The 57,379-nt window shown below is 54.6% G+C and carries 53 protein-coding genes, 1 tRNA gene and 1 other RNA gene; 43 read left to right on the forward strand and 12 right to left on the reverse strand.

Annotated features, from left to right (window positions below):
• The first annotated feature begins 5 nt into the window (after positions 1-5).
• The 4 genes from mlaC to murA are packed head-to-tail and all read left to right on the forward strand — an operon-like array spanning position 6 to position 2,444.
• Entirely contained in the window at positions 6-647 is a 642-nt protein-coding gene (mlaC, locus tag IEW52_RS03590; RefSeq protein ID WP_373286214.1) for a phospholipid-binding protein MlaC, read from the forward strand.
• On the forward strand, positions 644-928 hold the full coding sequence (locus IEW52_RS03595) for an STAS domain-containing protein (protein ID WP_188628715.1): 285 nt from the start codon (positions 644-646) through the stop codon (positions 926-928). The genes mlaC and IEW52_RS03595 overlap by 4 nt, the downstream gene beginning before the upstream one ends.
• Positions 915-1,175: a BolA family protein gene (locus IEW52_RS03600; RefSeq protein WP_188628716.1), complete on the forward strand. Its 261-nt coding sequence runs from the start codon at positions 915-917 to the stop codon at positions 1,173-1,175. The genes IEW52_RS03595 and IEW52_RS03600 overlap by 14 nt, the downstream gene beginning before the upstream one ends.
• 12 nt (positions 1,176-1,187) lie before the next feature.
• Positions 1,188-2,444 carry a UDP-N-acetylglucosamine 1-carboxyvinyltransferase gene (gene murA / locus IEW52_RS03605; RefSeq protein WP_188628717.1) on the forward strand — a complete coding sequence of 419 codons (1,257 nt, stop codon included), beginning with the start codon at positions 1,188-1,190 and terminating at the stop codon, positions 2,442-2,444.
• A gap of 133 nt (positions 2,445-2,577) precedes the next feature.
• On the opposite strand, the gene degS is transcribed toward murA, so the two are convergent.
• Together degS and IEW52_RS03615 are read right to left on the reverse strand one after the other, a co-directional pair.
• The gene (degS, locus tag IEW52_RS03610; protein ID WP_188628718.1) at positions 2,578-3,675 is read right to left on the reverse strand and encodes an outer membrane-stress sensor serine endopeptidase DegS; all 1,098 of its coding nucleotides are present in this window, start codon (positions 3,673-3,675) and stop codon (positions 2,578-2,580) included.
• A gap of 184 nt (positions 3,676-3,859) precedes the next feature.
• Positions 3,860-5,218, reverse strand: a complete 1,359-nt coding sequence (locus tag IEW52_RS03615; protein ID WP_188628719.1) for a Do family serine endopeptidase — start codon at positions 5,216-5,218, stop codon at positions 3,860-3,862.
• 234 nt (positions 5,219-5,452) lie between these two features.
• Between IEW52_RS03615 and zapE the strand changes: the two genes are divergently transcribed.
• The 8 genes from zapE (at position 5,453) to IEW52_RS03655 (ending at position 11,630) form a co-directional block, all read left to right on the forward strand.
• On the forward strand, positions 5,453-6,553 hold the full coding sequence (gene zapE / locus IEW52_RS03620) for a cell division protein ZapE (protein WP_188628720.1): 1,101 nt from the start codon (positions 5,453-5,455) through the stop codon (positions 6,551-6,553).
• A gap of 251 nt (positions 6,554-6,804) precedes the next feature.
• On the forward strand, positions 6,805-7,233 hold the full coding sequence (gene rplM, locus IEW52_RS03625) for a 50S ribosomal protein L13 (RefSeq protein ID WP_188628721.1): 429 nt from the start codon (positions 6,805-6,807) through the stop codon (positions 7,231-7,233).
• Between the two features lie 15 nt (positions 7,234-7,248).
• Entirely contained in the window at positions 7,249-7,641 is a 393-nt protein-coding gene (rpsI, locus tag IEW52_RS03630; protein WP_188628722.1) for a 30S ribosomal protein S9, read from the forward strand.
• 282 nt (positions 7,642-7,923) lie between these two features.
• Entirely contained in the window at positions 7,924-8,514 is a 591-nt protein-coding gene (gene petA / locus IEW52_RS03635) for a ubiquinol-cytochrome c reductase iron-sulfur subunit (RefSeq protein WP_188628723.1), read from the forward strand.
• Positions 8,515-8,516: 2 nt separating this feature from the next.
• Positions 8,517-9,734 carry a cytochrome b gene (locus IEW52_RS03640; protein WP_188628724.1) on the forward strand — a complete coding sequence of 406 codons (1,218 nt, stop codon included), beginning with the start codon at positions 8,517-8,519 and terminating at the stop codon, positions 9,732-9,734.
• Positions 9,731-10,465 (forward strand): cytochrome c1, encoded by a 735-nt coding sequence (locus tag IEW52_RS03645; RefSeq protein ID WP_188628725.1) that lies wholly within the window; start codon positions 9,731-9,733, stop codon positions 10,463-10,465. Before IEW52_RS03640 ends, IEW52_RS03645 begins: the two co-directional genes overlap by 4 nt.
• 86 nt (positions 10,466-10,551) lie before the next feature.
• Positions 10,552-11,181 (forward strand): stringent starvation protein SspA, encoded by a 630-nt coding sequence (gene sspA, locus IEW52_RS03650; RefSeq protein ID WP_188628726.1) that lies wholly within the window; start codon positions 10,552-10,554, stop codon positions 11,179-11,181.
• A gap of 2 nt (positions 11,182-11,183) precedes the next feature.
• Entirely contained in the window at positions 11,184-11,630 is a 447-nt protein-coding gene (locus IEW52_RS03655) for a ClpXP protease specificity-enhancing factor (RefSeq protein ID WP_188628727.1), read from the forward strand.
• 149 nt (positions 11,631-11,779) lie between these two features.
• Here IEW52_RS03655 and IEW52_RS03660 read toward each other — a convergent pair whose 3' ends face one another.
• The 5 genes from IEW52_RS03660 to IEW52_RS03680 form a co-directional block, all read right to left on the reverse strand.
• Positions 11,780-13,378, reverse strand: coding sequence for a methyl-accepting chemotaxis protein (locus IEW52_RS03660; protein WP_188628728.1), 1,599 nt, complete (start codon positions 13,376-13,378; stop codon positions 11,780-11,782).
• Positions 13,379-13,716: 338 nt separating this feature from the next.
• A complete protein-coding gene (dolP, locus tag IEW52_RS03665; RefSeq protein ID WP_188628729.1) occupies positions 13,717-14,295 on the reverse strand; it encodes a division/outer membrane stress-associated lipid-binding lipoprotein in 579 nt (192 codons plus the stop codon).
• Entirely contained in the window at positions 14,292-14,888 is a 597-nt protein-coding gene (locus IEW52_RS03670; RefSeq protein ID WP_188628730.1) for a D-sedoheptulose-7-phosphate isomerase, read from the reverse strand. Before IEW52_RS03670 ends, dolP begins: the two co-directional genes overlap by 4 nt.
• Before the next feature lie 9 nt (positions 14,889-14,897).
• Positions 14,898-15,302, reverse strand: coding sequence for a YraN family protein (locus IEW52_RS03675; protein ID WP_188628731.1), 405 nt, complete (start codon positions 15,300-15,302; stop codon positions 14,898-14,900).
• Complete coding sequence (locus IEW52_RS03680; RefSeq protein WP_229667773.1) at positions 15,226-17,022, reverse strand: penicillin-binding protein activator; 1,797 nt, start codon at positions 17,020-17,022, stop codon at positions 15,226-15,228. Before IEW52_RS03680 ends, IEW52_RS03675 begins: the two co-directional genes overlap by 77 nt.
• Positions 17,023-17,169: 147 nt before the next feature.
• Between IEW52_RS03680 and rsmI the strand changes: the two genes are divergently transcribed.
• From rsmI to rraB, 23 genes are all read left to right on the forward strand, one after another.
• Positions 17,170-18,012 carry a 16S rRNA (cytidine(1402)-2'-O)-methyltransferase gene (rsmI, locus tag IEW52_RS03685; protein WP_188628733.1) on the forward strand — a complete coding sequence of 281 codons (843 nt, stop codon included), beginning with the start codon at positions 17,170-17,172 and terminating at the stop codon, positions 18,010-18,012.
• 119 nt (positions 18,013-18,131) lie between these two features.
• An RNA gene (gene rnpB / locus IEW52_RS03690) (RNase P RNA component class A) lies at positions 18,132-18,515 on the forward strand.
• A gap of 249 nt (positions 18,516-18,764) precedes the next feature.
• On the forward strand, positions 18,765-19,223 hold the full coding sequence (mraZ, locus tag IEW52_RS03695; RefSeq protein WP_188628734.1) for a division/cell wall cluster transcriptional repressor MraZ: 459 nt from the start codon (positions 18,765-18,767) through the stop codon (positions 19,221-19,223).
• A 1-nt stretch (position 19,224) separates the two neighbouring features.
• Positions 19,225-20,169, forward strand: coding sequence for a 16S rRNA (cytosine(1402)-N(4))-methyltransferase RsmH (rsmH, locus tag IEW52_RS03700; protein WP_188628735.1), 945 nt, complete (start codon positions 19,225-19,227; stop codon positions 20,167-20,169).
• On the forward strand, positions 20,166-20,480 hold the full coding sequence (ftsL, locus tag IEW52_RS03705) for a cell division protein FtsL (protein ID WP_188628736.1): 315 nt from the start codon (positions 20,166-20,168) through the stop codon (positions 20,478-20,480). Before rsmH ends, ftsL begins: the two co-directional genes overlap by 4 nt.
• Positions 20,477-22,222, forward strand: a complete 1,746-nt coding sequence (locus IEW52_RS03710; RefSeq protein ID WP_188628737.1) for a penicillin-binding transpeptidase domain-containing protein — start codon at positions 20,477-20,479, stop codon at positions 22,220-22,222. Before ftsL ends, IEW52_RS03710 begins: the two co-directional genes overlap by 4 nt.
• Entirely contained in the window at positions 22,206-23,678 is a 1,473-nt protein-coding gene (gene murE / locus IEW52_RS03715) for a UDP-N-acetylmuramoyl-L-alanyl-D-glutamate--2,6-diaminopimelate ligase (protein WP_188628738.1), read from the forward strand. The genes IEW52_RS03710 and murE overlap by 17 nt, the downstream gene beginning before the upstream one ends.
• Entirely contained in the window at positions 23,675-25,015 is a 1,341-nt protein-coding gene (locus IEW52_RS03720) for a UDP-N-acetylmuramoyl-tripeptide--D-alanyl-D-alanine ligase (RefSeq protein ID WP_188628739.1), read from the forward strand. Before murE ends, IEW52_RS03720 begins: the two co-directional genes overlap by 4 nt.
• Entirely contained in the window at positions 25,009-26,091 is a 1,083-nt protein-coding gene (gene mraY / locus IEW52_RS03725) for a phospho-N-acetylmuramoyl-pentapeptide-transferase (protein WP_188628740.1), read from the forward strand. The genes IEW52_RS03720 and mraY overlap by 7 nt, the downstream gene beginning before the upstream one ends.
• Before the next feature lie 3 nt (positions 26,092-26,094).
• Positions 26,095-27,393, forward strand: coding sequence for a UDP-N-acetylmuramoyl-L-alanine--D-glutamate ligase (gene murD / locus IEW52_RS03730; protein WP_188628741.1), 1,299 nt, complete (start codon positions 26,095-26,097; stop codon positions 27,391-27,393).
• Entirely contained in the window at positions 27,390-28,562 is a 1,173-nt protein-coding gene (ftsW, locus tag IEW52_RS03735) for a cell division protein FtsW (protein WP_188628742.1), read from the forward strand. Before murD ends, ftsW begins: the two co-directional genes overlap by 4 nt.
• Complete coding sequence (murG, locus tag IEW52_RS03740; protein ID WP_188628811.1) at positions 28,562-29,668, forward strand: undecaprenyldiphospho-muramoylpentapeptide beta-N-acetylglucosaminyltransferase; 1,107 nt, start codon at positions 28,562-28,564, stop codon at positions 29,666-29,668. The genes ftsW and murG overlap by 1 nt, the downstream gene beginning before the upstream one ends.
• 14 nt (positions 29,669-29,682) lie before the next feature.
• Entirely contained in the window at positions 29,683-31,143 is a 1,461-nt protein-coding gene (murC, locus tag IEW52_RS03745; protein WP_188628743.1) for a UDP-N-acetylmuramate--L-alanine ligase, read from the forward strand.
• On the forward strand, positions 31,140-32,057 hold the full coding sequence (locus IEW52_RS03750) for a D-alanine--D-alanine ligase (protein ID WP_188628744.1): 918 nt from the start codon (positions 31,140-31,142) through the stop codon (positions 32,055-32,057). The genes murC and IEW52_RS03750 overlap by 4 nt, the downstream gene beginning before the upstream one ends.
• A gap of 1 nt (position 32,058) precedes the next feature.
• Positions 32,059-32,826: a cell division protein FtsQ/DivIB gene (locus tag IEW52_RS03755; RefSeq protein WP_188628745.1), complete on the forward strand. Its 768-nt coding sequence runs from the start codon at positions 32,059-32,061 to the stop codon at positions 32,824-32,826.
• On the forward strand, positions 32,786-34,042 hold the full coding sequence (gene ftsA, locus IEW52_RS03760) for a cell division protein FtsA (protein WP_188628746.1): 1,257 nt from the start codon (positions 32,786-32,788) through the stop codon (positions 34,040-34,042). Before IEW52_RS03755 ends, ftsA begins: the two co-directional genes overlap by 41 nt.
• A 40-nt stretch (positions 34,043-34,082) precedes the next feature.
• Positions 34,083-35,225, forward strand: a complete 1,143-nt coding sequence (gene ftsZ / locus IEW52_RS03765; RefSeq protein WP_188628747.1) for a cell division protein FtsZ — start codon at positions 34,083-34,085, stop codon at positions 35,223-35,225.
• 118 nt (positions 35,226-35,343) lie between these two features.
• Positions 35,344-36,267, forward strand: a complete 924-nt coding sequence (gene lpxC / locus IEW52_RS03770; RefSeq protein WP_188628748.1) for a UDP-3-O-acyl-N-acetylglucosamine deacetylase — start codon at positions 35,344-35,346, stop codon at positions 36,265-36,267.
• A 69-nt stretch (positions 36,268-36,336) separates the two neighbouring features.
• Entirely contained in the window at positions 36,337-37,188 is an 852-nt protein-coding gene (locus IEW52_RS03775) for a M23 family metallopeptidase (RefSeq protein ID WP_188628749.1), read from the forward strand.
• A 50-nt stretch (positions 37,189-37,238) separates the two neighbouring features.
• On the forward strand, positions 37,239-39,962 hold the full coding sequence (gene secA / locus IEW52_RS03780; RefSeq protein WP_188628750.1) for a preprotein translocase subunit SecA: 2,724 nt from the start codon (positions 37,239-37,241) through the stop codon (positions 39,960-39,962).
• Between the two features lie 187 nt (positions 39,963-40,149).
• Positions 40,150-41,826, forward strand: coding sequence for a methyl-accepting chemotaxis protein (locus IEW52_RS03785; protein WP_188628751.1), 1,677 nt, complete (start codon positions 40,150-40,152; stop codon positions 41,824-41,826).
• Positions 41,827-41,974: 148 nt separating this feature from the next.
• Positions 41,975-42,694 carry a 1-acylglycerol-3-phosphate O-acyltransferase gene (locus IEW52_RS03790; RefSeq protein ID WP_188628752.1) on the forward strand — a complete coding sequence of 240 codons (720 nt, stop codon included), beginning with the start codon at positions 41,975-41,977 and terminating at the stop codon, positions 42,692-42,694.
• Between the two features lie 38 nt (positions 42,695-42,732).
• Positions 42,733-43,077 (forward strand): ribonuclease E inhibitor RraB, encoded by a 345-nt coding sequence (gene rraB, locus IEW52_RS03795; protein WP_188628753.1) that lies wholly within the window; start codon positions 42,733-42,735, stop codon positions 43,075-43,077.
• On the opposite strand, the gene IEW52_RS03800 is transcribed toward rraB, so the two are convergent.
• Entirely contained in the window at positions 43,062-43,601 is a 540-nt protein-coding gene (locus IEW52_RS03800; protein WP_188628754.1) for a GNAT family N-acetyltransferase, read from the reverse strand. The genes rraB and IEW52_RS03800 overlap by 16 nt on opposite strands.
• 126 nt (positions 43,602-43,727) lie before the next feature.
• Here IEW52_RS03800 and IEW52_RS03805 point away from each other — a divergent pair, with 126 nt between their 5' ends.
• From IEW52_RS03805 to IEW52_RS15905, 3 genes are all read left to right on the forward strand, one after another.
• Positions 43,728-44,135 (forward strand): hypothetical protein, encoded by a 408-nt coding sequence (locus tag IEW52_RS03805; RefSeq protein WP_188628755.1) that lies wholly within the window; start codon positions 43,728-43,730, stop codon positions 44,133-44,135.
• Positions 44,136-44,283: 148 nt separating this feature from the next.
• Entirely contained in the window at positions 44,284-44,487 is a 204-nt protein-coding gene (locus tag IEW52_RS03810) for a YMGG-like glycine zipper-containing protein (protein WP_373286213.1), read from the forward strand.
• Positions 44,488-44,908: 421 nt separating this feature from the next.
• Positions 44,909-46,207 (forward strand): methyl-accepting chemotaxis protein, encoded by a 1,299-nt coding sequence (locus IEW52_RS15905; protein WP_188628757.1) that lies wholly within the window; start codon positions 44,909-44,911, stop codon positions 46,205-46,207.
• Positions 46,208-46,913: 706 nt separating this feature from the next.
• Here IEW52_RS15905 and IEW52_RS03820 read toward each other — a convergent pair.
• The 3 genes from IEW52_RS03820 to pepA are packed head-to-tail and all read right to left on the reverse strand — an operon-like array spanning position 46,914 to position 51,743.
• On the reverse strand, positions 46,914-49,778 hold the full coding sequence (locus IEW52_RS03820; RefSeq protein WP_188628758.1) for a valine--tRNA ligase: 2,865 nt from the start codon (positions 49,776-49,778) through the stop codon (positions 46,914-46,916).
• Between the two features lie 4 nt (positions 49,779-49,782).
• The gene (locus IEW52_RS03825) at positions 49,783-50,229 is read right to left on the reverse strand and encodes a DNA polymerase III subunit chi (RefSeq protein ID WP_188628759.1); all 447 of its coding nucleotides are present in this window, start codon (positions 50,227-50,229) and stop codon (positions 49,783-49,785) included.
• A gap of 2 nt (positions 50,230-50,231) precedes the next feature.
• Positions 50,232-51,743 (reverse strand): leucyl aminopeptidase, encoded by a 1,512-nt coding sequence (gene pepA / locus IEW52_RS03830; protein ID WP_188628760.1) that lies wholly within the window; start codon positions 51,741-51,743, stop codon positions 50,232-50,234.
• A 161-nt stretch (positions 51,744-51,904) separates the two neighbouring features.
• Here pepA and lptF point away from each other — a divergent pair, with 161 nt between their 5' ends.
• Together lptF and lptG are read left to right on the forward strand one after the other, a co-directional pair.
• Complete coding sequence (gene lptF, locus IEW52_RS03835; RefSeq protein ID WP_229667774.1) at positions 51,905-53,017, forward strand: LPS export ABC transporter permease LptF; 1,113 nt, start codon at positions 51,905-51,907, stop codon at positions 53,015-53,017.
• A complete protein-coding gene (lptG, locus tag IEW52_RS03840; RefSeq protein ID WP_188628761.1) occupies positions 53,017-54,087 on the forward strand; it encodes an LPS export ABC transporter permease LptG in 1,071 nt (356 codons plus the stop codon). The genes lptF and lptG overlap by 1 nt, the downstream gene beginning before the upstream one ends.
• Before the next feature lie 98 nt (positions 54,088-54,185).
• Here the strand turns inward: lptG and IEW52_RS03845 are convergent, their stop codons facing one another.
• Complete coding sequence (locus IEW52_RS03845; RefSeq protein WP_188628762.1) at positions 54,186-54,692, reverse strand: RDD family protein; 507 nt, start codon at positions 54,690-54,692, stop codon at positions 54,186-54,188.
• A 212-nt stretch (positions 54,693-54,904) separates the two neighbouring features.
• On the opposite strand from IEW52_RS03845, the gene IEW52_RS03850 reads away from it, so the two are divergent.
• From IEW52_RS03850 to rlmD, 3 genes are all read left to right on the forward strand, one after another.
• A tRNA-Leu gene (locus IEW52_RS03850) sits at positions 54,905-54,989 on the forward strand.
• A 369-nt stretch (positions 54,990-55,358) separates the two neighbouring features.
• Positions 55,359-55,823, forward strand: a complete 465-nt coding sequence (gene mscL / locus IEW52_RS03855; protein ID WP_188628763.1) for a large conductance mechanosensitive channel protein MscL — start codon at positions 55,359-55,361, stop codon at positions 55,821-55,823.
• A gap of 202 nt (positions 55,824-56,025) precedes the next feature.
• Positions 56,026-57,363 (forward strand): 23S rRNA (uracil(1939)-C(5))-methyltransferase RlmD, encoded by a 1,338-nt coding sequence (rlmD, locus tag IEW52_RS03860; RefSeq protein WP_188628764.1) that lies wholly within the window; start codon positions 56,026-56,028, stop codon positions 57,361-57,363.
• The last annotated feature ends 16 nt before the right edge of the window (positions 57,364-57,379 follow it).

Below are 57,379 nucleotides of genomic sequence, written 5' to 3' on the forward strand. Positions count from 1 at the left end.
AGCGAATAATGAAAAAATTATTGATGTCAGGATTGTTACTGCTGGCCGGTAGCTGGGCCCCATTAGCGAATGCGTTGGCCCTTGGCGAACCTTATCAGCTGGTGAATGAAGTTGCCCAGAATACCTTTGATCGTCTGGGTAGCGAGCAGAGCAAAATCAAGGCGGATCCGAAATATCTACGCACCATAGTGCGTGAAGAAATGCTGCCGGCAGTGGACGTACGTTTTTCTGCCTTTCGCGTGATTGGCAAACAGCTGAACAACACCACGCCCAAGCAAAGAGAGCAGTTTGTCGATGCATTCAGCGAGTATCTGGTGGTGACCTATGCCGATGCGCTGGCGGCCTACAAAGAGCAAAAGCTTGATATTGGCACCGGCAAGGTGGGGGCAGAAGACAAGTTGGTATCGGTTCCGGTCACGGTATTGGAGACCAACAAGCCAGCCATCCAGCTGGAATTCAAGCTGCGTAAAAACAGCCGTACCGGTGAATGGCGCGTGTTCGACATGATAGCCGAAGGCATTAGTCTGCTGTCGGCCAAGCAGGCCGAGTTGAGTGGCCTGATCCGCCAGAAGGGCATCGATCAGGTGACCAAAGACTTGTATGCCCACACCAACAAGCCAGTGACTCCGCTGGAAAGAAAAGAATGAAACTGACTCGCGAGCTGACTCGAGCGCAATTGCCGGCTTACTGGTCCGAGCGCCAGGCGCTGTTTGCCCATCGACAAGCCGATTTGAGTGAGCTTAAAGAAATAGACTCCATTGGCCTGGCGTTTTTGGTGCAATGGAGTCAAGCACTGGCCGCAGAGCAAGGCCCTTTGGCCTTGCTTGCTCCGCCGGCCAGTTTTTACCCTCTTGCCGATTTATATGGCGTCAGCTCTTTTTTCGAGCTGACCGACAACCCTGCCGGGAGCCCGAATGGAACTGAATAATCAAGTAGAACAACTATTACGGCAGGCACTGCCTTTAGATGAATTGTATGTCAAAAGCGAAGGCAGTCATTTTGAAGTGATTGCCGTATCGGCCGAGTTTGCCGATATGAGTCGCCTCAAGCGGCAACAGGCCATCAATGGCCCACTGCGGGATCTCATTGCCCAAAATACCATTCATGCCCTGACCGTGAAGACCTTTACTCCCGAGCAATGGGCTCGGGAACGCAAATTTATTATGCCTTCCTAAGCGGGAACCGAAATGGATAAATTTAAAATACAGGGACCTTGCCGGCTTGCCGGAGAGGTGACTATTTCCGGCGCCAAGAACGCGGCACTGCCGATTCTGTTCGGCACCCTTTTGTGTGACGAAGCGGTACATCTATCTAATGTACCCAAGCTAAAAGATGTGGATACCACCTTGCAACTGCTGGCCTCCATGGGGCTGAAAGTGGTTGAGCAGGATGACGTTATCGCTATTTCCGGCGCGGTAAACAGCCACATAGCCCCCTATGAGCTGGTGCGTACCATGCGCGCCTCCATTCTTGCCCTGGGGCCCTTGGTGGCCCGCTTCGGCGAAGCCGACGTGTCTTTGCCCGGTGGCTGTGCCATTGGCGCCCGCCCGGTGAACCTGCACATTCACGGCCTGGAACAGATGGGCGCCGACATTCGGGTAGAAGATGGCTACATCAAGGCCCGGGTCGACGGTCGCCTGAAAGGCGCGCATATTCTGATGGATATGGTCAGCGTAACCGGCACCGAAAACCTGATGATGGCGGCGGTACTGGCAGAAGGGCGCACCATTATTGAAAACGCCGCCCGCGAACCGGAAGTGGTCGATTTGGCGAACTTCCTGAATACCCTGGGTGCGAAAATTCAGGGTATCGGGCAGGACACCCTGATCATCGACGGCGTAGAGGCCTTGCATGGCGGCGAATACCGCGTGCAACCGGATCGCATCGAAACCGGTACTTTTCTGGTGGGCGCTGCGGTAACCGGTGGTGATGTGACCTGCTTGAACACAGCTCCGCATCTACTGGAAGCGGTCTTGGTGAAGCTGAAAGAAGCGGGTGCCCTGGTGGAAACCGGTGAAGACTGGATCCGCCTCGACATGACCGGCCGTGTCCTCAAGCCGGTGGATATCAAGACCGCGCCTTACCCGGCGTTTCCTACCGACATGCAGGCGCAGTTTACCGTGCTGAATGCGGTGGCCAAGGGGGTGGGCCGGGTGACCGAAACGATTTTTGAAAATCGTTTCATGCATGTTCCCGAGCTTAACCGCATGGGTGCCAGCATAGAGCTGAATGGTAATATGGCCATTTGTGGCGACACCGAACAGCTGACCGGTGCCACCGTGATGGCCACCGATCTGCGTGCGTCAGCCAGCCTGGTACTGGCCGGTTTTGTGGCCGAAGGCACCACCATAGTGGATCGCATTTACCACATTGACCGTGGCTACGAGTTTATCGAAGACAAGCTCTCGGCGCTGGGTGGCAAGATAGAACGCATCAAAGGCTAAACCCCCGGGATTAGGGATTAGGGACTGGGGAGCGGGGACTGAACTGGTCCTGGCTCCCGGCCTTCGGGTCATCCCGTCAGTAATCCCGACTCCCTAATCCCAATCCCCAATCCCCAATCCCCAATCCCTTTCATTACCGCAGCCGTTGGAAGCGTCTGTCTTCTGCTATGACTATCGGCAGGGTTAACAGCTTGCCATCGCGCAACACAGTGACGTCTATGGTGGTGCCGGGGCGGGTTTCGGCAATCTTGTCCATGGCATGACGGGTGTTACGTACCGGCTGGCCGTCTATTTTCAGTAATACATCTTCCACTTGAATGCCCGCCTTGGCCGCCGGGCCTTGCTCGTTGAGGCCTTCTACGTATAAACCGGTTTGATCTCCCATCTTTAGCAATTGCGCCATCATGGGGGGAATATCGGCGCCACTGACGCCCAGATAGCCGCGGATCACCCGGCCATTGCTAATTAATTCCAGCATGATGCGATGTGCCAGTGCGTAGGGAATGGCGAAGTTGATGCCGTAGCTTTCCTGATGCGCGAGGCTTTGAAAGGAAGCAGTATTGATGCCCACGATTTCACCGTAGACATTGATTAACGCTCCTCCAGAATTACCTGCATTAATGGCGGCATCGGTCTGTAACAAGTCCTGGCGGCCATTGCTGTCGGGCCCCATGCTGGACAGGCCGGTACGACCGGTGGCGCTGATAATACCCTGGGTAATGGTCTGGCCTACGTTATAGGGGTTACCAATGGCCAGCACTATGTCACCTACCTGAGGGTTCAATTCGTCGTCTTGGGGAATGACAGGCAGTTTGGCGGCATTTATTTTCAACACCGCCAGGTCGGTGGGTACATCAAACCCCGTGACTTCACCATTGAGTATTCGGCCATCCTGCAAGGCCACGATCACCTGATCCGCATCGGCAATCACATGATAGTTGGTCAGTACATAACCCTGATCCGACATAATCACCCCAGAGCCCAGGCTGGTGGCACTCAGTTGGGCTGATGCCTCGCCACGCTGAAAGCTGCGGGTGTAGATATTGACTACCGCCGGGCCGGCTCTGCTGGCCGCGTAGGAAAAGCTGGATACACCGACTTGCTGGTTACGCCACCAGTGTTCGAATGGTTGTGTTTTAAGCTGTGGAAACAGCAGCAGCAGCAGCATGGCCATCAGAATACCGAGGGCTGCGGCCTGAAGAAAAAATTTGAGAGATGAGGCTAGGCGCATATAAGGCTTGGCTGATGACGAAAGAGCAACAGCATAACATAAAGACAACAGTTGCGAGTGAGATTGCCTGGCTGAAAAAGGCAAGTGAAATTTGCATCTGCAAGCTGTAAAGGAACGGCAAGCGATAAAAAAGCAGCGCCAGGCGCTGCTTTTGTTAGCTGTCAGTTTAACATTTGGCGTTATTTTATCGCAGCACCAAATAAATGGACGAATTACCACGCTGAATGTTCAGCGCTATCACGTCTGGCTTGCTCTCGATGATCTTGCGCAAATCACTCAAGTCTTTTACCCGCTTGCGGTTGACGCCTATGATGACATCGCCTTGCTCCAGCCCGGAGCGGGCGGCTGGTGAACGTGGAGCGACTTCGGTTATCTTGACGCCCTTGATGCCATCTTCACTGCCGGTTTTGGCCAGAGTGGCGCCTTGCAGCGCTTCATTCAAGGTATCGGCCTCTATATTGTCGTCCTCGGCTCGGGCCAGGGTGACGTCAACCTGTTCTTTTTTGCCATCGCGAAACAGCCCCAGGGTCACTTTTTTATCGGCGCCCATGGTGGCCACCTTGGCACGCAGCTCACCAAAGGAGCGTACCGGCTTGCCGTCCAGGCTGATGATGATATCACCGGCTTTAAGGCCGGCCTTGTCGGCGGAGGAATTCTCCATCACCTGGCTGACGAAAGCCCCATGCTGACTGCGATAGCCAAAGGTGCGGGCCAGCTCAGAGGTCAGCTCTCCGCCCATCACGCCCAGTACACCGCGGCGCACTTCACCAAATTCCACAATCTGCTCGGCCAGGTTTTTCACCATATTGGCAGGAATGGCAAAGCCAATGCCGATGTTACCGCCGCCCGGGCCGAGAATGGCCGTGTTGATGCCGACCAGCTTGCCGTCCAGGTCGAGCAGGGCACCGCCTGAGTTACCCGAGTTGATGGCCGCATCGGTTTGAATGAAGTTTTCCAGGTTTTCCACGTTAAGGCCCGAACGACCCAGGGCGCTGATAATTCCCGAGGTCACGGTTTGCCCCAAGCCAAAAGGATTGCCGATGGCAATGGCAAAATCACCCACGCGCAGCTGATCCGAGTCTGCATATTCGATTTCAACCAGATCCTTGGCATCCACTTTCAGCAGGGCGATGTCACTTTGTTTATCGCTGCCAATCAGCTCTGCTTCGTATTCCTGACCATCTATCAGGGTGATAAGAATCTTGTCGGCATCGGAAATAACGTGATTATTGGTGATCACATAGCCCTTTTTGGCGTCGATGATGACGCCGGAGCCCAGTGCCTGAAAGGGTCTTTCCTGAACCTGTTCACCGGGAATATTGGGACCAAAGAAGAAACGAAACGGCTCGGGCAGTGCCTGACGGCTGACTTTGCTGCCCGAAACGGAAATATTGACGACGGCGGGCGTCACCTTTTCCAATACCGGAGCCAGACTGCGTATATCGCTGCCGGCGCCAAAGGGCAGGGCTGCCTGCGCCTGGGGTATTAACGCCATACTCAAACTCAATGCCAGCGCGGACACTAGAGGAAGTCGTGATTTCATGCAGATGCTCCTAATTCGATAAATGCGTCAAGAAAACTGTTTATTCTGACCCTGCTTGGTCTGTAAGAGTTCCGATAGAGCCTGTATTATTTATGGCTGATATTCCGAGTTTAATAAATTAGTGATATTGCTCTCGAGATCAAGTCCTGGTTTTTATCAGGCTTGCCCCGGCCCGAGTTCTGGCCTTACACTGGCCAGTATTCTTCTGCCTCGCAAGTGCGTTATGTGGCCGCTATGACTCCAAGTAAACAATACCAAGCCGATTTGAGCCGTGACGACTTTGTGCATGACAGCGCTCAGGCCAATGCGGTGGCTCATTTGCAGCGGCTGTTTGACGAATTGCTCGCTCAGCCACCGGCGGCGCCCAAACCCAGCTTTTGGCAACGGCTGACCGGCCATGTTTCTCAGCCCGAGCATTCAATACAGGGACTGTATTTCTGGGGGGGCGTCGGCCGGGGTAAAACCTATCTAATGGACACCTTCTATCGGTGTCTGCCCTTTGATAATAAGCTGAGAATTCATTTTCATCGCTTTATGTTGCGGGTACATGATGAGCTGCAAAGCCTCAAGGGCCAGGTCGACCCGCTGAAACAGGTGGCCGAGCGCCTGGCAAGTCAGACAAAAATTATCTGCTTTGATGAGTTTTTTGTCTCGGATATTACCGATGCCATGATACTGGGCACCCTGTTTGACTATCTGTTTGAACGTGGCGTGATTCTGGTCGCCACCTCGAACATACCGCCCGATGAGTTGTATCGCAATGGCCTGCAGCGAGCGCGTTTTTTACCGGCCATTGAACTTATCAAGCAGCACTGCGAGGTGGTTAATGTAGACTCGGGAGTCGATCATCGGCTGCGAACCCTGACGCAGGCCGAAATTTATCACTCCCCGCTGGATGCCCAGGCGCGTCTTAATCTGGACAATTATTTCTCTCGTCTGAGCTCGGGCTCCGGAGAATGGGAGCGAGAAATTGAAGTCAATCACAGATCTCTGCCGACGCTGGCGTCCGGCGAGGGAGTCTTGTATATCGACTTTCAGCAACTGTGTTGCACCGCGCGATCCCAACATGACTATATAGAGCTGGCTCAGCGTTATCACACCGTGCTGTTGGCCAATGTGCAAACCATGGGACAGGACTGTGACGACGCCGCCCGCCGTTTTATTGCCATGGTGGATGAATTTTATGAGCGGCATGTGAATTTAATCATCTCGGCCGCCGTTCCCATGGGCCAGCTTTACGGCCAGGGGCGGCTTGAATTCGAGTTTAAACGCTGCTTATCACGACTGACCGAAATGCAATCCCACGAATATCTTGCCAGAGAGCACCTTCCTTAGTCACAATACCCGCCCCGGTATCTGGGCATGATGCCGGGAAGGGGTGGGCGAATCTGCTATTTTTGATGGGCATTAAAATTAGCAGGTGATTTTTAAGGCAACTTTACCTATAATCGCCCGGCCCACGTTACACAGCTGTCTAACGGACGGCATCACTGTAAACAGACTCGTACTCGAAGGGGTACATGTTTGCTCGTGTTTTGCGCATGTGCGCAAGTGTATGATTCATTTTAAGTAATTTGGGTTTATCCATGAAAACTTTTGTTGCTAAGCCAGAAACCGTAAAGCGTGACTGGTATGTTGTTGATGCAGAGGGCAAAACTCTGGGTCGTTTGGCTACTGAAATTGCTTCACGCCTGCGTGGTAAGCATAAGCCGGAATATACTCCGCACGTTGACTGTGGCGATTACATCGTTGTTGTTAATGCTGAGAAAATTCAGGTTACCGGTAATAAAGCCGAAGGCAAAATCTACTATTCTCACTCCGGTTTTCCGGGTGGCCTGAAGTCAATCAGCTTTGAAAAGCTGCTTGCTCGCAAGCCAGAGATGGTCATTGAGTCTGCCGTTCGCGGCATGCTGCCTCGTGGCCCACTGGGTCGTGCTATGTTCCGTAAGATGAAAGTCTTCGCGGGTGCTCAGCACAACCACGCTGCGCAACAACCTCAAGTACTGGACATCTAAGGCGGGATTAGGCAAATGGCAGAAACTCAATACTACGGTACCGGTCGTCGTAAAAGCTCTACTGCACGAGTATTCGTGAAGCAGGGCAGCGGCAATATCGTTATCAACAAGCGTTCATTGGATCAGTACTTTGGCCGCGAAACCGCCCGCATGGTGGTTCGTCAGCCTTTAGAACTGGTTGAAATGACCGATAAATTTGATCTGTACATCACCGTTGCCGGTGGTGGCATTTCTGGTCAGGCTGGCGCTATTCGTCACGGCATTACTCGTGCCCTGATGCAATACGACGAGACCCTGCGCGGTTCACTGCGTAAGGCTGGCTTCGTTACTCGTGATGCACGTCGCGTTGAACGTAAGAAAGTTGGTCTGCATAAAGCACGTAAGCGTCCTCAGTTCTCCAAGCGTTAATTGGGAAGACGTTTATATCAAAAGCCCGGGGTTACCCGGGCTTTTTTTATACGTGAAGAAATAGATTGTTCTTCTGAGTAAAACTTTGTTTTAAAACAAACTATAACGCAAAAGAATAATTTATTGACACTTCACCCGAACTTGTAAAAGACCTCGCTTTTCTTTAGAATTTCGGGGTTTTTGTGGCAATTGAAACCATAAAATCCGCCGCAGTTGTCACAAGCCGTCTCGAAGCATGGAACGAACAATAAACGCGCGGAGACCAAATGGGAGAGTTTTTGGATGAGCAATGCGCCAGTTGATACCGGTCGCCGCAGATTTCTGACCTGGTCAACCACAGCTGTGGGTGGGGTCGGAGCTGCATTTGTCGCTGTACCTTTTATTTCCTCCTGGAATCCCAGCGCCAAAGCAAAGGCGGCCGGGGCACCAGTGGAAGTGGATGTCAGCAAAATAGAACCGGGCCAGTTACTCCGGGTAGAGTGGCGGGGCAAGCCAGTTTGGATAGTTCGTCGTAACCAGGCTACCCTGGATGACCTGGCCAAACACGATAACAAACTACGGGATCCAGATTCCGCAGAACCACAACAACCGGAGTATGCTCAAAACGCATATCGCTCGATCAAACCCGAGTTGTTTGTTGCTGTGGGGCTGTGTACCCATTTGGGATGTTCTCCTACTTACTTGCCAGATTCGTTTGGTGAGCAGGTTCAGGGAATCACCTCTGGTTTCTTCTGCCCTTGTCACGGCTCCAAGTTCGACATGGCCGGTCGCGTCTTCCAAGGCGTTCCCGCTCCACTGAACCTGGTGATCCCCCCTTATTATTATGTCAACGATACCTCCATTCTGGTTGGTGCCGACAAGGAAGGAGCCTAAGCATGCTGGGTAAACTCGTATCCTGGATTGACGAACGGATTCCGATGACGGCAACCTACAACAAGCATGTAGGTGAATATCCGGCGCCAAAAAACTTTAACTTTTGGTACTTCTTTGGCTCGTTGGCCATGTTGGTACTGGTTAACCAGATCCTGACCGGTGTCTGGCTGACCATGAACTACAATCCGTCGGGTGACGGGGCGTTTGCTTCTGTTGAATACATAATGCGGGATGTGGAATTCGGCTGGTTACTGCGCTACATGCACAGCACCGGTGCTTCTGCCTTCTTCGTCGTCGTGTATCTGCACATGTTCCGCGGCCTGATTTATGGCTCTTACCAGAAGCCTCGGGAGTTGCTGTGGCTGTTTGGCATGATGATCTTCCTGGTGCTGATGGCCGAAGCCTTCATGGGTTATCTGCTGCCCTGGGGCCAGATGTCCTACTGGGGCGCACAGGTCATCATTTCGCTGTTCGGGGCCATTCCGGTCATCGGCGATGATCTGACCTTGTGGATTCGTGGTGACTACGTTATTTCCGGTGCCACCCTGAACCGTTTCTTCGCCTTGCACGTGATTGCACTGCCTCTGGTATTGGTCATTTTGGTGTTCTTGCACATTGTTGCCTTGCACGAAGTGGGTTCCAACAACCCGGACGGCATCGACATCAAGAAAGTCAAAGACGAAAACGGCTGGCCGAAAGACGCGATTCCGTTCCATCCTTACTACACGGTAAAAGACGTAGTGGGCGTGGCTGGCTTCTTGTTCATTTTTGCGTTCTTTATCTTCTTTATGCCTGAAGGGGGTGGTTACTTCCTGGAAGCGCCTAACTTTGAAGCGGCCAATGGCCTGAAGACGCCTGAGCATATTGCCCCCGTTTGGTACTTCACGCCTTTCTATGCCATTTTGCGTGCCGTACCCGACAAGCTGACCGGTGTTATTCTGATGGGACTGTCCATTGCCGTACTGTTCGTACTGCCCTGGCTGGATCGCTGCAAGGTGCGTTCATTCCGCTACCGCAGCAAGCTGCACCTGTTGAACATTGCTCAGTTCGTGATCTGCTTCATCATCCTGGGTGTGCTGGGAACCTTGCCTTCTACCCCGGCCCTGACCTTGTTGGCGCAGATATGTTCATTTGGCTACTTTGCCTTCTTCGTATTGTTGTTCTTCTACAGCAAGAACGAAAAGACTCAGCCGCTGCCAGAGAGGGTTACATTTAAATGAAGAAGTTAATCATTGCTGTATTCGCCTTTTTGCCGGCGTTCGCCTTTGCCTCTGGCGCGGGTGTCAAGCTGGATCAGGCCAACTACGATCTGAGTGATCAGGCATCACTGCAAAACGGTGCCAAGTTATTCATGAACTATTGTGCCGGTTGTCACAGCACCCAGTATCAGCGTTACAACCGAGTAGCCGAAGATCTGGGGATTCCTGAAGACATCATGCAGGCCAACCTCAACTTTACCGGCGTTGCTGTCGGTGAGTTGATGGAAAACTCGATTCCTGAAAAGGACGCGGCCAGCTGGTTTGGCGCGCCGCCACCGGATCTGACTCTGGTCGCTCGAGTGCGTGGTGCCGACTGGTTGTATACCTACCTGCGTTCTTTCTACAAGGATGACAGCCGTCCCTTTGGCGTGAACAACCTGGTCTTCCCGTCCGTGGGTATGCCTCACGTGCTGGAGCCGCTGCAGGGTAGTGCTACGCTTAAGACGGTAACGCATACGGTTGATGGCAAAGAAGTGACCACCCCTGTGGGTGTTGAAGCCAGTGGCAATGGTGAGCTGACGACCGAAGAGTATGACAATGCCGTACTGGATATTGTCAACTTCCTGGTTTACTCCGGTGACCCGGTCAAACTGGAACGTCATCGCATGGGCTACTGGGTACTGGGTTTCCTGGTTATCTTCTTTATCTTTGCCTATATGCTGAAGAAAGAATACTGGCGTGACGTACACTGATTAGACATCGTCTAAGCTAGGTTTGGGGCGGCAATGGGGCAGAATGCTTCCATTGCCGTTCCTATTTGTGATTTGCGGAGGATTCAATGGCAGTTGCGGCTAATAAGCGCTCTATCATGACGCTGTTTTCGGGCGCCGATGATATTTATAGCCACCAGGTACGTATTGTACTGGCGGAAAAAGGGGTTAGTGTCGAGATCAGTCAGGTAGAGCTGGATGCGCTACCCGAAGATCTGCTGGAACTGAATGCTTACGGCACTCTGCCGACCTTGGTCGACCGAGAGCTGGTGCTTTATGAGTCAGACATCATCATGGAATATCTGGATGAGCGTTTTCCTCATCCGCCACTGATGCCGGTGTATCCGGTTGCCCGTGGCAAAAGCCGCCTGATGATGCATCGCATCGAGCAGGACTGGTACTCTCTGGTCAAGCGTATTCAACGTAACGAGAAAGCGGATGAAGCACGCAAGGAATTGCGCGAAGCTCTGCTGGCAATTGCACCTGTGTTTGTTGAATATCCTTACTTCATGAGCGAAGAATTCAGCCTGGTGGATTGCTACATGGCTCCCTTGCTGTGGCGGTTGCCGTCTTTGGGTATCGAGCTGTCTGGCCGTGGTGCCAAAGAGCTTAAAGGCTACATGATCCGTCTGTTTGAACGTGAGTCTTATCAGGCGTCCATGACGGAAGCCGAGCGCGATATCGGCGGCAAGATTTAATTATGGATAATCTGACACCGAGCCGTCCTTATTTATTGCGTGCCTTTTATGAGTGGCTGCTGGACAACGAGCTGACACCGCATTTGCTGGTGAATGCCGAGCTGCCTCATACTTCGGTACCGCAACAGTATGTAAAAGATGGCCAGATAGTGCTGAATATCGCACCGCAAGCGGTCGTCGGTCTGCAAATGGATAACGACGCTGTCAGCTTCAGTGCGCGTTTTGGTGGTTCACCATTTCAGGTTTATATACCCATGGCGGCTGTAGTGTCGGTTCAGGCCCGTGAAAACGGTGCTGGCACCTTTTTCCCGCCAGAGCCTGCTTATGAGGAATGGCTGGCCAGTATCGACGAGCCGGCAGCAGCTGATGCTCCGATAGCCGATACCGACCCGGAAGATGATCCTCCTGCTCCTAAAAAAGGCAGACCCAATCTACGGGTGGTTAAATAAAAAAAACGCAGCCAACAGGCTGCGTTTTTTTTATGGACGAGAAGATGGGCTTGAGACCGCAATAAAGCCAATTCTGTTAACGCAGAACAGGCTAGGCTGCCAAAGCGTGAAAAGAGAAGGGCGGTGTGTTGTAGCCACCCACTGATATTTTATGTATCGGCCTTTTGAGCACTGAAACTATCGATGATTCCTTTCAGCTGCTGCGTCAGCTCTGTCACCTTGTAACTGGTCTGCATGCTGTTGTGCGCGTGGCCCGAAGTGCTGGCGGCGGATTGACTGATTTTGTGTACCTTCTCGGTGATTTCGTTGGATACACAGGACTGCTGTTCTGCGGCGCTGGCTATCATCATGTTCAAATCGTTGATGGTGCTGATTTGCTGGGTGATTTCATTCAGCGATACTTCCGAGGTTTGGGTCTGCTCTACGCCGTTTGATGCCAGAGTGGCACTTTCGGCCATGGCTTCCACAGCCAGGCGAGTGGTATTTTGCAGGCGTTCTATGGTTTGCTCTATATCGCCAATGGAGCCTTGAGTACGACCGGCCAGGCTGCGTACCTCATCGGCCACCACGGCAAAGCCTCGTCCCTGCTCTCCGGCGCGCGCTGCTTCAATGGCGGCATTCAACGCCAGCAGGTTGGTCTGTTCGGCAATGTTGCGAATAACGGTCAGCACCGCACTGATCTCGTTGCTGTCTTTTTCCAGAGACTTGATGATCTGTGTGGTCTCTTGCACCTTGTTGGCCAGGTTCGCAATCTGCTCGCTGGTACTTTGCACATTATTGCGCCCCGAGCTGGCGACCTGATTGGCTTCACTGGCGCTACCCGAGGCATCCGTAGTGTTACGGGCAATTTCGGCCACGGTTGAGGTCATCTCGTCCAGTGCGACGGCAATCTGGTCAATGTCTGCTTCCTGGCGGCTGATTTCAGCCTGGGTATTACTACTGGACTGTTCGGCATTGCTGGCCTGGTTCAGCAACTCATTGGCGGCATCGCCTACTCGGCCCAGTGCGGTTTTCAGTTTTGCCTGCAATACCTGAATGGTGAGCTGCAGCTGGCCAATTTCATCTTGTCGACCGGTGTAAATCAGGGTCGCCAGTGGGTTATCAATGATGTCGCGTGAGCTATGCTCCAGTTGGCGCAGCCCGGTGGTGTAATAGCCGACGCCGAGCCAGGCCCCGATCAAGGATATGCCAAAACCGATGCCGAGAGTCGGTAGCTGTTCGGGCATCAGTACTGCCAGCCCGGTAAACACGCTTCCGAGCAGCAGGGTCATCATGCTGTTGAGTTTGTGATGCAGCCCGAGTCTGGCCCATATGTTGCGCCCTTTGGACTTGGCATCTTTGTTGGCAATCAGTTGTGGGTAGATTTTTTTTGCCCGTGCCACGCACTCCGGGCTGGGTTGTCTGCGAATAGAGTCGATACCGGCCAGCCTGCCGTCATTATACTTGGGAGTAAAGTACACATCGGCCCAATAGTGGTCGCCATTGCGACAGCGGTTTTTAAGAATGGCGACATAGGCTTTGCCTGCCTGCAGTGAGTCATAAATATCAGAAAAAATAGAGGGAGGTACGCCTCCGGCTCCCAGGTGCATTTGCAACTGGCCGATAATATCTGCTTCAGCATAGCCAGAAAATTCATAAAGCTGGTCATTACAATAGGTGACCTTGCCTTTAAGGTCGGTGCTGGAAATCAGAACACCATGCTTGCTGATAGTGCGTTCCGTACCGGTGAGCGGTGTCTGAGATGTCATAAAGAAAACTCCCTGTATTTTCCTGTATATCCGGTTCAGGCGTTGCCACCTGCATATTTGATGTCAGGCAGATGCAGCGCTGTTTTCACGGTAAGAGCAGGCTTCAGTTTGATCCGTTAAGCTGAAGGCCGGTTATTCGACGATAAAGCATGAGGTCGACAATAGTTAATACGTGTCGTAGCGAACGGTAACGGTCACATGCAGTCGAGTGTCAATAATGGAGAGGTTTTTTGGCTATATCAACAATTTAAAGGTTCGAGGGGAGCGATTGATACAGATAGGGAGAAGAATCTGGCTTTGGAGTACCACAGGGAGACCGAGCTCCCTGTGGTATGGGTCTACGGGGCGGCCTGTACAAACTCAAACACGGTAATGACGCGTTGTACGCCATTGATGTTGCGGGCGAGCTGTACCGAAATATCGGCTTCTTTCTGGGTCACCAGACCAATTAAAAATACTTCGCGGTTTTCCGTGACCACTTTTATTTTTGTGCCATCGAGATTTTTTTCTGCCAGCAAGGTGCTTTTCACCTTGGACGTGATCCAGGTGTCCTGGCTGCGCGCCGTGACATCCAGCGGCTGGCTCTGACGAACTTCATTAAAGACCTCGGTGACACCGGGGACGCCTTTGACTATATCTTCTGCCTGCTGGCGATAGGCTTCGGTGGGAGCCTGACCCAGCAACAGGCTTTTGCCATTGGTGGTGATCACCACCAGGCGGCTGTCATCCCACAATGGCTTGGCGTTGCCCAGGCGATGGGTGGCACGCAGGTCGATGGTTTGATCGCTTAGCTGGGTGCCTACGGTTCTGCGATCGGTTACCGAGCCAATGCCGGTTCCGGCGCCGGCCAGCATGACGCCGGCACAGGCCTGCAGCAGTAATAAAGGTACCAGAACAAGGAGGTATCTTGGTTTCATTCTTCGTCTTCCTCTTGGGGGAACAAGGTACGATCGATGAGATCACATAAGCAATGCAGGGTGAGCAGATTAACCTCATGAATACGCGGTGCTCGCAGGGCAGGCACACGGATTTCCACGTCGTTGGGACCCAGCAATCCGGCCAGTTCACCGCCATCGCCGCCACTGAGTGCCACTATGGTCATGTCCCGGCTTAATGCTGCTTCTGCTGCCTTGATGAGGTTGCGGCTGTTGCCGCTGGTAGAAATGACCACCAGTACATCGCCTTCCTGGCCAAGAGCGCGGATCTGGCGGGAATAGGCTTCATCAAAGTGCTGATCGACGGCAATGGCGCTGATGCTGCTGGTGTCCAGCGTCAGGCAAATAGCTGGCAGGGCAGGGCGCTCGGTTTCGTAACGGTTAATCAGCTCGCTGACGAACAGCTGTCCAAGGGCATTGGAACCCCCATTACCACACACCAGTAACTTGTTGCCGTTAAGCAGGCACATCACCATCATTTGCGCTGCGGCCAGAATATCGTCGGGCAGTGCCTCGGCGGCGGCAATTTTGGTTTGGATGCTCTCCGTAAAACTGGCTTTTATTTCTTCCTGCATTAGCTTTCCTCAAAAGGCATTAGGTATCCAGTGAATATCGCTGCCTTCACAGGCCACCAAATCGAATCGGCAAGGCTGTTGTGATTCATTCAGCCCCCTCGATTGTAAATAACTGTAAGCGGCCCGGCGCAGCTTTTGCTGCTTGGCGGGCGTGACGGAAGCGGCTGCCCCCCCAAAATGACTGTTTTTGCGATAGCGTACTTCCACAAAAACCAGAGTGTGACCGGCCCGCATGATCAGATCAATTTCTCCGAGCTTGCACAGATAGTTGCGCACTTGCAGCTCCAGCCCCTGGCCAAGCAAAAACTGCTCGGCGCGTCGTTCAAACTGGTCGCCTCTACTGCGGCTGGTCGAGAGCTTGCTGCTCTGCGTCGAGGTTTTGCGGTTGTTCGAGGTGTTGCTGCCAGTCGCCATCCTTGTACTCCATCCATTGCAGTCGCCGCTGCACCACGCCTTGATCGCTGATGCTGAGCTCTCCGGTCAGTCCGGGGACGGCGGCGGAGCCCATGCGCAAATCCGTCAATTGCGGTATCAGTGCCTGTGCATCATAACCCAAGGCAAATAACCGTAACCAGGTGGCATTGCTGGCGGGCCAGAGCCGCTCGACTTCGCCCATGAGCTGCGGAGCACTGCCAAATAACCAGGGCATATCTGCCAGCTGCAGTTCATTCAGTTCGCTCATGGGAGCTTCGCCGCCGGGAATATAGCTACGCGAGGTTACATAAGTAGGCAGTCGTTTGCTGCGGCTGTCTCTTACAAAATCAAAGTAAGGCAAAATAAAGCGGGTTTCGGTGGCGTTGGATGCCATGAATACCGAGTCGATGGGGCCGGCAGCCGGTGCCACGCCTGCACTCTCTATCGGCTGAATGACGCCTGCTGCTGCCTTAGCTGGTTGGCTCCTGAGCGCGCGACGCACATCTGCTTCTATGGATTGCTTGCTGCTGAAATAGGCAAGGCGCGCCGCCTGTCCGCTTTGTTGCTGCCAGCGGGTGTTGAACTCGGCGGCAGCACGGCGTCCCAGTTCGTTATCGGGAGCGAATACCAGCGGCTGTCGATGGCCCTGTTCCCACATATACAGGGCGGCTTCTGCGGCTTCCGCTTCTGGAGACAGCGAGAAGTAATAGCGATGCGGCAAGTCGACGAACTGGGCGGGCATATTCAGGGCCAGTTGCGGAATCGCCGGATCCAGGCTGGCCAGTGACTCGATATTTTCCTTCAGCAGCGGACCAAGAATAAAGTCGGCACCTGTTTGTTGAATCTGTTGATAAAGGCTGCTCATGTCGGTGCCATTGGTATCAAAGAAGCTGAGCCGGGATGACTGGCCTTGATGGGCACTGGAAATGCCATTGCGAATGGCATCGGCCTGGGTTGCCAGCTTGCCGCTGAGCGGCAGTAATACGGCAATGTGGCTAGGCTGGTAAGCGTCAAGTTCGAGCTTGGCCTCATCATCAACGCCTGCGGGAAGGTATTGGCTGGCGGGGTGATCCGGATAGCTTTTATACCAGGAGTGCAGTTGCCAGTTACGTTGCGCAGGCTCGGTACCGGTGGCGTTCAAGATTGCCATCAATCGCAGCCAGCCGTCGACCTGCTCGCTGTTGTTGGCGTTCAGCGCCTGGCGCAAGCTTAAGGATGACTCTGCGGCCAAGAGGCTGTGAATGCGTTCCAGATTCGCTTGTTGTTCCGGACCGCTCAGCAGCGGATGCCGTTCAATCAGCATGTTGGCGGCAGCTATGGGCTGGTTTTGCTGTTCGAGCCGGTTGGCCTGCAACAACAGATAATAACTGCTGGCATCAGGAGTCAGGACGCGCTTGTCGATGCCCGTCAGCAGCTGCTCGGCCAATGGTAGCTGTTTGGTGGTTAGCGCCACCTGAGCTTCCAGTAAACTGAGTATCGGCGCTTGTGCCGGCACGGCATTCTTCTGTAACTGCGCCAGCTGGTTTTTGGCCGCCGTCACGTTATCTTGTTGCAGCCAGGCGCGTATGGCGAGCACCTGCCAGGTAAAGGCATCGGCTTGCTTGGCGGTTTTGGCCTGTTGCAAATATTGTTCGCCAGACCACTCTGTGGTGGTGAACATGCCGGGCGCCTTCTCGGGCAGGCGTTGTTGCATGGAGCCGGTGCCACAAGCCAGCAGCATAGATGAAAGCACCAGGGTGCATAATAGCCGTGTTACACTATTGCGTTGATGTTGTGTTGCCAATCCCTTTAATCCCAAGCTGTGTCATTCTAGTCCTAAGTGTAATAGGGCCATGACGGTGAAACAATTACTTACACAGGAGTCCCTATGAGCCAAGCGGCTGCACTTTATATTGTGCCAACCCCTATCGGCAACCTGAATGATATCAGTCAGCGAGCACTGGATATATTACAGCAGGTTGATCTAATAGCCTGTGAAGATACCCGCCATACGGCGAAACTGCTATCTCATTACCAAATTAATACCTCAACCTGGGCGTTGCATGATCATAATGAGCAGTATAAGTCCGAGCAGTTGGTCAAGCGGTTGCTGGATGGCCAAAGTGTAGCTCTGGTCTCGGATGCGGGCACCCCCTTGATAAGCGACCCGGGTTATCACCTGGTCAATAGCTGTCGTGATGCCGGTATTCAGGTGATTGCCGTGCCGGGACCCTGCGCCGCTATTACGGCCTTGTCTGGCGCAGGTTTGCCCACCGATCGCTTCGCCTTCGAAGGTTTTTTACCGGCAAAAGAAAAAGCCCGACTGGATAAAATAACCCATCTGAAAGATGAGCCGCGTACCCTGGTGTTTTACGAGTCGCCTCGTCGCTTGCTGGACAGTGTCGCCGCACTGGTCCAGGTGCTGGGAGACGATCGCCAGATCGTGGTGGCGCGGGAGCTGACCAAAACCTTTGAAACCATTCACAGCTTGCCCGCCGCTGACATGCTGTCTTGGCTGCAAGCCGATACCAACCGCAGCCGTGGTGAAATCGTGCTGATGGTGGCCGGTTATCGTCCGACCAGCGAAGATGAACTGTCGGCCAAGGTCTTGCGCACCCTGACCTTGCTGTGCAGTGAGCTGCCGTTGAAGAAAGCCGCCGCCCTGACCGCGGAAATTCACGGTGGTAAAAAGAATGCCCTTTACAAGTACGGGCTCGAGAACGGGCTTTAAGAAATTAGCGGTCAGCGATCAGCTGTAGGCTGTCAGTTTAAGAAAGTTCATACGCTATAACTTTAAAAATTAAGCATTCAACATTGGTATAAAAGCGGGGCTAGTGTACAATCCGGCTCGGAGTTGGCCGGGTAATCGCTGCTTCGTCGTTGTGTCTTCGGGCATACGGGCGGAGGGGAGGAAAGTCCGGGCTCCACAGGGCAGGGTGCCAGGTAACGCCTGGGAAGCGTGAGCTTACGACCAGTGCAGCAGAGAGTAAACCGCCGATGGCCTTCGGGCACAGGTAAGGGTGAAAGGGTGCGGTAAGAGCGCACCGCGCGACTGGCAACAGTTCGTGGCACGGTAAACTCCACCCGGAGCAAGACCAAATAGGCCTCCTACAGGCGCGGCCCGCGCTGGAGGCGGGTAGGTTGCTGGAGCCAGTGAGCGATTGCTGGCCTAGAGGAATGATTACTAATCGAGCTTGCTCGATACAGAACCCGGCTTACAGGCCAACTCCCACTTTTCCAAAAAAACGCAGCTTCGGCTGCGTTTTTTTGTTGGGTTAACCCCTTGTCCGTGACGACAGGTGGCATTCATAACTGCCAGCTTGTGTTCTTAATCGATGGCCTTTTCTATTCAGCCTTTCGCTGATGGGGGAAATCGGTCTTTTCTGCTTCGCCTGCTTGAAAAGCAAGGGCTCGCTACATACACTCTAGCGAAGTGGGAAAAAGTGGTTTTTTGTGGAACAAACCAAAGGTTAAGGACTCATAATGCTGCGTGGTGCTCACGCCATCAGCCTTGATAGCAAGGGCCGGTTGGCAATACCGACTCGATTTCGAGACCGATTTCGTGACGAAAGCGAAGGCCTTCTGGTGTGCACCATAGATATCTTTGATCCCTGTTTATTGCTCTATCCGCTCAATGAATGGGAGCTGATAGAAAAGAAGTTGCGAGCACTTTCAAGCACACAGCCGCAAGAGCGGCGTTTGCAGCGAGTGTTGCTGGGGCACGCTACCGAGTGTGAGCTGGATGCTCAGGGGCGCGTGCTGGTATCGAGTCCACTCAGGCAACATGCCGGGCTCGATAAAAAAATCATGCTGGTGGGGCAACTCAATCGCTTCGAAATATGGGATGAGTCTCGCTGGCAACAACAAATTAGCGATGATTTGCAGGCGCTTCCTCGAGAAGACTGGGAATTGTCGGAACGATTGCGGGATTTCGCGTTATAACATGAGTCAACAACAGGCACATATCACGGTACTGCTCCATGAAGCAGTGAACGGCTTGAACATTCAGCCAGACGGCATTTATGTTGACGGCACCTTCGGCCGCGGCGGTCATTCTCGTCACATCTTGTCGCAGTTGGGTCCTAACGGCCGATTGCTGGCTATCGACCGCGATCCTCAGGCTATTGCCGAAGCCGCCAACATCGACGATCCCCGTTTTCAGATCCTGCATGGCCCCTTTTCCCGGCTGGCAGACATGATGGAAGAGCAGGGGCTGACCGGAAAAGTGGATGGCGTGCTGCTCGATCTGGGCGTGTCATCTCCGCAGCTGGATGAAGCCGAACGCGGCTTCAGCTTTCAAAAAGACGGCCCCCTCGACATGCGCATGGACACTTCCAGTGGCCAAAGTGCTGCTGATTGGCTGGCTGAAGCCGATGAAGATGAGATTGCCTGGGTGCTTAAAAATTACGGCGAAGAAAAGTTTGCCCGTAAAATTGCCCGCGCCATTGTATTTGATCGCGCCACCGAACCCTACACCCGCACTCGCGCCCTGGCACAGATGATAGCCCGGGTGAGCCCCAGCAAAGATAAGCATAAACACGCGGCTACCCGCAGCTTTCAGGCTATTCGTATTCATGTTAATGGCGAGCTGGACGAAATTGAACAGGCATTGGATGGTTCGCTGGATGTACTGGCGACCGGCGGTCGCTTGTCCGTGATCAGCTTCCATTCCCTGGAAGATCGCATCGTTAAGCGTTTTATTCGCAAGCAGGAAAAAGGTCCGGAAGTGCCACCGGGTCTGCCATTGACGGAAGATCAGCTGTCCGGTGGCCGTTTCTTGAAAAGCATCGGCAAGGCACAAAAGCCGTCGGCGGCTGAAGTGGAAGCCAATCCCCGGGCCCGCAGCTCGGTATTGCGAGTGGCTGAACGGCTGGATACTCCAAGGTGAGAGCGGGGCGTATCAACCTTGCCAAAGAGATTGGCCAGGATTTATTGCGCCATAAATGGCATCTCTTGCTGACGTTGATCACCATATGTTCAGCTCTACTGGTGATAGTGGTAACTCAGGGAACGCGCCAGTTAACCAGCGAATACAACGAGTTGATGGCTGAACAGGACCGACTCGATATCGAGTGGCGACACTTGCTGCTAGAGCAGAACACCCTGATGGAACATAGTCGGATAGAAGCGCTGGCACGAGATAAACTCGGTATGCAGCGCCCCGCTCCCGCAAAGGAAAAACTGGTGACACAACAATGAGACGGCGCAGGCAGACCAAAAAAGAACCCATGCTGACCGGTTGGCGCTTTCTGACCGTGTGTGGCGTGATCTTGTTGGCATTTTTTGCCTTGTTTGCCCGGGCTGCCTGGATCCAGGTGGTATCACCGGATCGATTACGCATGGAAGGTGACATGCGTTCGTTACGTACCACAGTGTCCAGCACCACCCGTGGCATGATCATGGATCGCAATGGCGAAGAGCTGGCGGTGTCGGTGCCGGTGCAGGCGGTATGGGCCGATCCCAAGCAGGTACATGCCGAGCACAGCCTGGAAAAAGAACAGGCCTGGCAGGCTCTGGCCGACGTGCTGGGCGTACAGCGCGACAAGCTGGTGCAACGAGTCGACAACCCCAAACGGCGTTTCGTGTATCTGCAACGTCAGGTTACGCCCGCCGTTGCCGAATATATTCGCAAGCTGCGCCTGCCCGGCGTTCATCTGCGCCCGGAAGAGCGTCGTTTCTATCCTACCGGTGAAATCAATGCCCACATGGTGGGCATGACCAACATAGATGGCAACGGTATCGAAGGCATAGAGCGGGGGTTCAACGAGTGGTTGACCTCCCAGGCGGGTGAGCGTCGGGTGCGCAAAGACAGAACCGGTAGAATCATCGAAGACTTGGGCATAGTGTCTGAAGCGCGTCAGGCAAACAACATACAGTTGACCATAGATCAGCGCATTCAGGCTCTGGCCTATCGTTCACTGAAACGGGCAAGCGAATTTCACCGTGCCACTTCCGCCTCACTGGTGATGCTGGATGTGAAAACCGGTGAAGTGCTGGCCATGGTGAACACGCCCTCGTTCAACCCCAATAACCGCAGCCAGTATCAGAGTTTTCGAGCCCGTAACCGGGCGGTTACCGATACCTATGAGCCCGGCTCGACGTTAAAACCGCTCATCGTGGTCAGTGCCCTGGAAAATGGCATAGTACAAGCCGACTCCATTGTTGATACCAGCCCCGGCTGGATGCGACTGGGTGGCAAACGGGTATCCGATACCCGCAACCTGGGGCCGATCAGTGTGCAAACCATACTGATGCGTTCCTCCAACATGGGCATGGTGCGCATGGCACTGCAGGAAACACCAGAACAGCTGATTGATACCCTGTACCGCTTTGGACTGGGAATCGACTCCGGCATGGGGTTGGTGGGCGAAAGTACCGGCCTGGTGCCGCAACGCCGCCGCTGGTCCGACATTGAAAAAGCGACGCTGTCGTTTGGTTATGGCCTGACCGTGACCCCCCTGCAACTGGCGCAGGCCTATGCGGTGATAGCCAACAGTGGCGTGCGCTATCCGCTGACCATTATCAAACGGGATAAAGTGCCTCAGGGAGAACAAGTGGTTCCCAGACAGCACGCGGATGCGGTGCTGCACATGCTGGAAGCCGTGGTCGGGCCGGGCGGCACCGCTGGTAATGCGGCCATTCCCGGTTATCGGATAGGCGGAAAAACCGGTACTTCACGCAAGGCCATTGCCGGTGGTTACGGCAATGATTATGTGGGCTTGTTTGCGGGAGTCGCGCCCATCAGTAATCCGCGCCTGGCCATGGTGGTGGTGATGAACGAACCCCAGGGCGATCAATATTATGGCGGTCAGGTGTCGGCACCTGTGTTTGCCGAAGTAATGAGCGGTGCTTTGCAGCTTATGAATATTCGTCCCGACGGGGCGACAGAAGAACAGTTCCAGTTGGCAGGCCAGGAGGCAAACCTTGTCCCTCACACTTAGAGATTTAGCGGTGCCCCTGGGGCTGTCGGCTCCCGCCACCGCCATTCATACCATGACACTAGACAGCCGGGCCGTAACGCCCGGCGCCTTGTTTATTGCCATTAAAGGCCACAGTGCCGACGGTCGTCAGTTTATCGATAGCGCATTGCAGGCCGGTGCGGCGGCGGTCATGTTTGAGGTAGACAGCCCTGAACAGGCCGGGCTGGATCATCTGGATCATCGTTTGCTGGGCGTGTTTCGGCTTTCCGAGCAGCTGTCCCGAATCGCCGGTGTCTTTTATGGCGATGCGTCCGCCAGTATGCAGCTGGTGGGAGTCACCGGCACCAACGGCAAAAGCACCATCACTCAGTTGATTGCCAACTGGAGTTGTCTGCTGGGCAGACAGGCCGGGGTGATGGGCACCCTGGGCAACGGGCTGTATGGCCAGCTGCAACAGGCGGTTAATACCACGGGTTCCGCGCTGGAGGTGCAACAGCAACTTGCGCAGCAACAGGCAGCGGGTGCCAGGCGCATCGCCATGGAAGTCTCTTCCCATGGCTTGCATCAACACCGGGTCGCTGCGCTTGATTTTGACGTGGCGGTGTTCACCAATCTGAGTCGGGATCATCTGGACTACCACGGCACCATGGCCGAATACGGCGAAACCAAACGCCAGTTATTCGAGCTGTGCCAAGAGGCCAGGGTGATTAACGCAGACGACCCGCTGGGCCGGCGCTGGTTAAGTCGCTATCCCGATGCCATTGCCTATGGTTTGCACGGACGAGTCAGTGATTTTTCCGGCCGTCAACTGGTCGCCGAAACGGTACATTTTTATAACGATGGCTTTAAAGTGGCCATTAACTCCGACTGGGGGAATGGTGTATTATCCGCCCCCCTGATGGGCCGCTTCAATGTGTCCAATCTGTTGGCGGCCATGGCGGCTTTGCTGGCGCTGGGTGAGTCTTTTGAGCAACTGCTGGCCACCGCCCCCCGGCTGGCGGGTGTCGCCGGTCGTATGGAGCCGTTCAGTGCGCCAAATCAGCCCTTGGTGGTAGTGGATTATGCCCATACCCCAGATGCGCTGGAGCAAGTGTTGCAGGCATTGCGCCAGCACTGCAAGGGACGCTTGTGGTGCCTGGCAGGCTGCGGCGGCGATAGAGACAAGGGCAAGCGGCCCTTGATGGCGGCGGCGGCCGAGCAGGGCGCCGATGTGGTGATCCTGACCGATGACAACCCGCGTACCGAGTCGGCAGCGGCCATTATCGACGATATGCGCCTGGGCTTGAGCGAACCGGCCAGCGCCCTGGTGATTCATCAACGAGCCGAGGCACTGGCTTACGCCATCGAGCATGCCGATGCGCAAGATATTATTTTAGTGGCCGGTAAAGGTCATGAGGACTATCAGATAGTGGGTACCGAAAAAACACATTACAGCGACCGGGAAACCGCCGCCAGCTTGCTGGGGACTGATGCATGATTCCCCTGACTCTTGAGCGACTGGCCCAGGCGTCCGGTGGCGAACTGCGAGGTTGTGATGCCAGCATCATGGCCGTGACCACCGATAGCCGCCAGCTCCTGGCGGACGGCGGCCTGTTTGTGGCGCTGAGCGGTGAGCGTTTCGACGGTCATGACTTTGCCGCCGCGGCCCAGCAGCAAGGGGCAACAGCCCTGCTGGTGGAACACTGGCTGGATCTGGATTTGCCTCAAATCAAGGTCGCCGATACCCGATTGGCGTTGGGTGTGCTGGGCGGCCTGGTACGAGAAGCCTGCTCGGCCAGGGTGCTGGCCATTACCGGCAGCTGTGGCAAGACCACGGTAAAGGAAATGGCGGCTGCCATTTTGCGACAAAAGGGCACTGTACTGGCCACCAAAGGCAACCTGAATAACGAAATCGGTGTGCCACTCACCTTGTGTGAACTCACCGCGGCGACCGAATATGCCGTGGTTGAACTGGGTGCCAACCATGTGGGTGAAATCGCCTGGACCAGCTCGTTGACCCAACCTCATGTGGCGCTGATCAACAACGTTGAAGCATCCCATCTTGAAGGCTTCGGTTCTCTGGAAGGCGTGGCCCAGGCGAAAGGCGAAATCTATGACGGCCTGGTGGATGGTGGTGTGGCCATCGCCAATGGTGACAGCCCCTTCTGTGCGCTCTGGAAGCAACAGCATGAGCTGGTGTATTTCGGTGAGCATAAAGATTATCAGGCGCGGGATATTCAGCTGGACAAGTTCGGTTGCGCCCAGTTTCGGCTGCTCACGCCGCAAGGTGAGGTGGCGATACAGCTGCCAGTGCCGGGCAAGCACAATGTGTCCAATGCCCTGGCTGCAGCCGCCGGTACCGAGGCACTGGGTGCCAGTCTGGACGATATTGCCGCCGGCCTGAGTCAGTTTGAGTCGTCTGCCGGCCGGTTGCAGGTATGGACGCGACCCGGTCTGACGGTGCTGGATGATACATATAACGCCAGTGTGGCCTCGGTATTGGCCGGATTGAACACCCTGGCCAGTCTGCCGGGCTTTCGCATCTTCGTGTTTGGCGACATGGCGGAGCTGGGTGAATACAGCAAGGCGATGCACATTCAGGTGGGTGAACATGCCCGCAAGTTGGGCATCGACTGCGTGATGACGGTCGGTCAGGACAGCAAACATACTGCAACGGCGGCCCATGGCCGGCACTTTGCAGATAAACAACAATTACAGCCGGCGCTGCTTGAGACGTTGGCCCAACACAATAAGGTCGTGGTTTTGATTAAGGGTGCACGCAGTGCTCGGATGGAAGATGTGGTCCGGGCGATTCAGGAGGACGCACAATGCTAGTATGGCTGGCGGAGTGGCTGACCCCTTATTTCAGCTTTTTCAACGTATTTTCTTACCTCACCTTTCGGGCGGTCATCTCCATTCTGACCGGACTGTTTGTCTGCCTGTGGCTGGGGCCGCGGCTGATCCGTCGTTTGCAACTGCTGCAAATTGGCCAGGTAGTGCGAAATGACGGGCCCGAATCCCATCTTAGCAAGTCAGGCACGCCGACCATGGGCGGCCTGATGATCCTGATCTCCATTTTTGTGACTGTGTTGCTATGGGCGCGGTTGGATAATCCATATGTCTGGATAGTGTTGTTTGTGCTCGGCGCCTTCGGTGCCATCGGTTTCGTGGATGACTATCGCAAGGTGGTGCGTAAAAATACCGATGGGCTGGTAGCGCGCTGGAAGTATTTCTGGCAGTCGGCTGCCGCACTGGCTGCGGCACTGTTTGCGTACTGGGTGGCTCAGGATCCCGCACAAACCCAATTGGTGGTGCCTTTCTTTAAAGATGTGATGCCGCAACTGGGGCTGTTTTTTATCATTCTCAGCTACTTCGTGATCGTCGGCTCCAGCAACGCAGTCAACCTGACCGATGGCCTGGATGGGCTGGCCATTATGCCGGTGGTCATGGTGTCTGCCGGGTTTGCGTTGGTGGCCTGGGCCACCGGCAACGTCAACTTTGCCGCCTATCTGCATATTCCCTATGTCGCCCATGCGGGTGAGCTGACGGTGTTCTGTACCGCCATGGTGGGCGCCGGTCTGGGCTTTTTATGGTTCAACACCTATCCGGCTCAGGTGTTCATGGGCGATGTGGGTTCGCTGGCATTGGGTGCAACACTGGGGGTGATTGCAGTCCTGGTGCGTCAGGAGTTTCTGCTGGTGATCATGGGCGGCATCTTCGTGATTGAAACCCTGTCGGTGATCCTGCAGGTGGGCTCGTACAAATTACGAGGGCAGCGGATTTTTCGCATGGCACCCATTCATCATCATTACGAACTCAAAGGCTGGCCCGAGCCGAGAGTTATCGTCCGTTTCTGGATTATTACTCTGATGCTGGTGCTGATTGGCCTGGCTACCCTGAAGGTGAGATAAAGCATGTTACCCGAGCGTATCCTGATTATTGGCTTAGGGCAGACCGGACTGTCTTGTCTGCATTATTGCCTGGCCCGGGGCATCACCCCTGTGGTTATGGATACCCGCACCTGTCCACCGGGTGCCGATCAGTTGCCCGAGCACATAGAGCGCCACTTTGGTGAGCTAAAGCTGGCTCCCATGCTGGCTGCCCAGTTGATTATCGCCAGCCCCGGGCTGGCGCTGGCAACGCCTGCACTGCAGCAGGCACAGGCCGCCGGTGTCGAGATTGTCGGTGATATCGAGCTGTTCGTGCGCGAATGCCAGGCACCGATAGTGGCCATTACCGGCTCCAACGGCAAGAGTACCGTCACCACCCTGGTCGGCGAGATGGCCAGCGAAGCGGGTATCAAGGTGGGGGTGGGCGGTAATATCGGCACTCCTGCACTGGATTTGCTGTCTTCAGAGCTGGCACTGGCGGTGCTCGAGTTGTCCAGTTTTCAGCTGGAAACCACCCGCAGCCTGTCTGCCGCCGCGGCCACCGTGCTTAACATCAGTGAAGATCATCTGGATCGCTATGACTCCCTTGCGCATTATCGCGATACCAAACTGGAGATTTATCACCGGGCCGGCCTGGCGGTGTATAACCGGGAAGACGATCAGACGCGTCCGCCCAGATCTGATGCTACAGTCAGCTTTGGTCTCGATCACACGGATTATGGCCGCGTTCAGCATCAGGGGGAGCTGTGGCTGAGTCGCTTCGGTGAGCCCGTGCTGCCGGTATCGGCCTTGAAAATACTGGGTACTCACAATCAACTGAATGCCCTGGCGGCCATGGCCTTGGCCGATTGGGTCAAGATCCCTCAGGCGGCACAGCTGGCGGTATTGCGTCGTTTTTCGGGGCTGGCCCATCGTTGCCAGTTGGTGGCCGAAAAACAGGGTGTGCTCTGGGTTAACGACACCAAGGCCACCAATGTGGGGGCCACACTGGCCGCCATTGCCGGCATGAGTGAAGTCGTGAGCGGCCGCTTGTGGCTGATTGCCGGTGGCCAGGGTAAAGAGCAGGACTTTTCTCCCCTGATCCCGCTGTTGCAGGGCCCGGTTGCCGGCATGGTGTGTTTTGGCCAGGATCGGCATCAGTTGCTGGCATTGGCGGATAACACCCATGAGGTGAGCAATCTGGATGAGGCCGTGGCCTGGTGTGCCAGTCAGGCACAAGCCGGAGACTGTGTGCTGCTGGCTCCGGCCTGCGCCAGCTTTGATATGTATGCCAGGTATCAACAGCGGGGCGAGCACTTCATTACTCTGGTGGAGGCATTATGAAGTGGCCAACCTTTGGTAGCGGCTGGCTGCTACGGCCCTCGCAAGGGCTGATTTACGATCGGCAGCTGGTCATTTTATCGCTGGCACTGATGGCCATCGGTCTGGTGATGGTGTCGTCGGCGTCGATAGCCGAAGGCATCAATATCGACAACGATCCCTTCTATTTCGTGAAACGTCACGGCATCTTCCTGCTTATTTGTCTGGGGCTCAGCACCCTGGTGTTGCAGGTACCCATGGAGCGCTGGCAGAAGTTTAATACGACATTTTTGATCATCGCGATACTGATGCTGGTCCTGGTGCTGTTCGTTGGCCGTGAAATCAACGGTAGCCAGCGCTGGTTGCCGCTGGGCCTGCTGAACGTACAGCCGGCAGAAGTCGCCAAACTGGCGCTGTTCACCTTTCTGGCCGGCTACCTGGTTCGGCGTCAGGATGAAGTACGCGGCCAGTGGAAAGGCTTTCTCAAGCCGTTGGCGGTGATGGGGTTGATGTCGGTGCTATTGCTGAAGCAGCCGGATCTGGGCTCGGTGGTGGTGCTGTTTGTGACCACTATCGGCATGCTGTTTCTGGCCGGCGCCCGACTCAGCCAGTTTATCAGCCTCATTATTCTGGGCGTGAGCCTGGTGGGTTTTTTGATTATTACTTCGCCTTACCGGATGCGTCGAGTGACTTCTTTTCTTAATCCCTGGGAAGACCCGTTTGGCAGTGGTTATCAGTTAACCCAATCTCTGATGGCCTTTGGCCGGGGTGGCTGGTTTGGTGAGGGCTTGGGCAATTCGATTCAGAAACTGGAGTACTTGCCCGAAGCCCATACCGACTTCGTATTCGCCATTCTCGGTGAAGAGCTGGGCTTTACCGGGGTTTTGCTGGTGTTATTGTTGCAGGCCTGGCTGGCCTTCAAGGCGTTGCACATCGGGCAAAAGGTACTGCTGGGTGGCCGTCAATACGAGGGATATCTGGCGATGGGCATCGGCATCTGGTTCAGCTTTCAGACCGTGGTGAACGTAGGCGCCACCTCCGGCATGTTACCGACTAAAGGCCTGACTCTGCCGCTGGTCAGTTACGGCGGCTCTAGTCTGCTGGTGATCAGTACTGCGGTGGCTATTTTACTGCGCATCGATTTTGAATGGCGTCGCGACCATATGCAGGCCAGACAGCGGGAGGCGATATGATGCAAGCCCAGACCAACATTCTGGCCCAAGACAAATTACAAGCCAAAACCCTGTTGGTGATGGCGGGGGGGACAGGTGGCCATGTGTTTCCCGGGCTGGCGGTGGCCGACCGGCTGCGTGCCGAAGGCTGGGATATTCACTGGTTGGGGACTGCCGAGCGTATGGAGGCACAATTGGTGCCCAAGCATGGTTATCCCTTGCACACCATCGCCATTGCCGGGGTGCGTGGTAATGGGCTGAAGCGCAAGTTGCTGGCACCGCTGCAAATAGTGAAGGCCATTTTTCAGGCTCGCCGGGTGCTCAAACAGGTGCAACCCCAGGTGGTGCTGGGTATGGGCGGTTTTGCCGCCGGCCCTGGCGGGGTGGCCGCCTGGCTGGCGGGAATTCCGCTGGTGCTGCACGAGCAAAACGCGGCGGCAGGCATGACCAACAAGTTGCTGGCGCGGCTTGCCAGACGGGTGCTGATGGCCTTTCCCGGCGCTTTTCCATCTGCGGCCAACACCGAGGTGGTGGGGAATCCGGTGCGTCCCGAAGTGCTGGCGCTGCCAGCCCCGGCCGAGCGTATTGGCATAGACCCTCAGCCGTTGCGGTTACTGGTGGTGGGCGGCAGCCTGGGCGCCCGAATATTAAACGACTTGCTGCCCGAGGCGGTGTCATTGGCGGGCAATATCCAGGTGCGCCATCAAACCGGCAAGGGCAATGCCGAGGCTGTGCAGTCGGCTTATCAGCAACTGGGCATACAGGCCGAGGTCAGTGATTTTATTGATGATATGGCCGCCGCCTATGGTGCGGCAGATCTGGTGGTGTGCCGGGCCGGTGCCTTGACGGTATCCGAAGTGGCTGCGGCCGGAGTGGGCGCGTTGTTTGTACCGCTGCCCCACGCGGTAGATGACCATCAAACCAAGAATGCTCGCTCTTTGTCCGACCGGGGCGCGGCGCTGTTGATGCCGCAGTCTACGCTCAGCGCCAAAACACTGGCCGAGCAACTACAACATCTTAGCGAGAATCGGGCGCAACTGCTGGCGATGGCCGAGCAGGCGCGAACCCTGGCGATTACCGATGCTGCACAGCGCGTGGCCGAGAGCCTGCGCGCGGTGGCGAAATAAATGAGAGAAATGGCATGACCAAGGTTGAACTGGCAAAACTCAGAAACACGGTACCCGAGATGAGACGGGTTCGCCGCATTCACTTTATCGGCATCGGTGGCGCCGGTATGGGCGGTATTGCCGAAGTATTGGCCAACGAAGGTTATGTTATTTCGGGTTCCGACATTGCTTACAGCCCAGTAACGGATCGGCTGGCGGCAATGGGCGCCACTATTTATCTGGGGCATGCCCCAGAGCAGGTAACCGACGTCAGCGTGGTGGTGGTGTCCACCGCCATCAAGGCCGACAACCCCGAACTGGTTGCCGCTCGTGAGCTGCGCATTCCGGTGGTGCGCCGCGCCGAAATGCTGGCAGAGCTGATGCGTTTTCGCCACGGTGTTGCGGTGGCCGGCACTCACGGTAAAACCACCACCACCAGCCTGATTGCCAGTATTTACGGTGAAGCGGGCCGTGATCCTACCTTTGTGATTGGTGGGCTGCTCAACAGTGCCGGCTGTAATGCACGCCTGGGGAGCAGCCGCTATCTGATTGCCGAGGCGGACGAGAGTGATGCATCCTTCCTGCATCTGCAGCCTATGGTCTCGATTGTTACCAATATTGAAGCGGATCACATGGATACCTACGGCGGCGATTTCAGCAAGCTGGAAGGCACCTTCATCGATTTTCTGCACAACCTGCCGTTTTATGGCCTGGCCGTGCTGTGTCTCGACGATGAGGTAGTGCGTGAGCTGATGCCGCGAGTCAGCCGTCAGTGCGTGACCTATGGCTTTGTGGACGATGCGGATTATCGCATCGAAGACTTCAGTCAGCAGCGGGATCACTGCAGGTTCAATGTTTGTCGCCCCGATGGCAGCTGCCTGAGCGTGCAGCTTAATTTGCCCGGGCGACACAATGCCCAGAATGCCGCCGCCGCCATAGCCGTGGCCTGCGAAGATGGCGTGGCCGATGAAGCCATTCTGGCGGCGCTGATGAAGTTTGAAGGGGTCGGTCGGCGTTTTCAGCAATACGGTGAGTATGAGACGGGACGCGGGCTGGCCAAGCTGGTGGATGACTATGGTCACCACCCCAGCGAAGTGCGCGCCACGCAAAATGCGGTACGGGCCGGCTGGCCAGAGCGACGCCTGATCACCATCTATCAGCCTCATCGCTATAGTCGCACCCGGGATCTGTATGAAGATTTTGTCGATGTATTGTCGAAAACCGATGTGCTGATCCTGCTCGAGGTGTACAGTGCCGGCGAAACACCCATTCCCGGTGCCGACAGCCGCGCCCTGTGCCGCTCTATTCGCAGTCGCGGAAAAATGGAACCCATCTATGTGGCCACGCCAGACGAGGTGCCTCAGGTCTTGGCCGAGGTGCTGCAAGAGGGTGATCTGGTACTGACGCAAGGCGCCGGCAATGTGGGTGGACTGGCCCGTAAGCTGGGCGAATTACAACTATCGATTGCTGCCATGCAGCAGGGAGAGCAGGCATGACACAGTTCGGCAAGGTAGCGGTATTGTTTGGGGGCCATTCGGCCGAGCGAGAAGTCTCGTTGCGTTCGGGTGCCGCGGTATTGGCGGGCTTGCAGCGCGCCGGAGTGAATGCCCACGGCATAGACACCCGGGATTATCCGCTGGCTCAGCTGAAAGAAGATGGCTTCGAGCGCGCCTTTATCGTGGTGCACGGCCGAGGTGGAGAAGACGGCACCCTGCAAGGTGCACTCGAGCACCTGGGACTGCCCTATACCGGCTCTCGGGTCTTGGGCTCTGCGCTGGCCATGGACAAGATCCGCACCAAGCAAGTGTGGAAGACTCTGGGCCTGCCCACCGCGGATTTTCGGGTGGTGCACAAGCATCAGTTCCAGGCCGACGATGCCGCAGTCTTGCTGGCCCAGTTTGACGGTCCCGTGTTCGTCAAGCCTGCCAACGAAGGCTCCAGCATCGGTATGACCAAGGCGACCGATGCCGCCACCTTGATTGCGGCGGTGGAAGAAGCATTCAAATTTGACGGTGAAGTGCTGATTGAGCGTTTTATCGACGGCGATGAATACACGGTCAGCATCCTGGGCGAACAGGCACTGCCGGCCATTCGCCTGCGTACCACCCACGACTTTTATGATTACTCGGCCAAGTACCAGTCGGGCGATACCGAGTATCTGTGCCCTTGTGGTCTGAATGACGCCGATGAACAGGCGCTGGGCGCATTGAGTGTAGCGGCTTTTAAAGCGGTCGCGGCCAGCGGCTGGGGCCGGGTCGATCTGATGAAAGACAAACAGGGCCAGTGGTGGTTGCTGGAAGTGAATACGGTGCCAGGCATGACCGAAACCAGCCTGGTGCCCAAGGCGGCCAAGGTAGCCGGCTTGTCTTTCGACCAGCTGGTGGTTGGGGTACTGGAGCAGGCGTACTGATATGACCTCTGCCGCAACCCGCACCCGGCTGGCCTTTATTGGCGGTCTGACTTTTTTTGTGGCTGTGCTGTCGGCACTGCTGTGGGGGCTGTGGCTACTGGTCGTATGGATGACGGCGGCAAACCAGGTGCCGGTGAATAACCTGATGATCCAGGGAGAACACCGCTACCTCAGCCGGGACGAAGTCAGGCAATCGGTGCTGGCGCTGCCGGAAGTGGGCAACTTTTTTGCCCTTGAGGTAGATCAGGTGCAACAGCGGCTGCAATCGCTGCCCTGGGTCTATCAGGCATCGGTGCGCAAGCAGTGGCCCGATACGGTGCGTGTTTATATCGTCGAGCAGCAGGTGGCGGCGCGCTGGAACCAGAATGCCATGCTGAACATCCATGGCGAGGTGTTTCGGGCCAGTCATCAGGGATTACAGCTGGTCTCTCTCTCCGGGCCTGATGAAGAGTCGGCGCGGGTATTGGAAGAATACCGGCATGTACAAACATTATTGAAGCCAGTGGGTTATGATATAGAGCGGGTTCACTTGACTCCTCGTCGCTCCTGGGAACTAACATTAACAAGTGGAATCAAGCTGTTATTGGGCCGAGAAGACATAGAGGCACGGTTACAGCGTTTTATTGATGTCTATCCGGGCATCGAGCAACGTGAACGGGTAGCTTATCTCGATTTGCGTTACGATACCGGGCTGGCAGTGGGATGGAAGCAGGACGAAGAGACGGATAATGACCAAAAGCGCGGAAAGAAATCTGATCGTCGGGCTTGATATCGGCACGGCTAAGGTAACTGCCCTGGTAGGGGAAGTGTTACCGGATGGCGATTTAAACGTTATCGGCCTTGGCAGCCATTCCTCAAAGGGAATGGACAAGGGCGGCGTAAACGATCTTGAGTCGGTGGTTAAATCACTGAAACGAGCGGTAGATGAAGCGGAAATGATGGCAGACTGCCAGATTACCTCCGTTTATCTTGGCCTGTCGGGTAAGCATATAGAATGCCGTAACGAAACCGGCATGGTGCCGATCTCCGACGAAGAGGTCACCCAGGAAGACGTAGATAACGTCATTCATACCGCCAAGTCGGTACGGTTGTCCGATGAACACCGGGTATTGCATGTGCTGCCTCAGGAGTATTCCATCGACTTTCAGGAGGGGATCAAAAACCCCATCGGTCTGTCGGGAGTGCGTATGCATGCCAAGGTACATTTGATTACCTGCCATAACGACATGGCACGCAATATCGAAAAATGCGTCGAACGGTTGGGATTAAGGGTCGATCAGCTGATTTTCAGCGCCCTGGCGTCCAGTTATGCGGTACTTACCGACGACGAGAAAGAGCTGGGTGTCTGCGTGGTGGATATCGGCGGTGGCACCATGGACATGGCGGTATTCACCGGTGGCGCCTTGCGCCATACCAAGGTCATCCCCTATGCGGGCAGTACCGTGACCAGTGATATTGCCTATGCCTTTGGCACGCCGCCGCTGGATGCAGAAGCGATCAAGGTGCGCCACGGTGCGGCTTTCAGCAGGCTAGTTAGTAAAGAAGACACCATAGAGGTGCCGAGCGTCGGTGGACGTCCGGCACGCAGCCTGCAGCGACAGACGTTGGCCGAGGTAATAGAGCCGCGTTACAGCGAATTGCTGGGCATGATCAATCAAGAGTTGAGCAAGATCCAGGGCGAGCTGAAAAAGGCCGGGGTCAAGCATCAGCTGGCGGCAGGTCTGGTGTTGACCGGTGGTGCGGCACAAATTGAAGGGCTGGTGGAATGTGCCGAACAGATCTTTCAGTGTCAGGTGCGTATCGGCCAGCCTGATGGCGTTAAAGGATTATCAGATTACGTTGAGACACCCGTGTATTCTACCGCCGTCGGTTTGTTGCACTACGGCAAGGAACACCAGACCATGCCTCAACAGGACTATAACAACAAGACCAGTGTGACCGGATTCCTGAAACGAATCGGCAACTGGTTGCGTGGCGAATTTTAATCTTGGCACCCATAACCAAGAGCAAAGCGGAGAGACTCTTATGTTTGAACTGATGAATGATCACGAGCAGGAAGCCGTTATTAAAGTGGTCGGCGTGGGTGGCGGCGGCGGTAATGCCGTTGAGCACATGGTGCGCGAAAACCTGGAAGGAGTAGAGTTTTTAGCCATTAACACCGATGCCCAGGCACTGCGTAATTCGAGCGCTAGCAGCACCTTGCAGGTGGGCGGCGAAATTACCAAAGGGCTGGGCGCTGGCGCCAACCCGGAAGTGGGCCGCGATGCCGCACTGGAAGACCGCGACGCCATTCGCGATTTGCTGGACGGTGCCGACATGGTGTTCATCGCCGCCGGCATGGGCGGTGGCACAGGTACGGGTGCCGCTCCCGTGGTAGCCGAGATTGCCAAAGAGTTGGGTATTCTGACCGTGGCGGTAGTCACCAAGCCCTTTGCCTTTGAAGGCAAGAAGCGCATGAACTATGCCCAGCAGGGTATTAATGAACTGGCCAAGCACGTTGACTCTCTGATCACTATTCCCAACGACAAATTGCTGAAAGTCTTGGGTCGTGGCATTTCCTTGCTGGATGCCTTCCGCGCCGCCAACGACGTCTTGCTGGGTGCCGTGCAGGGGATTGCAGAGCTTATTACCCGTCCGGGCCTGATCAACGTCGACTTCGCCGACGTGCGCACCGTAATGCGTGAAATGGGCACTGCCATGATGGGCACAGGCACAGCTACCGGTGAAGACAGAGCCGAAGAAGCGGCAGAAAAAGCGATTTCCAGCCCGCTGCTGGAAGACGTGGATCTGGCAGGTGCGCGTGGCATTTTGGTCAACATTACCGCGGGTCTCGACATGACGATAGAAGAGTTTGAAACCGTGGGTAATGCGGTTAAAGCCTTCGCGTCCGAAAACGCCACCGTGGTAGTCGGTACGGTACTGGATCCGGAAATCAGCGATGAACTGCGGGTGACCGTGGTGGCCACCGGTATTGGTGCCGAGCGCAAGCCTGACATCACACTGGTAAAATCAGGCACCAGCAACCGCGATGACAACGGCATGCGCCAGGTTGAAACCCAGCGCGAAGAGCAGCCCGGCAAGATGGTGGTTAACGCCGATGCCACCCAGGCCAAGTCCGATATGGACTATCTGGATATTCCGGCATTCTTGCGCAAGCAGGCGGACTAGCCAGGGGCCGAAATTTGCGGCGGCGGATTATTGTGCTAACATATCGGACCATTTGAATTCGGTTCGCATCTTGCTCATGGTCAATGATATGGGCAGATAAGTTACTGGCGGATAACCTATGATTAGACAACGAACGTTAAAGAATACCGTGCAGGCCACCGGAATAGGCCTGCACTCCGGCCATAAAGTACAAATGACCTTTGTACCCGCGCCGGCCAACACAGGTATCGTGTTTCGTCGTACCGATCTGGACCCGCAGGTCGATATTCGAGCCGATGCCGCCCTGGTAAAAGACACCATGCTGTGTACCGCTTTGGTCAACGAAGACGGGGTGCGTGTCTCTACCATAGAACACCTGTCTGCCGCTTTGGCGGGGCTGGGTATCGATAACCTGATTATTGAGGTGGACGCACCCGAAGTACCGGTCATGGACGGTAGCTCTCACCCCTTTATCTATCTGTTACAGTCTGGCGGCATCCGCGAGCTGAACGCACTGAAGCGCTTTATTCGTATCAAAAACACGGTGCGGGTAGAAGACGGCGACAAGTGGGCCGAGTTTCGGCCTTATCGCGGCGGCTTCAAGATGGACCTGACCATCGACTTCAAGCACCCGGTGTTTGAAGGACAGAGTCAGCATCTGGTGCTGGATTTTTCAGGGGCGGCCTTTGTAAAAGAGCTGAGCCGGGCGCGCACCTTTGGTTTTATGCGCGATATCGAATATCTGCACTCGCAAAACCTGGCACTGGGCGGAAGCCTGGAAAACGCCGTGGTGCTGGATGACTACAAGGTGCTAAACGACGACGGCCTGCGTTATCCCAACGAGTTCGTCAAACACAAGATGCTGGATGCCATTGGCGACCTGTATATGTGTAACCACAGTATTCTGGGTGAATTTTGTGCCTATAAAACCGGGCATGCGCTTAACAACACGTTATTGCGCGCCATGCTGGCCAACACGGAAGCGTGGGAAATTGTCACCTTTGGCGAGCAGGATGCCGAATCGCCAATTCGTTACTACGATACTGCATTCCAACCCGCCTGATATAAGACCCAGACACGCCAGCACTCTCTCCGCTGGCGTGTTTTCTTTTACCTTCTGTAGCTTGATCTCATGACCCATACCGCCTCTGCCATTGGCACTCGTGCCGGATTTCGATTGTTTAGTCATCGACTATTGATCGCCCTGTGTTTATTGCAGTTGCCGCTGATGCTTTATTTGTACAGCCAATGGCAAGACGCGCGACAGCAACAATGGCAGCTTGGCCACCAGCTAGAGCAGCAAAAGCGTCATCAACAGCGAGAATTGAGCCGGATCGGCCAGCGTTTGGGGCAGCTACAGGCGGAGCTGGGCCAGGTGAGCATCATGGGGCAGCGGCTGGTGAAAGATTATGATCTGGTTGACGAGTTGCCAGTGCAGCGTTTAGACGTTAACTTGCTACAGCGGCCTTATACCGGTTTTTCCGAGTTGCATCAGGCATTGACCCAGGTTTCGCAGCAAACTCAGGAATATGGCATTACCCTGGCGGCACTTGAATCTTTGCTGTTGAATCTCCATATCAATGAGATTACCCAGATTCAAGGTCATCCTGTTCCTGGTTACAGTCGGGTCAGTTCGGGCTTTGGTCAGCGTAGCGACCCCTTCAGTGGTCGGGCCCGCTGGCATCGTGGCCTGGATTTTTCCGGCAAGCAGGGGCAACCGATAGCGGCAACCGCGGCCGGTGTCGTCAGCTTGTCTGAACGACATCCCGCCTTTGGCAACATGGTTGAAATCAGCCATGGCCAGGGGTGGGTTACGCGATATGCTCATCTAGATTCCCAGTTGGTTCAGGTGGGTGAGCGTGTCGACAAGGGGCAGGAAATTGCCCGCATGGGACGAACCGGACGTGCAACCGGTGTTCATTTGCATTATGAAGTATTAAAGGGCAACCGGCAGCTGGATCCCGCGCGCTTCTTGCCAAACTAACGTTCGGCCCCATACGGGGTTTTATCTTCCATCATCATAATTGGCCAAACATGATTACTAAATTCTTTACCATGATAGTTGGCAGCCGTAACGACAGAACTCTGAAGCGGCTGCGCAAAGTTGTAGATGAAATCAATGCCATGGAGCCAAAGTTCGAGGCCCTTTCCGATGCCGAACTGCAGGCGAAAACCGTTGAGTTTCGCCAACGCCTGGAGCAGGGCGAAACTCTGGAGCAATTACTGCCCGAAGCCTTCGCCACGGTGCGCGAAGCGTCTCGCCGCGTGTTCGAGATGCGTCACTTTGACGTGCAGCTGATTGGCGGCATGGTGTTGCACAATAACCAGATTGCCGAAATGAAAACCGGTGAAGGTAAAACCCTGACCGGCACCCTGCCTGTGTATCTGAATGCCTTGACCGGGCGCGGCGTTCACGTGGTGACGGTTAACGATTATCTGGCGCGCCGTGATGCGGAAGCCAACCGACCGTTGTACGAGTTTTTAGGCCTGACGGTAGACTGCAACCTGCCAGGCATGAGCGCGAGCGAAAAGCACGCCGCCTATGCTGCCGATATAACCTACGGCACCAACAACGAATTTGGCTTCGATTACCTACGCGATAATATGGCTTTTTCACCCCAGCAACGGGTGCAGCGCCCCTTGTATTATGCCCTGGTGGATGAAGTGGATTCGGTATTGATCGATGAAGCCAGAACGCCTTTGATTATCTCCGGCCCAGCCGAAGACAGCTCCGAGCTGTATATTCGTATCAATACCCTGATCCCCAAACTGGTGAAGCAGGATAAGGAAGACACCGAAGAATACATTGGTGATGGCCACTACACGGTGGACGAGAAAAACAAACAGGCGCTGCTCACCGAAAACGGTCAGATCTTCGTGGAAGAAGAGCTCAAGCGCATGGGGCTGATAGAAGAAGACGACTCCTTGTTTTCTGCCAGCAACATTACCCTGCTGGCCCATGTGAATGCCGGCCTGCGCGCACATACCCTGTTTGAACGTAATGTCGACTACATAGTGCAAGACGGCGAAGTGGTGATTGTGGATGAACATACCGGCCGTACCATGCCGGGCCGCCGCTGGTCAGAAGGTCTGCACCAGGCAGTAGAAGCCAGAGAAGGGGTGAAAATACAGAACGAAAACCAGACCCTGGCCTCCATTACCTTCCAGAACTTCTTCCGCCTGTACGACAAGCTGGCCGGTATGACGGGTACTGCCGATACCGAAGCATTCGAGTTCCAGCATATTTATGGCCTGGATACCGTGGTGATCCCCACCAACAAACCCATGGTGCGTAAAGACATGGGGGATTTGGTGTACCTGACCGCGCCAGAAAAATATCAGGCCATAGTCGCGGACATTAAAGACTGTGTAGAGCGCGGTCAGCCGGTACTGGTGGGTACTGTATCTATTGAAAACTCCGAGCTGTTGTCCGGCATTCTCGATAAAGAAGGCATAGCGCATCGGGTGTTGAACGCCAAGTTCCACGCCAGTGAAGCCGATATTATTGCCGAAGCTGGCCAATCGGGCATTGTCACCATTGCCACCAACATGGCCGGTCGCGGTACCGATATCGTGCTGGGTGGTAACTGGCAGGCAGAAATCGACAAGCTGGAAGAGGCGAGCGCCGATCAGATTTCCGCCATTAAAGCGGCCTGGAAAGTACGCCATGATGCGGTTATTGCCGCCGGTGGCCTGCATATCATTGGTACCGAGCGTCACGAATCGCGCCGGATTGATAACCAGTTGCGTGGCCGGGCCGGTCGTCAGGGTGATGCCGGCTCCAGCCGTTTCTACCTGTCGATGGAAGATGCTCTGATGCGTATTTTCGCCTCGGACCGCGTCACCGGCATGATGAAAAAACTGGGCATGGAAGAAGGCGAGGCCATCGAGCATCCCTGGGTGAGCCGGGCCATCGAAAATGCCCAGCGCAAGGTGGAAACCCGCAACTTCGATATTCGTAAAAACCTGCTTGAATTTGATGACGTGGCCAATGATCAGCGCAAGGTGATCTACGAGCAGCGTAACGAATTGCTGGATGCCAGCGATATCAGTGACACCATTACCGTGATCCGTGAAGATGTGATCAACGGTATCGTCGATGAATATATTCCACCGCAATCATTGGAAGAAATGTGGGATGTGCCCGGGCTGGAGCGTCGTTTACAGGCCGATTTTGGCCTGGAAGTACCGGTTGCGTCCTGGTTGCAAGAAAACGAAAAACTGCACGATGAGCAGTTGCGTGAACAGATACTGGCTGCCGCCGCTCAGGCTTATACCGACAAGGAAGCCGTGGTCGGTGCCGAGGTGCTGCGTCAGTTCGAAACGTCCGTGATGCTGCAGACCCTGGATACCCTGTGGAAGGAGCATCTGGCGGCCATGGATCACCTGCGTCAGGGGATTCATCTTCGCGGCTATGCCCAGAAGAACCCCAAGCAAGAATACAAGCGGGAGTCTTACGAGCTGTTTACCCAGTTGCTGGATAATCTGAAGCGGGAAGTGGTCAGCATTTTGAGCCGGGTCAAAGTTCAAAGTCAGGAAGACGTTGCAGCGGCAGAAGAAAAACGCCGTGAAGCGGCAGAAAGCCTGCCACAAAACTACAGCCATGCTTCGGCGGATAACCTGTTGGAAGAGGAAAAACAGGCTGACGCAGGCGACAGCACTCCCTTTGTACGCGAAGGGCAAAAGGTAGGCCGCAACGATCCCTGCCCTTGTGGCTCCGGCAAGAAATACAAGCAGTGTCACGGTAAGCTGAGTTAAATCCTTTACCGCCATTAAAAACCGCCCGATTGGGCGGTTTTTTTATATTCGGTACAAGACAATATCGTACGAGCTTAATTAATTGTTTGATATTTTCTTCTGAAATGTATGCGTTTTGTTGCATGAGTGGCATACAATACTGCCGGTAATGCTTTTTCCCGTAGTATTTGGCAAGTGGAGTGCCTGAATGTATAAAAATTTGACCTTGCGGTCCTTGATTCGCCTGGTGTTCCTGGTGGTGTTGTCGTTGGCACTGGTACTCGGTTTTGCTCTTTATCTGATGCTGCAGTCTCAGCAGGGGGTGAGCAGAGCTCACGAACACCGCTTCAACTACTTTAATGACAGCAATATGCTGCGCATGTATTCGACCGAACTGTCGACCCATATTCGTAATTACGTGGCTACCGGTAATCAGGCAAAACTGAATGCCTATCACGATGTGATGGCCATCACCATGGGACAGGCTCCCAGGGTAAATGGACGCACCGAGTCCAATGAAGACATGCTGTCGGAGATGGAGCTGACCCGCAGTGAAATGGCGCTGATGGAGCAGGGGCGCCAGGCGACCGTGACCATGGGCAAACTGGAAGCGGAAGCCCTGCGGTTGATGGCGATGGGGCAACAGGAGCTGGCCCAGCAAAAAGTACTGGGTCCCGAGTATGATCAGGCCCGTATGACACTAAGCCGTTCGGTGGATCAATTTGTCTCCATGTTGCTGGCTCGCCTGTCGGAGAGCTTGCAGGCAGAAGAAGCGCGCAACCATCAGATGGTGGTGTTCATGGTCTCATTGGTGGTGCTGCTGGTGGGCCTGAGCCTATTGCTTGGCTGGACCCTGAAACGCATGGTGCTGCAGCCTCTTGGTGCCGAGCCCAGTGAAATGGAGCGAGTGGCGCGTTCGATTGCCGATGGTGATTTGAGCCTCAGTTTTGCAGCCAACAGCTCGGGCGTATATGGCAAGTTGCAGCATATGACCGATAAACTGCGTGAAGTGATCGGCCATATACACCAGTCCAGCAGCAGTCTGTCGGCGGCGGCAGAAGAAACCTCGGCGGTGTCTTTGCAGACCAGCGCCAACCTGAGCCGTCAGCAACAAGACACGGATCAGGTGGCCGCGGCCATCAATCAAATGGCGGCGACGGTGCAGGAAGTTTCGCAAAATACCAGTCTGGCGGCAGCATCGGCCAACTCGGCCAATGAAGCGGCCGAACAGGGTAAAAAAGTTGTGCAGCAGACGGTGAACTCGATCAGCCAATTGGCCGACGATGTGATTTCAACGGGGCGAGTGGTTCAGTCTCTGGCTGATAGCAGCACTCAAATCAGTACCGTGGTGCAGGTCATTCAGGATATTGCCGATAGAACCAACTTGCTGGCACTGAACGCCGCCATTGAAGCGGCACGGGCTGGTGAGCAGGGCCGAGGTTTTGCGGTGGTTGCCGATGAAGTGCGCCAGCTGGCAGGGCAAACCCAAAAGTCATCTCAGGAAATTGTGACCACCATTGCCAAGTTGCGAGGCGATGCCGAGCAGGCGTTGACCGCCATGGCGCATGGTCGCAAGCAGGCAGAGCTGACGGTAGGGCAGGCGCAGGAAGCAGAACAAGCACTGGAACTCATTAGCGCGGCAGTGAGAACCATCAACGACATGAATACCCAGATAGCCACGGCCGTTGAAGAGCAGGCGACGGTGACCGAGGACATCAGCCGTAACCTGACGGTTATTCATGAAGTGGGTGACGAAACGGCCGCCGGCGCCGAGCAAACTGCCAGCGCCAGTCGCGAGTTGTCTGAACTGGCTGCGGGATTACAACAGCTGGTACAAGGCTTCAAGCTGGAGCCTGAAACCCTCGGTGCTCGATATCGAAGCTAGTCTTGGCAGCAAAGCCGGTAACGCTTGATATTACCTTCGCCTGAATCTAAATAAAGACACAGACCCAGATGCTGCAATCAGCCTCTGGGTCTTGTTCCTGCTGGAGCTGCTCAGTATACTGCCGACTCTCAAAATACGAGGTTTGTTCATGTTAAAGCTGTTGCGGGTATTTTTATTGGCGCTGGCCATGGTGCTGGTTTTTATTCTGGGTACCCTGATATGTTTGCTGCGCCCCCGCCATCCTAATAATGTCTATTTACTGGGCCGTTTATTCAACAAGGCCTGCCCGTTAATTGGCCTTAAAGTCCGCTTCCGCGGCTATGAGCATGTCCAGGATCTGCACTCGGCGGTCTATATCGCCAATCACCAGAGTAACTGGGATATTATAGCGCTGACCGGCGCCGTGATGCCGCGTACCGTGGCCATCGGCAAGAACAGTCTGTTCTGGATCCCCTTGTTTGGTCAGCTGTTCTGGTTGAGTGGTAATTTACTGATCAATCGGGAAAATAAAAGCAAAGCCGCCAGTACCATCGGCAAAGTGGTCGGAAAAATACGCCAGCGCAATATGTCGATCTGGATGTTTCCGGAAGGTACCCGCAGCAAGGGTAAAGGTCTGCTGCCCTTTAAAACCGGCGCCTTTCACATTGCGTTGCAGGCCAAGGTGCCGATAGTGCCCATCGCCTGCTCCAGCTACTTCGGCCAGGTTGATCTCAATCGTTGGGATAACGGCGAGCTGATTGTGGAAATCATGCCACCGATTTCGGTTGAAGGTTATACTCCCCATCAAATCAGAGACTTGCTGAAACACAGCCGCCAGCTGATTGTTGAGCGCATAGCCGAGCTGGATGAAGAAGCCCGACGTCCCTGATGTGAACTTTATTTTGTTATTCGGCTCAGGAGCCTCCCATGACTGATCAGCAACACTGGCAAGAAGAAACTCGTGAAATTATTCGCTCTTTATTCGAGGATGGCAGCAATCCCGAGGTGAACTACACCATAGAGCATCATTTTTCCGGCCTGGATTTCGACCGCCTGGAAAAAGCCGCACTGGACTGTTTCAAGGCGGAATTCGAGGTGTCCGATGCCGAAGAGCTGGCGCTGGAAGATGGGCAAACCATCTTGTGCTTCGATGCCGTTAAAGAAAGCCCGCTCAATGAAGCCGCCATTATGGCTCATATCGAACAGCTGCTGAAAATAGCCGAGAAATATGGCGTTGAGTATGACGGCTGGGGCACTTACTTCGAGGAGTAATTCCCCGCATTCAAGGGTAGCATCAAGGTGATTTCACAGTCGTGATGCTCGGTGTTACCCAACCGTTCGCAGGCCTTGAAACCGAGCTTGTGATAGAGCGCCAGTGCCTCGGGCAGTATCCCGGTCGTTTCCAGATAACAGCGTTGGTAGCCTTGCTGACGAGCCGCCCCCAGTATGGTTAACGCCAGCTGGTAGCCCCATCCCAAGCCACGTGCGGGCGGGGCTAAATACATTTTCTGCAGCTCGCAGACATCAGAATGGCCATCAACCGGGCCAAAACCTGCCCCGCCCAGCACATTTCCCTGGGTATCTTCCAACACCCAGTAGCCGGCATTATCTGCTTCATATAACACGCTCAACTCATCCAGGTTGGGGTCCGCCACGCTGAAGCCCTTGTCAGCCGTCAGCCCGTATTCTGCCGACACAGAACGGATTAACGCAGCCAGAGGCGTATTATGATGTGGTTCAAGGGCGACAAGCTCTGCGGACAGGCTGGAGGCCGGGTTTGAAAGTCGAGTATTCATCAATAAACCTGCTATCTATTGGTCTTGCTCATAATGAGTAAAGGCGGGGGCAATAGTCTACATCAGAGACTCAGTGCTCATGTACCCCCGTGCTATAGTAGCCAAAAAGAACCAAGGAGCGCTGCAATGTGTCATCCGTACGACCCGCATGTATTGTTGTGGGATGAATACAAGTATCGCCACGATCATATCTGGCAAAAATTGTTTCAGATCACCATCGCCGTGGTGGTGCTGGGCTCTGTGCCTTATCTCAAGCCCGAGATCACTCAGGTACTGAAAGGCTGGATCCTGATAGCACCCTTGCTGGGCACAGTGCTTACCCTGATCACCCTGGTATTGATGCATTTTGAATTGACCCTGTTTGCCAAAATAGCGTCGGCCCATCGTCATCATCAAGAAGAGCAAGGGTTGATACGCCATAGCAGGCGCAACTATTTTCGTTATCTGGTGATGACTTATGTCAGTTTTCTGTTGCTGGTGGGTATAGCGAACGTGGCCGTGGTACGGCTACTCTGGTTAGCTCCTACATTGTAATATTTCAACCGAATGGGGCGACAAGCCTAGACACAAGCGAGCCTGAGCGGTGCGCCATGGATGAGCAAAGTGGCTACACTGATAGAGTATGGTAGTGAGACATATTCATCGGGTTGAGGTAATCACAATGACACATAGCAAAAAGATAATGACAGTTGCCACAACGGCGGTACTGATGCTGGGCTTGACGGCCTGCAGCAATATGTCTGATCGGGACCGTAACACCGCCATTGGCGCCGGCGCTGGTGGTGTCGCCGGCTCTGTACTCACAGGTGGCAGTACTGCCGGTACCCTGGGTGGGGCTGTGGTCGGTGGTATTATTGGTAATCAGATCAAGAAAGATAAAGACTGATTTGGTATGACTGAATGATAAGGGGGGAGAAGATATCGGCGAGTATCTTCTCCCCCTTTTTTATACTGATACCCAGTAAGTCTGCAACCCCCCCTATCGGGTGAATTTTACACTTATTAAACGCATTCAGCCGGCCTTGCAGACCAGCGGTTGTGGCTCCTTGGTATTGTGATAGCCGGTAGCGTGGATGCGAGATTGCATAGCCTTCATTCCTGCAAATACGTTGCACACAGTGACGTTATTGCTATGGCTGTCATGAGCTTATCAACTATGCTGCCTGAGCCTCAGTTTTATAATGAACATATTGTGGACTTGTTTGTATTCGAGTAAAAATTCAATTTTATATGTAAGTAAATACTAGCCCACCGGTCTTTACCCTTTCTAACTTCTTATATTTGTACCATTGCAGGAGAAAAACCGCATGCTCATGAGTAGCAAGCTCAAGCGGGAGCTCGCCCATTGCCGTCAACAACATGCACAGGCCCAGGCCGAGCAACACGCGATTCGTGCGCATATGGCGGTGATCGAGTTTACTCCAGAAGGTGAGGTGTTAACGGCAAACGAGCTGTTTTTAGCGATATTTGGCTATTCATTATCCGAAGTGGAAGGTGTGCATCATAGTCGGTTTTGTACTCCCGCGTCGGCGCAGTCGCGTGAATATCGCCACTTTTGGCAGCAGTTAAAGCAGGGGCTGTCGCAAAGCGGCACTTTTTCTCGGCTGAACCGGCAGGGGCAGGTGGTATGGTTGGAGGCGAGGTACCTGCCGGTATTTGACGATGATGGCTCTGTGGTCAAAGTGATCAAAATTGCCAGTGAGGTGACGGAAAAACAGCAGCAGCTGGCAGCAAATAAAGCGGTGCTGGATGCCTTGCATCTGTCGATGGCGATGATTGAATTTACGACCGACGGCTGCATTATCACCGCCAATGATAACTTTTTGACTACTATGAGTTACCGACTTGAACAGGTGGTGGGGCAGCATCATCGCCTGTTTTGTGATGATGACTTTTATCGGCAGCAACCCCATTTTTGGCAACAACTGGCCTCGGGTCAGCATAAGTCGGGTCGTTTCAAGCGTTTTGACGCCACTGGCCGCGAAATTTGGCTGGAGGCCAGTTACAACCCGATTCTCGACGATGATGGCAAAGTGGTGCGCGTGATCAAGTTTGCCAGCGACATTACCGCCAGAGTACAGCGAGCTGAACAAGCCAGAGCCGCATCTGAAGTGGCTAGCGTAACGGCAACACAAACCGCGAGTATTGCCGAACAAGGCAGTGAATTCCTGCAGGCTTCGGTGACTACCTCGGCAAAAATTGCCGATGATCTCGAACAGGCGACGGTGGTGATTCAGCGGCTTAATGAACAGGCGCGTAATATCGAAGAAATAGTCGCGACCATCAGCAGTGTGGCGGATCAAACCAATCTGCTGGCGCTCAACGCGGCCATTGAAGCGGCACGAGCCGGCGAGCAAGGCCGAGGCTTTGCCGTGGTAGCCGACGAGGTACGAAAGCTGGCCGGGCGCACCAGCAAGGCGACCGCAGAAATTGGCCAGGTCGTGCAACAAAACCGTGAACTGACGGGGCAGGTATCCGCTGCCATTACCGCAGTGACACAGGTGGCCGATCAAGGCAAGCAACAGGTACTGGGCGTAGCAGGAATAATGACTGAAATTCATCAAGGGGCGCGGGCAGTACAGAAGGCGGTAGCCGAGTTAGGCTAACGGTTATGCCGTTACCGCCATAAAAAAACCGACCACTCAGGGTCGGTTTTTTTTATTCGCTATCACTAAATAAATGATGCGCTTCACGCTTCACGCTTCACGCTTCACGCTTCACGCTTCACGCTTCACGCTTCACGCTTCACGCTTCACGCTTCACGCTTCACGCTTCACGCTTCACGCTTCACGCTTCACGCTTCACGCTTCACGCTTCACGCTTCACGCTTCACGCTTCACGCTTCACGCTTCACGCTTCACGCTTCACGCTTCACGCTTCACGCTTCACGCTTCACGCTTCACGCTTCACGCTTCACGCTTCACGCTTCACGCTTCACGCTTCACGCTTCACGCTTCACGCTTCACGCTTCACGCTTCACGCTTCACGCTTCACGCTTCACGCTTCACGCTTCACGCTTCACGCTTCACGCTTCACGCTTCACGCTTCACGCTTCACGCTTCACGCTTCACGCTTCACGCTTCACGCTTCACGCTTCACGCTTCACGCTTCACGCTTCACGCTTCACGCTTCACGCTTCACGCTTCACGCTTCACGCTTCACGCTTCACGCTTCACGCTTCACGCTTCACGCTTCACGCTTCACGCTTCACGCTTCACGCTTCACGCTTCACGCTTCACGCTTCACGCTTCACGCTTCACGCTTCACGCTTCACGCTTCACGCTTCACGCTTCACGCTTCACGCTTCACAGCTTACAAGCTGGCAATCTGCTCTTGCTGTTGTATCAGCTTGGTCAGCACGGCTTGATATTCATCGAGCTTTTCCTGCTCCTTGGCAACCACATCGGCGGGAGCCTTGGCTACAAAGCCGGCGTTGTTCAGCTTGCCCTCGATGCGTTTGATCTCGCCCTTGGTTTTATCCAGCTCTTTTTGCAAACGAGCCAGTTCGGCGTCTTTGTCAATCAAGCCGGCCATGGGCAACAACAACTCGGTATCACCAATCAATTGTTTGGTTGAGGTGGGCGCGGTTTCATCGGCGGCCAGGTAGGTAATCTCTTCCAGCTTGGCCATGGACTTCAGGAAGGCCTCGTTGTCGCGAGCACGGCGCGCGTCATCGCCGGCAGGACGTAACAACACCGACAGTGCCTTGCTTGGCGCTATGTTCATTTCGGCCCGCAGGTTACGAATCGACACAATAAAACGCTTTACCCATTCCAGATCGGCCATCGCCTCGCGGTCTTCCAGCGCTGCGTCCACTTCTGGATAGGCTGCCAGCATGATGCTGTCGCCACCACGGTTGGCTAAAGGTGCCACGCGCTGCCAGATTTCTTCGGTGATGTAAGGCATGATGGGGTGTGCCAGGCGCAGCAAGGTTTCCAGCACTTCGATCAGGGTTTTACGGGTGGCGCGTTGTTCGGCCTCCGAGCCATGCCAGAGTACCGGCTTGGTCAGCTCCAGATACCAGTCACAGAACTGGTTCCAGATAAACTCGTACAGCGCATTGGCGGCCCGGTCGAAGCGATAGCTGTCCATCGCTTCGCGTACGTCCTTGATGGTCACTTGCAGCTGTGCCTGGATCCAGCGATCGGCCAGAGAATAAGCCAGCTCGCCGCCCTTGTCTGCGGCATGAGCGCCGCAATCCTGCTCCTCGGTGCTCATCAGCACATAACGTGAGGCGTTCCACAGTTTGTTGCAGAAGTTGCGATAACCGTCGAGGCGGCGCATGTCCCAGTTGATGTCACGACCGGTAGAGGCCATGGCCGCCAGGGTAAAGCGCAGTGCGTCGGTACCGTGAGCTTCAATACCGTCGGCAAAGGTCTTGCGGGTATCTTTTTCTATCTTGGCTGCCAGCTTGGGCTGCATCATGTTGCCGGTGCGCTTGGTGACCAGCGACTCCAGGTCGATACCGTCGATCATATCCAGCGGATCCAGCACGTTACCCTTGGATTTCGACATTTTATCGCCATTTTCGTCACGGATAAGTCCGGTCACGTAAACGGTTTTAAAGGGTACCTGTGGCTTGCCGTTTTCATCCTTGATGAAGTGCATGGTCATCATGATCATGCGCGCCACCCAGAAGAAAATAATATCAAAGCCGGTCACCAGCACGTTGGTGGGGTGAAAGGTAGACAAGTCTGGCGTTTTTTCCGGCCAGCCCAGGGTAGAGAAGGTCCATAGTGCAGAGCTGAACCAGGTATCCAGTACGTCTTCGTCCTGGTTCAGAGTGACGTCGGCACCCAGCTTGTAGGTGGCGCGCACTTCGGCTTCATCCCGGCCCACATAGACCTTGCCGTCGGCGTCGTACCAGGCGGGAATTCGATGACCCCACCACAACTGACGCGAGATACACCAGTCCTGCACGTCACGCATCCAGGAGAAGTACATGTTTTCATACTGCTTGGGTACAAACTCGATATCACCGTCTTCTACCGCCTGGGTCGCCACCTTGGCCAGAGGGGCGGCGCGCACATACCACTGGTCGGTGAGCATGGGCTCGATGACCACGCCACCGCGGTCGCCATAAGGTACCGTCAGGTCGTGATCTTTCACACCATCCAGCAGCCCCAGCTCATCCAGTGCGTTCACTATGGCTTTACGGGCGGCAAAGCGCTCCAGGCCGTGAAACTGAGCGGGCAGCTCGGCCGCGTACACATCACTGACTTCGCCCTTGGTGGTGAATACCTCGGCCAGGTCGCGAATGTGCGCATCTAGGGTCAGCACGTTGATTAACGGCAGCTGATGGCGCTTGCCCACTTCTGCATCGTTAAAGTCGTGAGCCGGGGTGATTTTTACGCAGCCGGTGCCTTTTTCCATATCCGCGTGTTCGTCGCCGACAATCGGAATACGGCGGCCAACCAGCGGCAGTTCGACAAACTTGCCAATCAGGCTTTGATAGCGCGGATCTTCGGGATTGACCGCAACGGCGGTATCGCCGAGCATGGTTTCGGGACGGGTGGTGGCGACCACCAGGTAGTTTTTACCGTCGGCAGTGGTGGCACCATCGGCCAGCGGATAGCGGAAATGCCACATGTGGCCTTTTACATCTCGGTTTTCCACTTCCAGATCCGAAATGGCGGTATTGAGCTTGGGATCCCAGTTCACCAGACGTTTGCCGCGATAAATCAGGTCGTCTTCATACAAGCGTACGAATACTTCCTTTACCGCATTGGACAAGCCTTCATCCATGGTAAAGCGTTCACGCTCCCAATCCACAGAAGCGCCCAAACGACGCAGCTGCTGGGTAATGGTGCCGCCGGATTCTTTTTTCCAGTCCCAGATTTTATCGATAAAGGCTTCGCGGCCGTAATCGTGGCGGGTTTTGTCTTCTTCTGCTGCGATTTTGCGCTCAACCACCATTTGGGTGGCAATGCCGGCGTGGTCGGTTCCCACCTGCCACAAGGTATTCTTGCCCTGCATGCGCTGATAGCGGATCAGGGTATCCATTATGGTGTCCTGAAAGGCATGGCCCATGTGCAGGCTACCTGTCACGTTGGGTGGCGGTATCATGATGCTGTATGCAGGCTTGCTGGTGTCGCCATGAGGCTTGAAGTAGCCCTTGTTTTCCCATTGCTGGTACATGGCCTGCTCGATGGCGTTGGGATTAAATGTTTTTTCCATGATGTTATTCGTCTTGAGTTTGGGAAGGTACAGGAGCGGTTGTCAGTGTAAAACCGGCCTGGCGATAGGCTTTAAAGCGCTCGCGAGCCTGTTGTTTGCCTTCGTCATCCGAGGGCACAAAATCAATCAGCTGCTTAAAACGCCGAGCAAAATCCGGGGCGACTGGTGCCAGGTTGATCAGCACGGCACGGCCACTTTGTGGCGCCTGCCAGCCGATCATGACCTGAGCCCCCTGACGAGGGCCTTCGCCCTGGAGGTTGTGGGCAACAAAACCGTCGGCAGGCTGTTGCCATAGCCGTTCATCCAGCGCTTCGGCCTGGGCCTGATCGCGGGCATGAATAAAGACGCCCAGCCCCTGGCGATAGCAGTCGGTGGTGAGTTGGCACACCCACTGTTCCAGCGCCTCGGGGCCAGCCGCCTCTGGCAGCAAATAAAAACAGCCTTGGCTCATAGTTACTCTTCGATATTGTTAACGCCGGCCCGGTTCAGTAAAAACTGGGTCAACAGGGGAACCGGACGGCCGGTCGCGCCCTTGTTTTTGCCGCTGAGCCAGGCCGTTCCGGCCACGTCCAGATGCGCCCAGTTGTACTTTTTAGTGAAGCGAGCCAGGAAGCAGGCGGCGGTAATGGCGCCGGCGGCACGACCACCAATGTTGGCCATATCGGCAAACGGGCTCTCCAGCTGCTCCTGGTACTCTTCGGTCATCGGCAGGCGCCAGGCTCGGTCACCGGCCTGCTCGGAGGCATTCAGCAGCTCGTGCGCCAGGGGGTTATGGTTGGCCAGTAATGCCGAGGTATGATGGCCCAGGGCCACAATACTGGCACCGGTCAGGGTCGCCACATCGACCACCACTTCTGGATCGAAGCGTTCAACAAAGGTGAGGGCATCGCACAGCACCAGGCGACCTTCGGCATCGGTATTCAGTACTTCAATGGTCTGGCCCGACATGCTGGTGAGAATATCGCCGGGGCGATAGGCGTTACCATCGGGCATGTTTTCGCAACCGGCCAGAATGGCGACTACATTGATGGGCAGCTGCAATTCGGCCAGGGCCTGCATGGTACCCAGTACCGAGGCGGCACCGCCCATGTCGTACTTCATCTCGTCCATGCCTTCGCCAGGCTTCAATGAAATACCACCGGCATCAAAGGTCAGTCCCTTGCCCACCAGGGCAATGGGGCGGGCATCCGGATCCGGGTTACCCTTGTATTCAATGACCGCCATCATGGCTTCGTTTTGCGAGCCACGGGCCACGGCCAGGTAGGCATTCATGCCCAGCTCGGCCATTTCTTCTTCGCCAATGACCCGGGTATTGATGTTTTCCCAGGCATCGGCCAGCTGGCGGGCTTGAGAGGCAAGATAGGCCGGGTTGCATACGTTAGGTGGCATATTCGCCACATCACGACACACTCTAACGCCGCGAGCCACGGCCAGACCGTGGGCGATGGCACGCTCGCCAATGGGCAATTCTCGTCGCGTGGGCACGTTGAATACCATTTTGCGCAGCGGACGGCGCGGCTCGGCTTTGTTGGTTTTGAACTGATCGAAGGTGTACAGGCTGGCCTTGGTGGTTTCTACTGCCTGGCGCACTTTCCAGTAAGTATCACGGCCCTTGACGTGCAGTTCGGTTAAAAAGCACACTGCTTCCATCGAGCCGGTATCGTTAAGAGTACTAATGGTATTGCGGATAATTTGTTTATACTGGCGTTCGTCCAGCTCACGTTCTTTACCACAGCCAACCAGCAGTACGCGCTCGCTGAGTACGCCGGGTACTTGATGCAGTAGCAACATCTGGCCGGCTTTACCTTCCAGATCGCCGCGGCGCAGCAGGGCACTCAGGTAGCCGTCGCTGATTTTATCCAGCTGTTCGGCCACAGGAGACAGACGGCGGGGTTCAAAGACACCCACCACGATACAGGCGCTACGCTGTTTCTCGGGGCTACCACTTTTAACACTGAACTCCATGGATTCTCCTACAGCTTGAAGACAATGAGCCTTAGATCAACGATAATGATGACCGTCGCTAAAACATGCTGATTTTCGCTGACATAATATGCGAAAATCGTAATTTTACGCTTATTCTTAAGCGTTTCCATTGAAAAGACAAGTTAACACTGGGATTAACGGTGATTGCATTTCGCTATTTGTTTTGGGAAACCCTGAAGACACAGCTTGCTGTGTTATTCGTGCTACTGCTGATCTTCATCAGCCAGAACTTTATCGAGGTACTGGGGGGAGCTGCCAATGGCACCATACCCGCCGGTCTGGTCGGTAAACTCCTGCTGCTGAACGTACCCGACATGACCACGCTGATGTTGCCCATCAGTCTGTTTCTGGGCATTTTATTTGCTCATGGTCGCCTGTATGCCGAGAGCGAGATGACGGTGATGCGCGCCGTAGGCATAGGCCCGGGCAAGATCATGGTAATCACATTGGTGCTGGCCTTGTTCTGGACCGGGGCTGCCCTGATGAACTCCTTGTGGCTAAACCCCTGGTCGAAGGCCCAAGTGTATCAGATAAGAGAGCAGGTAAAGGCCGACCCCGGTTTTGCCCTGTTGCGTCAGGCGCGCTTCATGAGCCTGGACGGTGGTCGGGTGGTGGCCTACATCGAAAGTTTAAATACCAGCGATACCGATAACAGTAATTTAAGCCGGTTATTTGTGGTGCAGCGGGCGCAGGCCCAGCAGGCCCCCAGCATAGTGGTGGCGAACAGCGGGCGTTTTCAGGAACGTGACGGTGGCCAGTGGTTAACTCTGGATGAAGGGCGCCGCTACAGCGGTGTGCCGGGCAGCCGAGAGTTTGATATAGCCGAATTTGATGAATACAGCGCCTTTATTCGTGCCAGCGAAATAGGTGAAGTTGAGCGCAAGGAGGCGGCGATCGACAGTGGGACCTTAAATCAGTCCGATGAATTACTCGACAAGGTCGAGTTGCAATGGCGACTGGTACTTCCCCTCTCCATGCTGGTGCTGGTGCTGGCCGTGGTACCTCTGGCGGTGGTGAATCCTCGGCAGGGCCGTTATGCCAAGTTGTTGCCGGCCATATTGTTATATCTGGCTTATTTCTTGTTACAAAGTGCCTCTCGTTCGGCGGTAGAGGCGGGCACTCTGCCCATCTATCCTGGACTTTATACGGTCCCCATCGGCTTTTTATTATTGGTGGCTTTGCCACTGAACTTGCTGGAAACGGCCTGGTGGAGTCGAACCCGAGAAAAAATCAAACGGAACAAGGCTGCCTGATGTTAACTATTCTGGATCGCTACATCGGCCGTACCGTGTTGATGTCTATGTTATTGTGCGAGCTTACCCTGGTAGGCTTGTCTGCCATTATTCGCTACGTAGAACAGCTGCGCAGCGTGGGGGAGGGGAGTTACACCTTATTATCGGCTTTTTATTTTGTATTGCTGTCGATGCCGCAGGAAATTGTGCTGTTTTTCCCCATCGCCGCCTTGCTGGGAGGGCTGATAGGACTGGGCCAGTTGGCCAGTAGTAGCGAGTTGGTGGTGATGCAGGCGGCCGGTCGCTCCCGCTTCAATATCGTGATCAGCACATTGAAAACCACGCTCCCGCTCATGGCGCTGATTATGCTGATGGGCGAGTATGTGGCGCCGGTGACCAAGTTGGCGTCCGACGACCTGCGAACTCAGGCGCGTTCCGATGGTCAGGTGGTGTTGTCAGTTTACGGGGTGTGGGCCAAAGACAATGACGCTTATATCAATATCGGTCAGGCACGCCGTGACGGCACTCTGAACGATATTACCCTCTACTATTTTGACGATAATATCCAGCTACAGCGTATTACTCAGGCCGCGAGTGCCAGGTATGAGGGCCAGCAATGGCAGCTGACCAATATTACCGACACCTTGTTTAACCCTGGGGTATCTATTGAAACCAAACATTTTGATAGCCGCAACTGGCAAACCAGTCTGACCCCCGAAAAGCTGGGAGTGGTGGCCATAGATCCCGATGAGCTGTCGATGCGGGGCTTGTGGGAGTACCGGGGGTATTTGGAAGATAATGGCCAGGACAGTGGCTTGTATGAGCTGGAATTCTGGCGTAAAGCCCTGCAGCCGGTCATGGTTATCGCCATGATGCTGCTGGCCTCTTCCTTTGTATTTGGCGCCTTGCGCAGCGTTACCATGGGCGCGCGTTTGTTGATGGGTATCTTGTTTGGCTTCAGTTTCTATGTGGCCAATGAGGTGTTTGGCCCCATCAGTCTGGTCTATGCCGTCCCCCCTATACTGGGGGCGCTTGGTCCCAGCCTGTTGTTTATCGGCATAGCGTTATTTCTGCTCAATAGAAAAGCCTAGTCTACAGTAGCTGCAAGCTAAGCTCTCAGAAAAAAACACAGGCCTGCGGGCCTGTGTTTTTTGGTGTTGCTCTTGGCTGATAGGTTAAGGCTGACGGCTTACCCTTGTGTTTTATCCAGCAACTGCTTGTTCAGTTCTTTGCTCATTACGATCACTTCACAGTCGGCAATTTTATCCTGCAGGGCCAGTTTGGTTCGCGGGTTAAATACAATCCAGAAATTACCCACCCCCAGCAAGGCACTGGCGGCACGAATAATACATTGTGCCAGGCGCAGTCGCTTACCATTGGTGTTTTGTACCCTTAACCGCCAGGCTCGCATACCAATCGTCTGGCCACTGGTACGCCAAAACCAGCAATAGAAAAACAGGGCAACCGCCAGCAGGCACAGCTGATATCCTCTGCTGGCGCTTAATAGTGCAGCGGTATCTTCATAGGAGCCAAGGTTAATCCACCCCATAGACAACGCCAGCGCCGTGACACCAAAGTAAATAAAGCCGGTTACCATCAAGAGTGAGATTACTACCAGAAGGTCATACAGCCAGGCCGCCAGGCGACGCATCAGTCCCGCTCGCGGTAAGCCGACATAATCCGAATAAGAAGACATTACTAGACACCGCCATTTACTGAAAAGTTAAGTTGGCGCATTCTAGCAAAAGCGGCGGGGCCTGGTCATTTTTGTACGGATTATGGTTAAATACCCATTTGGTGAGCAATTTGTGCGCAGTCGGCTCGTCTAATGTAATAATCTGCTTGCGGCCGGCGTTTGAATACGTATAATTCACCTCGCTCACCAAGGTGAAGCAAGCAACAAGCAGTGGCGGTGTGGTGAAATTGGTATACACGACGGATTCAAAATCCGTTGCCTTCGGGCGTGGCGGTTCAAGTCCGCCCACCGCTACCACTTCAAATAAAGTAATGTAACTCCCCAAGCAATACCTCCTGGTAAAATAGATAACCTCCATCTTATAAAGCTATACTATCTAAGCAGCTGCCAACGGCACTGACGAAGGTTTTTCCTGTCTTTTTTTATTCAGCCATGTTGAAGCAGGGTTAGTCATAACGCTCCTGCCCGCTCGGTAACGCTCGAATCAAGAAGTTTCACCATCGCAAACTCCAGTTTTCTCAATCAGTTTTGCTGTTCGCTGCCACGATTTATCTGTTCTCTACTATTCTAAACGAGTTGCTTTAAATCTAACCGTTGAAAATAGAATCGTTCAAGCCTTGTGTATTGAATCACACTGTCAGAGATATCTTTTATAGGAAGACCTCTATGAGTAAAGCGACTGGTTTTATTAGTGAGTTTCGCAAGTTTGCCATCAAGGGCAACATGATTGACTTGGCGGTCGGGGTTATCATTGGTGGCGCGTTCAGCAAAATAATCGATTCGCTGGTGCGTGATGTTCTTATGCCAGTCATCAACTTCCTGCTCGGTGGAGAAGTGGACTTTTCCAATAAACTACTGGTGTTGCGCGCACCCGAAGCATATTCAGGGCCTCACACTCAAGAGGCGTTAACGGAAGCTGGGGCCGTGGTTTTATATTGGGGTAATTTTGTGACTGTTTTCATTAATTTTATTCTGCTGGCTTTGGTCGTTTTTTTCATGGTTAAAATGATCAATCGCATGCGCGAGTCTTTTCATCACGAAGAAGCCAAAAAACCTGCATCCCCACCGGAAGATGTGGTATTGCTGCGCGAAATCCGCGATGTGTTGCAGCAAAAAAACAGCCAACCCTGACGTTCATGCTCGCCTGAGTTTTGCTCCCGCCGGTTGGCGGGACTGTTTATGTACGATTCCCGTCGCAAGAGCGATCAAGTAGAATAGCCTGTTCCGTTTTTACCCTTGGCCATATGACGTTACCGACGGCACGCTCATGTTGCGTCCAGACGGTGGTCTGGCTGCCCTTGTTTTCAGCTTAACAGTATAAGAGTGTATTCCCATGTTAAAACCCGGCCTGCTGGTTAGCGCGACTGTTCATAGCCTGACCGATAAAGGAGATGGCATCGCGACCGTGGAAGGGCGGCCCTTGTACATAGAGGGGGCCTTGCCTGGCGAGCAGGTAGAAGTCAGCCTGAGCCTGGTCAAGCCCAATTTTTGTCAGGGCACTCTGGTACGCGTGCTGCAAGCGTCCGCTGCCCGACGTGACGATTTTTGCGCTTATACCCGCTGCGGTGGCTGCCAGCTAAGGGTGATGAACAATGAAGCCCAGCTGGAGCTGAAGCGGCAGTTGCTGCTGGATGCCTTGCAGGCCAAGGGATTGGCGTGTCCGGTGGCCGATACGCTGGGCATGAGCCAACCTTTTCATTATCGCAACAAGGCACAGTATGCGGTGCAGGCCGGGCCCAGCATTGGCTTTTATGCCAAACACAGCCATCAGCTGGTGGAGGTAGATGAATGCGGGGTGCAGGCGCCTGAAACAACGGAAGTGGTGCAGCGCGTCAGAAGCTGGATGCGCCGCTGTGGGGTGTCAGCTTATAACGAGTCGAGCCACAAAGGCTGTATTCGTCACATTATGGTGCGCAATGGCGTAAACAGTGGCGAGTTGATGGTGGTATTGGTGACGGCTGACGAGCCGTCGCAGCAAGCACTGACACAGTTGGTGAGTGAACTCGAGTCGGTCAAGGGACTGGCCAGCCTGATGCTGAATATCAACACCGCACCGGGTAATCGGGTGCTGGGGGATGAAAGTCGGCTGCTGTGGGGTAAAGAGCTGATTGTTGATAGCCTGGCTGGTTTGCAATTCGCCATTTCTCCGTTGTCGTTTTACCAGATCAACCCGTTGCAAACCGAGGTGTTATATCAGGAGGCCATGCGCCTGGCCAGGCCGCAACCTCATGAAGTGGCATTCGATCTTTACTGTGGCATAGGTACCATCAGTCTGTTTATGGCACGCCATGCCCGCAAGGTGTATGGCATTGAAATAGTGCCGGAAGCCGTGGTAGATGCCAGGGCCAATGCCAGGTTGAATGGCATGGCCAACGTCGAGTTTTATCAGGGAAGCGCAGAACAGCTGGTTCCCGAGCTCTATGAGCAGGGAATTAGTGCCGATCTGGTAGTGGTGGATCCACCACGAAAAGGGTGTGATGCCGCCTTGCTGGCTACTCTGGCCGAGATGAAGCCGGGCAGGCTGGTATATGTATCCTGCAACCCCAAGAGCATGGCTCGGGATCTGGCCTGGTTAACGCAACAAGGTTTCACGCTGGAGCAGGCTACACCAGTCGACATGTTTCCGCACACCATGCATGTAGAGGCAGTAGCGTTACTTACCTGCAAATAGCCAGGATGAAAAACAA

It is taken from the genome of Oceanisphaera marina (assembly GCF_014643915.1).
In the GTDB taxonomy this organism is placed as follows: domain Bacteria; phylum Pseudomonadota; class Gammaproteobacteria; order Enterobacterales; family Aeromonadaceae; genus Oceanimonas; species Oceanimonas marina.

Coding starts and splice junctions, on each gene's coding strand:
- IEW52_RS03595 (WP_188628715.1), top strand. CDS start 644: ATGAAACTGACTCGCGAGCTGACTCGAGCGCAATTGCCGGCTTACTGG.
- IEW52_RS03600 (WP_188628716.1), top strand. CDS start 915: ATGGAACTGAATAATCAAGTAGAACAACTATTACGGCAGGCACTGCCT.
- murA (WP_188628717.1), top strand. CDS start 1,188: ATGGATAAATTTAAAATACAGGGACCTTGCCGGCTTGCCGGAGAGGTG.
- degS (WP_188628718.1), bottom strand. CDS start 3,675: ATGCGCCTAGCCTCATCTCTCAAATTTTTTCTTCAGGCCGCAGCCCTC.
- IEW52_RS03615 (WP_188628719.1), bottom strand. CDS start 5,218: ATGAAATCACGACTTCCTCTAGTGTCCGCGCTGGCATTGAGTTTGAGT.
- zapE (WP_188628720.1), top strand. CDS start 5,453: ATGACTCCAAGTAAACAATACCAAGCCGATTTGAGCCGTGACGACTTT.
- rplM (WP_188628721.1), top strand. CDS start 6,805: ATGAAAACTTTTGTTGCTAAGCCAGAAACCGTAAAGCGTGACTGGTAT.
- rpsI (WP_188628722.1), top strand. CDS start 7,249: ATGGCAGAAACTCAATACTACGGTACCGGTCGTCGTAAAAGCTCTACT.
- petA (WP_188628723.1), top strand. CDS start 7,924: ATGAGCAATGCGCCAGTTGATACCGGTCGCCGCAGATTTCTGACCTGG.
- IEW52_RS03640 (WP_188628724.1), top strand. CDS start 8,517: ATGCTGGGTAAACTCGTATCCTGGATTGACGAACGGATTCCGATGACG.
- IEW52_RS03645 (WP_188628725.1), top strand. CDS start 9,731: ATGAAGAAGTTAATCATTGCTGTATTCGCCTTTTTGCCGGCGTTCGCC.
- sspA (WP_188628726.1), top strand. CDS start 10,552: ATGGCAGTTGCGGCTAATAAGCGCTCTATCATGACGCTGTTTTCGGGC.
- IEW52_RS03655 (WP_188628727.1), top strand. CDS start 11,184: ATGGATAATCTGACACCGAGCCGTCCTTATTTATTGCGTGCCTTTTAT.
- IEW52_RS03660 (WP_188628728.1), bottom strand. CDS start 13,378: ATGACATCTCAGACACCGCTCACCGGTACGGAACGCACTATCAGCAAG.
- dolP (WP_188628729.1), bottom strand. CDS start 14,295: ATGAAACCAAGATACCTCCTTGTTCTGGTACCTTTATTACTGCTGCAG.
- IEW52_RS03670 (WP_188628730.1), bottom strand. CDS start 14,888: ATGCAGGAAGAAATAAAAGCCAGTTTTACGGAGAGCATCCAAACCAAA.
- IEW52_RS03675 (WP_188628731.1), bottom strand. CDS start 15,302: ATGGCGACTGGCAGCAACACCTCGAACAACCGCAAAACCTCGACGCAG.
- IEW52_RS03680 (WP_229667773.1), bottom strand. CDS start 17,022: ATGCTGCTGGCTTGTGGCACCGGCTCCATGCAACAACGCCTGCCCGAG.
- rsmI (WP_188628733.1), top strand. CDS start 17,170: ATGAGCCAAGCGGCTGCACTTTATATTGTGCCAACCCCTATCGGCAAC.
- mraZ (WP_188628734.1), top strand. CDS start 18,765: ATGCTGCGTGGTGCTCACGCCATCAGCCTTGATAGCAAGGGCCGGTTG.
- rsmH (WP_188628735.1), top strand. CDS start 19,225: ATGAGTCAACAACAGGCACATATCACGGTACTGCTCCATGAAGCAGTG.
- IEW52_RS03710 (WP_188628737.1), top strand. CDS start 20,477: ATGAGACGGCGCAGGCAGACCAAAAAAGAACCCATGCTGACCGGTTGG.
- IEW52_RS03720 (WP_188628739.1), top strand. CDS start 23,675: ATGATTCCCCTGACTCTTGAGCGACTGGCCCAGGCGTCCGGTGGCGAA.
- mraY (WP_188628740.1), top strand. CDS start 25,009: ATGCTAGTATGGCTGGCGGAGTGGCTGACCCCTTATTTCAGCTTTTTC.
- murD (WP_188628741.1), top strand. CDS start 26,095: ATGTTACCCGAGCGTATCCTGATTATTGGCTTAGGGCAGACCGGACTG.
- ftsW (WP_188628742.1), top strand. CDS start 27,390: ATGAAGTGGCCAACCTTTGGTAGCGGCTGGCTGCTACGGCCCTCGCAA.
- murG (WP_188628811.1), top strand. CDS start 28,562: ATGCAAGCCCAGACCAACATTCTGGCCCAAGACAAATTACAAGCCAAA.
- murC (WP_188628743.1), top strand. CDS start 29,683: ATGACCAAGGTTGAACTGGCAAAACTCAGAAACACGGTACCCGAGATG.
- IEW52_RS03750 (WP_188628744.1), top strand. CDS start 31,140: ATGACACAGTTCGGCAAGGTAGCGGTATTGTTTGGGGGCCATTCGGCC.
- IEW52_RS03755 (WP_188628745.1), top strand. CDS start 32,059: ATGACCTCTGCCGCAACCCGCACCCGGCTGGCCTTTATTGGCGGTCTG.
- ftsA (WP_188628746.1), top strand. CDS start 32,786: ATGACCAAAAGCGCGGAAAGAAATCTGATCGTCGGGCTTGATATCGGC.
- ftsZ (WP_188628747.1), top strand. CDS start 34,083: ATGTTTGAACTGATGAATGATCACGAGCAGGAAGCCGTTATTAAAGTG.
- lpxC (WP_188628748.1), top strand. CDS start 35,344: ATGATTAGACAACGAACGTTAAAGAATACCGTGCAGGCCACCGGAATA.
- IEW52_RS03775 (WP_188628749.1), top strand. CDS start 36,337: ATGACCCATACCGCCTCTGCCATTGGCACTCGTGCCGGATTTCGATTG.
- secA (WP_188628750.1), top strand. CDS start 37,239: ATGATTACTAAATTCTTTACCATGATAGTTGGCAGCCGTAACGACAGA.
- IEW52_RS03785 (WP_188628751.1), top strand. CDS start 40,150: ATGTATAAAAATTTGACCTTGCGGTCCTTGATTCGCCTGGTGTTCCTG.
- IEW52_RS03790 (WP_188628752.1), top strand. CDS start 41,975: ATGTTAAAGCTGTTGCGGGTATTTTTATTGGCGCTGGCCATGGTGCTG.
- rraB (WP_188628753.1), top strand. CDS start 42,733: ATGACTGATCAGCAACACTGGCAAGAAGAAACTCGTGAAATTATTCGC.
- IEW52_RS03800 (WP_188628754.1), bottom strand. CDS start 43,601: ATGAATACTCGACTTTCAAACCCGGCCTCCAGCCTGTCCGCAGAGCTT.
- IEW52_RS03805 (WP_188628755.1), top strand. CDS start 43,728: ATGTGTCATCCGTACGACCCGCATGTATTGTTGTGGGATGAATACAAG.
- IEW52_RS03810 (WP_373286213.1), top strand. CDS start 44,284: ATGACAGTTGCCACAACGGCGGTACTGATGCTGGGCTTGACGGCCTGC.
- IEW52_RS15905 (WP_188628757.1), top strand. CDS start 44,909: ATGCTCATGAGTAGCAAGCTCAAGCGGGAGCTCGCCCATTGCCGTCAA.
- IEW52_RS03820 (WP_188628758.1), bottom strand. CDS start 49,778: ATGGAAAAAACATTTAATCCCAACGCCATCGAGCAGGCCATGTACCAG.
- IEW52_RS03825 (WP_188628759.1), bottom strand. CDS start 50,229: ATGAGCCAAGGCTGTTTTTATTTGCTGCCAGAGGCGGCTGGCCCCGAG.
- pepA (WP_188628760.1), bottom strand. CDS start 51,743: ATGGAGTTCAGTGTTAAAAGTGGTAGCCCCGAGAAACAGCGTAGCGCC.
- lptG (WP_188628761.1), top strand. CDS start 53,017: ATGTTAACTATTCTGGATCGCTACATCGGCCGTACCGTGTTGATGTCT.
- IEW52_RS03845 (WP_188628762.1), bottom strand. CDS start 54,692: ATGTCTTCTTATTCGGATTATGTCGGCTTACCGCGAGCGGGACTGATG.
- mscL (WP_188628763.1), top strand. CDS start 55,359: ATGAGTAAAGCGACTGGTTTTATTAGTGAGTTTCGCAAGTTTGCCATC.
- rlmD (WP_188628764.1), top strand. CDS start 56,026: ATGTTAAAACCCGGCCTGCTGGTTAGCGCGACTGTTCATAGCCTGACC.